This is a genomic window from Streptomyces sp. NRRL F-4489 (assembly GCF_001509485.1).
Lineage (GTDB): Bacteria > Actinomycetota > Actinomycetes > Streptomycetales > Streptomycetaceae > Streptomyces.
The window spans coordinates 1-56,092 of sequence record NZ_LLZI01000223.1; the positions used below are offsets into that span (position 1 = coordinate 1).

The 56,092-nt window shown below is 74.5% G+C and carries 50 protein-coding genes and 1 pseudogene (1 of these 51 cut by a window edge); 26 read left to right on the forward strand and 25 right to left on the reverse strand.

All coding sequences use genetic code 11. From position 1 onward, the window contains the following. Nucleotides 1-73 precede the first annotated feature (73 nt). Both ADL22_RS17300 and ADL22_RS17305 read left to right on the forward strand, forming a co-directional pair. Nucleotides 74-472: a 6-pyruvoyl trahydropterin synthase family protein gene (locus ADL22_RS17300; RefSeq protein WP_066979810.1), complete on the forward strand. Its 399-nt coding sequence runs from the start codon at nucleotides 74-76 to the stop codon at nucleotides 470-472. A gap of 186 nt (nucleotides 473-658) precedes the next feature. Continuing rightward, entirely contained in the window at nucleotides 659-1,099 is a 441-nt protein-coding gene (locus ADL22_RS17305) for an SPW repeat protein (protein ID WP_066979813.1), read from the forward strand. A 122-nt stretch (nucleotides 1,100-1,221) separates the two neighbouring features. On the opposite strand, the gene ADL22_RS17310 is transcribed toward ADL22_RS17305, so the two are convergent. Continuing rightward, the gene (locus ADL22_RS17310; RefSeq protein ID WP_066979815.1) at nucleotides 1,222-1,560 is read right to left on the reverse strand and encodes a hypothetical protein; all 339 of its coding nucleotides are present in this window, start codon (nucleotides 1,558-1,560) and stop codon (nucleotides 1,222-1,224) included. 142 nt (nucleotides 1,561-1,702) lie between these two features. On the opposite strand from ADL22_RS17310, the gene ADL22_RS17315 reads away from it, so the two are divergent. Both ADL22_RS17315 and ADL22_RS17320 read left to right on the forward strand, forming a co-directional pair. Further along, complete coding sequence (locus tag ADL22_RS17315) at nucleotides 1,703-2,782, forward strand: methyltransferase (protein ID WP_079064217.1); 1,080 nt, start codon at nucleotides 1,703-1,705, stop codon at nucleotides 2,780-2,782. Nucleotides 2,783-2,943: 161 nt separating this feature from the next. After that, nucleotides 2,944-4,974 (forward strand): ATP-binding protein, encoded by a 2,031-nt coding sequence (locus ADL22_RS17320; RefSeq protein ID WP_066979818.1) that lies wholly within the window; start codon nucleotides 2,944-2,946, stop codon nucleotides 4,972-4,974. Nucleotides 4,975-4,987: 13 nt separating this feature from the next. Here ADL22_RS17320 and ADL22_RS17325 read toward each other — a convergent pair whose 3' ends face one another. From ADL22_RS17325 to ADL22_RS17350, 6 genes are all read right to left on the reverse strand, one after another. Then, nucleotides 4,988-6,040 carry a serine hydrolase domain-containing protein gene (locus ADL22_RS17325; protein ID WP_066979822.1) on the reverse strand — a complete coding sequence of 351 codons (1,053 nt, stop codon included), beginning with the start codon at nucleotides 6,038-6,040 and terminating at the stop codon, nucleotides 4,988-4,990. Further along, nucleotides 6,040-6,975: a DUF6895 family protein gene (locus ADL22_RS17330; protein WP_066979825.1), complete on the reverse strand. Its 936-nt coding sequence runs from the start codon at nucleotides 6,973-6,975 to the stop codon at nucleotides 6,040-6,042. Before ADL22_RS17330 ends, ADL22_RS17325 begins: the two co-directional genes overlap by 1 nt. Beyond that, nucleotides 6,972-7,961 carry a DUF6895 family protein gene (locus ADL22_RS17335; RefSeq protein ID WP_066979948.1) on the reverse strand — a complete coding sequence of 330 codons (990 nt, stop codon included), beginning with the start codon at nucleotides 7,959-7,961 and terminating at the stop codon, nucleotides 6,972-6,974. The genes ADL22_RS17330 and ADL22_RS17335 overlap by 4 nt, the downstream gene beginning before the upstream one ends. A gap of 26 nt (nucleotides 7,962-7,987) precedes the next feature. Then, a complete protein-coding gene (locus tag ADL22_RS17340; protein ID WP_234430741.1) occupies nucleotides 7,988-8,689 on the reverse strand; it encodes a hypothetical protein in 702 nt (233 codons plus the stop codon). A gap of 11 nt (nucleotides 8,690-8,700) precedes the next feature. After that, a complete protein-coding gene (locus ADL22_RS17345; protein ID WP_066979831.1) occupies nucleotides 8,701-8,886 on the reverse strand; it encodes a hypothetical protein in 186 nt (61 codons plus the stop codon). Between the two features lie 180 nt (nucleotides 8,887-9,066). Then, the gene (locus ADL22_RS17350; protein ID WP_066979833.1) at nucleotides 9,067-9,846 is read right to left on the reverse strand and encodes a GNAT family N-acetyltransferase; all 780 of its coding nucleotides are present in this window, start codon (nucleotides 9,844-9,846) and stop codon (nucleotides 9,067-9,069) included. Between the two features lie 111 nt (nucleotides 9,847-9,957). On the opposite strand from ADL22_RS17350, the gene ADL22_RS17355 reads away from it, so the two are divergent. Then, entirely contained in the window at nucleotides 9,958-10,365 is a 408-nt protein-coding gene (locus tag ADL22_RS17355; RefSeq protein WP_066979836.1) for a TOBE domain-containing protein, read from the forward strand. 29 nt (nucleotides 10,366-10,394) lie between these two features. Here the strand turns inward: ADL22_RS17355 and ADL22_RS17360 are convergent, their stop codons facing one another. Continuing rightward, on the reverse strand, nucleotides 10,395-11,906 hold the full coding sequence (locus tag ADL22_RS17360; protein WP_066979839.1) for a helix-turn-helix domain-containing protein: 1,512 nt from the start codon (nucleotides 11,904-11,906) through the stop codon (nucleotides 10,395-10,397). A 205-nt stretch (nucleotides 11,907-12,111) separates the two neighbouring features. Here ADL22_RS17360 and ADL22_RS17365 point away from each other — a divergent pair, with 205 nt between their 5' ends. The 3 genes from ADL22_RS17365 to ADL22_RS17375 all read left to right on the forward strand — a co-directional run bounded on the left by ADL22_RS17365 (nucleotide 12,112) and on the right by ADL22_RS17375 (nucleotide 16,465). Continuing rightward, the gene (locus ADL22_RS17365) at nucleotides 12,112-12,954 is read left to right on the forward strand and encodes an FAD binding domain-containing protein (RefSeq protein ID WP_066979842.1); all 843 of its coding nucleotides are present in this window, start codon (nucleotides 12,112-12,114) and stop codon (nucleotides 12,952-12,954) included. Continuing rightward, nucleotides 12,951-15,749, forward strand: a complete 2,799-nt coding sequence (locus tag ADL22_RS17370) for a molybdopterin-dependent oxidoreductase (protein WP_066979845.1) — start codon at nucleotides 12,951-12,953, stop codon at nucleotides 15,747-15,749. Before ADL22_RS17365 ends, ADL22_RS17370 begins: the two co-directional genes overlap by 4 nt. A gap of 200 nt (nucleotides 15,750-15,949) precedes the next feature. Further along, nucleotides 15,950-16,465, forward strand: a complete 516-nt coding sequence (locus ADL22_RS17375; protein ID WP_066979848.1) for a molybdopterin-dependent oxidoreductase — start codon at nucleotides 15,950-15,952, stop codon at nucleotides 16,463-16,465. 64 nt (nucleotides 16,466-16,529) lie between these two features. On the opposite strand, the gene ADL22_RS17380 is transcribed toward ADL22_RS17375, so the two are convergent. Then, nucleotides 16,530-16,952, reverse strand: coding sequence for a TOBE domain-containing protein (locus ADL22_RS17380; RefSeq protein WP_066979851.1), 423 nt, complete (start codon nucleotides 16,950-16,952; stop codon nucleotides 16,530-16,532). A 373-nt stretch (nucleotides 16,953-17,325) separates the two neighbouring features. Here ADL22_RS17380 and ADL22_RS17385 point away from each other — a divergent pair, with 373 nt between their 5' ends. From ADL22_RS17385 to ADL22_RS17395, 3 genes are all read left to right on the forward strand, one after another. Further along, entirely contained in the window at nucleotides 17,326-17,718 is a 393-nt protein-coding gene (locus ADL22_RS17385) for a TOBE domain-containing protein (RefSeq protein WP_066979854.1), read from the forward strand. 143 nt (nucleotides 17,719-17,861) lie between these two features. Next, nucleotides 17,862-18,665, forward strand: a complete 804-nt coding sequence (modA, locus tag ADL22_RS17390) for a molybdate ABC transporter substrate-binding protein (RefSeq protein WP_066979857.1) — start codon at nucleotides 17,862-17,864, stop codon at nucleotides 18,663-18,665. A 191-nt stretch (nucleotides 18,666-18,856) separates the two neighbouring features. After that, nucleotides 18,857-21,016, forward strand: a complete 2,160-nt coding sequence (locus tag ADL22_RS17395; protein ID WP_066979860.1) for an ABC transporter permease — start codon at nucleotides 18,857-18,859, stop codon at nucleotides 21,014-21,016. 46 nt (nucleotides 21,017-21,062) lie between these two features. On the opposite strand, the pseudogene ADL22_RS36265 reads toward ADL22_RS17395, so the two are convergent. The 9 genes and pseudogenes from ADL22_RS36265 to ADL22_RS35770 form a co-directional block, all read right to left on the reverse strand. Further along, nucleotides 21,063-21,188, reverse strand: a pseudogene (locus ADL22_RS36265) (nitroreductase/quinone reductase family protein); the annotation flags it as partial. 219 nt (nucleotides 21,189-21,407) lie between these two features. Continuing rightward, entirely contained in the window at nucleotides 21,408-21,848 is a 441-nt protein-coding gene (locus tag ADL22_RS17400) for a VOC family protein (protein WP_066979863.1), read from the reverse strand. 402 nt (nucleotides 21,849-22,250) lie between these two features. Further along, nucleotides 22,251-23,705 (reverse strand): SulP family inorganic anion transporter, encoded by a 1,455-nt coding sequence (locus ADL22_RS17405; protein ID WP_066979865.1) that lies wholly within the window; start codon nucleotides 23,703-23,705, stop codon nucleotides 22,251-22,253. 14 nt (nucleotides 23,706-23,719) lie between these two features. After that, on the reverse strand, nucleotides 23,720-24,322 hold the full coding sequence (locus tag ADL22_RS17410; protein ID WP_066979868.1) for a carbonic anhydrase: 603 nt from the start codon (nucleotides 24,320-24,322) through the stop codon (nucleotides 23,720-23,722). 96 nt (nucleotides 24,323-24,418) lie between these two features. Beyond that, nucleotides 24,419-24,844: a hypothetical protein gene (locus tag ADL22_RS17415; protein ID WP_066979871.1), complete on the reverse strand. Its 426-nt coding sequence runs from the start codon at nucleotides 24,842-24,844 to the stop codon at nucleotides 24,419-24,421. Between the two features lie 378 nt (nucleotides 24,845-25,222). Continuing rightward, nucleotides 25,223-26,473 carry an MFS transporter gene (locus tag ADL22_RS17420; protein WP_066979874.1) on the reverse strand — a complete coding sequence of 417 codons (1,251 nt, stop codon included), beginning with the start codon at nucleotides 26,471-26,473 and terminating at the stop codon, nucleotides 25,223-25,225. Then, the gene (locus ADL22_RS17425; protein WP_066979878.1) at nucleotides 26,470-27,015 is read right to left on the reverse strand and encodes a hypothetical protein; all 546 of its coding nucleotides are present in this window, start codon (nucleotides 27,013-27,015) and stop codon (nucleotides 26,470-26,472) included. The genes ADL22_RS17420 and ADL22_RS17425 overlap by 4 nt, the downstream gene beginning before the upstream one ends. Then, nucleotides 27,012-28,253 (reverse strand): hypothetical protein, encoded by a 1,242-nt coding sequence (locus ADL22_RS17430; protein ID WP_066979881.1) that lies wholly within the window; start codon nucleotides 28,251-28,253, stop codon nucleotides 27,012-27,014. The genes ADL22_RS17425 and ADL22_RS17430 overlap by 4 nt, the downstream gene beginning before the upstream one ends. 115 nt (nucleotides 28,254-28,368) lie before the next feature. Beyond that, complete coding sequence (locus tag ADL22_RS35770) at nucleotides 28,369-28,530, reverse strand: hypothetical protein (protein WP_199836319.1); 162 nt, start codon at nucleotides 28,528-28,530, stop codon at nucleotides 28,369-28,371. Between the two features lie 397 nt (nucleotides 28,531-28,927). Here ADL22_RS35770 and ADL22_RS17435 point away from each other — a divergent pair, with 397 nt between their 5' ends. Further along, nucleotides 28,928-30,643: an enoyl-CoA hydratase-related protein gene (locus tag ADL22_RS17435; RefSeq protein ID WP_066979884.1), complete on the forward strand. Its 1,716-nt coding sequence runs from the start codon at nucleotides 28,928-28,930 to the stop codon at nucleotides 30,641-30,643. A 74-nt stretch (nucleotides 30,644-30,717) separates the two neighbouring features. Here the strand turns inward: ADL22_RS17435 and ADL22_RS17440 are convergent, their stop codons facing one another. After that, on the reverse strand, nucleotides 30,718-31,272 hold the full coding sequence (locus tag ADL22_RS17440; protein WP_199836320.1) for a winged helix-turn-helix domain-containing protein: 555 nt from the start codon (nucleotides 31,270-31,272) through the stop codon (nucleotides 30,718-30,720). 919 nt (nucleotides 31,273-32,191) lie between these two features. On the opposite strand from ADL22_RS17440, the gene ADL22_RS17445 reads away from it, so the two are divergent. From ADL22_RS17445 to ADL22_RS17465, 5 genes are all read left to right on the forward strand, one after another. Then, nucleotides 32,192-33,148 carry a hypothetical protein gene (locus ADL22_RS17445; protein WP_066979955.1) on the forward strand — a complete coding sequence of 319 codons (957 nt, stop codon included), beginning with the start codon at nucleotides 32,192-32,194 and terminating at the stop codon, nucleotides 33,146-33,148. Between the two features lie 158 nt (nucleotides 33,149-33,306). After that, nucleotides 33,307-34,758, forward strand: coding sequence for an amino acid permease (locus tag ADL22_RS17450; RefSeq protein ID WP_066979891.1), 1,452 nt, complete (start codon nucleotides 33,307-33,309; stop codon nucleotides 34,756-34,758). A gap of 32 nt (nucleotides 34,759-34,790) precedes the next feature. Continuing rightward, nucleotides 34,791-35,663 carry a GNAT family N-acetyltransferase gene (locus tag ADL22_RS17455; RefSeq protein WP_066979894.1) on the forward strand — a complete coding sequence of 291 codons (873 nt, stop codon included), beginning with the start codon at nucleotides 34,791-34,793 and terminating at the stop codon, nucleotides 35,661-35,663. 116 nt (nucleotides 35,664-35,779) lie between these two features. Continuing rightward, entirely contained in the window at nucleotides 35,780-36,340 is a 561-nt protein-coding gene (locus tag ADL22_RS17460) for a GNAT family N-acetyltransferase (RefSeq protein ID WP_066979958.1), read from the forward strand. A 222-nt stretch (nucleotides 36,341-36,562) separates the two neighbouring features. Next, complete coding sequence (locus tag ADL22_RS17465) at nucleotides 36,563-36,931, forward strand: hypothetical protein (RefSeq protein ID WP_066979897.1); 369 nt, start codon at nucleotides 36,563-36,565, stop codon at nucleotides 36,929-36,931. A gap of 60 nt (nucleotides 36,932-36,991) precedes the next feature. Here the strand turns inward: ADL22_RS17465 and ADL22_RS17470 are convergent, their stop codons facing one another. The 3 genes from ADL22_RS17470 to ADL22_RS17480 all read right to left on the reverse strand — a co-directional run bounded on the left by ADL22_RS17470 (nucleotide 36,992) and on the right by ADL22_RS17480 (nucleotide 40,363). Further along, the gene (locus ADL22_RS17470) at nucleotides 36,992-37,498 is read right to left on the reverse strand and encodes a DinB family protein (protein ID WP_066979900.1); all 507 of its coding nucleotides are present in this window, start codon (nucleotides 37,496-37,498) and stop codon (nucleotides 36,992-36,994) included. Nucleotides 37,499-37,585: 87 nt separating this feature from the next. Continuing rightward, nucleotides 37,586-37,777 carry a hypothetical protein gene (locus ADL22_RS17475; protein ID WP_066979903.1) on the reverse strand — a complete coding sequence of 64 codons (192 nt, stop codon included), beginning with the start codon at nucleotides 37,775-37,777 and terminating at the stop codon, nucleotides 37,586-37,588. A gap of 99 nt (nucleotides 37,778-37,876) precedes the next feature. Continuing rightward, nucleotides 37,877-40,363, reverse strand: a complete 2,487-nt coding sequence (locus ADL22_RS17480) for a SpoIIE family protein phosphatase (protein ID WP_066979961.1) — start codon at nucleotides 40,361-40,363, stop codon at nucleotides 37,877-37,879. A 221-nt stretch (nucleotides 40,364-40,584) separates the two neighbouring features. On the opposite strand from ADL22_RS17480, the gene ADL22_RS17485 reads away from it, so the two are divergent. The 4 genes from ADL22_RS17485 (at nucleotide 40,585) to ADL22_RS17500 (ending at nucleotide 44,861) form a co-directional block, all read left to right on the forward strand. Continuing rightward, nucleotides 40,585-41,376, forward strand: coding sequence for a VOC family protein (locus tag ADL22_RS17485; protein WP_066979906.1), 792 nt, complete (start codon nucleotides 40,585-40,587; stop codon nucleotides 41,374-41,376). Nucleotides 41,377-41,627: 251 nt separating this feature from the next. Beyond that, nucleotides 41,628-42,656 carry an L-threonine 3-dehydrogenase gene (tdh, locus tag ADL22_RS17490; RefSeq protein ID WP_066979909.1) on the forward strand — a complete coding sequence of 343 codons (1,029 nt, stop codon included), beginning with the start codon at nucleotides 41,628-41,630 and terminating at the stop codon, nucleotides 42,654-42,656. A gap of 53 nt (nucleotides 42,657-42,709) precedes the next feature. Continuing rightward, nucleotides 42,710-43,903 carry a glycine C-acetyltransferase gene (locus ADL22_RS17495; RefSeq protein ID WP_066979912.1) on the forward strand — a complete coding sequence of 398 codons (1,194 nt, stop codon included), beginning with the start codon at nucleotides 42,710-42,712 and terminating at the stop codon, nucleotides 43,901-43,903. A 49-nt stretch (nucleotides 43,904-43,952) separates the two neighbouring features. After that, nucleotides 43,953-44,861, forward strand: a complete 909-nt coding sequence (locus ADL22_RS17500) for a LysR family transcriptional regulator (RefSeq protein ID WP_066979915.1) — start codon at nucleotides 43,953-43,955, stop codon at nucleotides 44,859-44,861. Between the two features lie 49 nt (nucleotides 44,862-44,910). Here the strand turns inward: ADL22_RS17500 and ADL22_RS17505 are convergent, their stop codons facing one another. Next, a complete protein-coding gene (locus ADL22_RS17505; RefSeq protein ID WP_066979917.1) occupies nucleotides 44,911-45,951 on the reverse strand; it encodes a PHP domain-containing protein in 1,041 nt (346 codons plus the stop codon). 685 nt (nucleotides 45,952-46,636) lie between these two features. Here ADL22_RS17505 and ADL22_RS17510 point away from each other — a divergent pair. The 5 genes from ADL22_RS17510 to ADL22_RS17530 all read left to right on the forward strand — a co-directional run bounded on the left by ADL22_RS17510 (nucleotide 46,637) and on the right by ADL22_RS17530 (nucleotide 53,641). After that, complete coding sequence (locus ADL22_RS17510; protein ID WP_066979920.1) at nucleotides 46,637-46,852, forward strand: type A2 lanthipeptide; 216 nt, start codon at nucleotides 46,637-46,639, stop codon at nucleotides 46,850-46,852. A 244-nt stretch (nucleotides 46,853-47,096) separates the two neighbouring features. After that, a complete protein-coding gene (locus tag ADL22_RS17515) occupies nucleotides 47,097-47,903 on the forward strand; it encodes an HlyD family efflux transporter periplasmic adaptor subunit (protein WP_066979922.1) in 807 nt (268 codons plus the stop codon). Then, nucleotides 47,900-50,179, forward strand: coding sequence for an NHLP family bacteriocin export ABC transporter peptidase/permease/ATPase subunit (locus tag ADL22_RS17520; protein ID WP_066979924.1), 2,280 nt, complete (start codon nucleotides 47,900-47,902; stop codon nucleotides 50,177-50,179). Before ADL22_RS17515 ends, ADL22_RS17520 begins: the two co-directional genes overlap by 4 nt. 1 nt (nucleotide 50,180) lies before the next feature. Further along, complete coding sequence (locus tag ADL22_RS17525) at nucleotides 50,181-53,066, forward strand: NHLP bacteriocin export ABC transporter permease/ATPase subunit (protein WP_066979927.1); 2,886 nt, start codon at nucleotides 50,181-50,183, stop codon at nucleotides 53,064-53,066. Nucleotides 53,067-53,182: 116 nt separating this feature from the next. Beyond that, nucleotides 53,183-53,641, forward strand: coding sequence for a cyclic nucleotide-binding domain-containing protein (locus ADL22_RS17530; protein ID WP_066979964.1), 459 nt, complete (start codon nucleotides 53,183-53,185; stop codon nucleotides 53,639-53,641). Nucleotides 53,642-53,690: 49 nt separating this feature from the next. Here the strand turns inward: ADL22_RS17530 and ADL22_RS17535 are convergent, their stop codons facing one another. Together ADL22_RS17535 and ADL22_RS17540 are read right to left on the reverse strand one after the other, a co-directional pair. After that, nucleotides 53,691-54,191 (reverse strand): hypothetical protein, encoded by a 501-nt coding sequence (locus ADL22_RS17535; RefSeq protein WP_066979930.1) that lies wholly within the window; start codon nucleotides 54,189-54,191, stop codon nucleotides 53,691-53,693. Next, on the reverse strand, nucleotides 54,192-56,092 hold the 3' portion of the coding sequence (locus ADL22_RS17540; RefSeq protein ID WP_066979933.1) for a polymorphic toxin-type HINT domain-containing protein. Its footprint extends 208 nt past the window's final position; 1,901 of the gene's 2,109 nt are visible here — the last part of the coding sequence; its start codon lies beyond the right edge, outside the window; the stop codon is at nucleotides 54,192-54,194.

A 56,092-nucleotide genomic window follows, 5' to 3' on the forward strand; every position in this document is an offset into this window, starting at 1 on the left:
CCGCCCCGCGCCGCCCGGCCCCCACACCCCCCGCCACCCCCTCCCCCCTCCGCAACCCCTGGGAGGAACCCCCGTGTTCAGCATCACCGTCCGCGATCACCTGATGGTGGCGCACAGCTTCCGGGGCGCGGGCTCCGGGCCCGGGCAGCGCCTGCACGGCGCGACCTTCGTCGTGGACGCCGCCTTCCGCCGCCCCGCGCTGGACGACGACAACATCGTGGTGGACCGGGCCCTGGCCGCCCAGGAGCTCGGCGCCGTGATCGCCGAGCTCAACTACCGCAACCTCGACGACGACCCGGCCTTCGCCGGGGCCAACACCTCCGCCGAGGCGCTGGCCAAGGTCATAGCCGACCGGCTGGCCGACCGGGCCACCGCGGGCCGGCTCGGCGCGGGCGCCCGCGACCTCGCCGGGATCACCGTCACCCTGCACGACTCCCCGATGGCCTGGGCGAGTTACGAACGCGCGCTGTGATCAGGGCGGGCCGGCCGGCCCCGTCCGGCTCTCCCGGCCCGCCCTCGCCCCGCCCCCGTCCCGTCCCCGTCCCGAAATTCGCACGGCCCAGCATCTACCCATAAAGCCGACATAAGCGCAAAATAAAGATGCGCGGCCCGATGCCACGCGATGCGGCCCGAGTGGTGAGCGAAGGAGGCGAGTCGGATGGCCGATGTCTCACACCGCAGGGGAGATCTCGCTGGTCACCCCGACGTCACCGAGATGAGGGAGCGCTACGAGCGGATGCTCGGCGGGCGGGATGTGGTGCTCGTCGACGGACCGGTCTTCCTGGTCGGTCTGTACTGCGCGGTATCGCCGTGGGTCGTGCACTTCACGGCCTCGCAGCCCGCGCTGATGACCCACAACCTCATCGTCGGCATCGCGGTCGCCCTGCTGGCGATCGGCTTCACCGTCACCCCGGAGCGGATGTACGGGCTGAGCGGCGCGATGTGCGCGATCGGTGTCTGGCTGATCGTGTCGCCCTGGGTCGTCGGGCGCGGTCCCGACGCCGGAGTCATCTGGAACAACATCGTCATCGGCGCCCTGACGTTCCTGCTGGGCGCGCTGTGCGTCGCCGTGGCATCGAGGAGCCGCCGCGTCACCTGAGCGCGCTCCCGTGCGAACGCGGGGGAGAACCACCGGCCCGCTTGCCCTTCGGAGTCCCACATCGACGGCAAGCGGGCCGGGCACGTGACGTTATCCAGCGGCGCGCCAGGGCCCGTGAGCGGCTATCGCCGACGGTCCCGGCCGCCGGGCCGGCCCGGGCCGACCAGCTGGCCGGCGACCCCGGCCAGGACCAGCCCGCCCGCCAGGACCAGCCCGTGCGGCAGGGCCACCCCGGCGGCCAGGGCCACCAGTGCGGTCGCCAGTATCAGCCGGACCACCGCCCGGCGGAACGGCGCGGCCGGGGCCGCCGGGACGGCGGGTGGGCAGGGGGCGGGGTCGGGCGGGAAGCGCTCCGCGAGGTCGCGGAGGCGGAGGTCGTCGTCGGGGGACAGGGGGCGTCCCTCCTCTCCCGGGAGGTGCTGCCGGTGGCGCCGGACGGGCAGGGTGGCGGACGGGGGCATTGCCTCGAAGATCGGGCGGACTTAGGGTTACCTAACTACGGCTGGCCCCGGTGTGCTGCGCGACGTCACACAGGCGTTGTTGTGCCCTGCCGGGCCCCGCCCGTAACGCCGTTGGCCGGACATCACCGGAGAGGAACCCCTCATGTCGAACGCCCCGTCGCAGCAGCCCCACCCGCAGCACGAGCCCCACGCGTCCCACCCCGATGACCAGGCCCGCACCACCCTGGTCACCCTCGCCTACGGCGCGATGGCCACCCACACCGTCGCCGCCGCGCTCCGCCTCGGCGTCTTCGACCGGATCGGCGACGGCCGGGCCACCGCAGACGAGCTCGCGGACCGGTGCGCGGCCCGACCCGGGGAGCTGGCGCGCTTACTGCGGGCGCTGACCGGTCTCGGCCTGCTCACCGAGCCCGAGCCGGGCCGCTTCGCGCTCACCCCGGCCGGCGCGCAGGCCCGCAGCGACGCCCCCGGCTCGCTGCACGCCGTCCTCCAGCTCTTCTCCGACCCCATGATGCTGCGCGCCTGGGAACGCCTCGACGACAGCGTCCGCACCGGCGAGCCCGCCTTCGACACCGTGCACGGCACCGACTTCTTCGGCTACCTGGCCGAACGGCCCGCGCTCTCCGAGCGGTTCAACGCCGCGATGAGCCAGGGCAGCGCGCACACCGCCGAGCTGCTGCCGGCCGCGTACCCCTTCGACCGCTTCCGTACCGTGGCCGACATCGGCGGCGGTGACGGCACCCTCCTCGCCGGCATCCTGCGCGCCCACCCCGGCCTGCGCGGCATCCTCTTCGACCGCCCCGAGGGCCTGGCCCAGGCCGGCCCCCGGCTCGCCCGCGACGGCCTGGCCGACCGCTGCGCCCTGGTCACCGGCGACTTCTTCGCCACCGCCCCCGAGGGCGCCGACGCCTACCTCCTCAAGAGCGTGATCCACGACTGGAACGACGAGCGGTGCGCGCGGATCCTCGGGCACATCCGCCGGGTGGTCCCCGACGACGGCCGGCTGCTGATCCTCGAACCGGTCCTGCCCGAGCGCACCGGCCCCGGCGACGACGCCATCAGCTACCTCAGCGATCTGAACATGCTGGTCAACGTCGGCGGCCGGGAGCGCACCCGGGACGACTTCGCGCGGCTGTGCGAGGCCGCCGGCTTCGCCGTCCGGTCCGTCACCGCCCTCCCGCGCCCCAACCGCTTCTCGGTCATCGAGGCCGAGCCGGTGTAACGCCCGCCGCCTGGGGAGCGTCCGGTACGGGCGCGTCCCGACCCCCGTCACTCAGGAGGGTGAGCCCGGAGCGGGCCGCCGCGCGCTCCCCGGCCCGCTCCGCACCCGGGCGCGGTCCGCGGCGCGCTCCGGCGCCCTCCGGTGTGGGGCAAACTGGGCCGGTGGTGAGCAACGTTCCCGAGGAGTCCACGAGCTTCATCGGCCGCCGGGCCGAACTCCGGCGGCTGAGCGCCGAGTTGGACCGGCACCGGCTGATCACCCTGACCGGCCCCGGCGGTGTGGGCAAGACCCGGATCGCGGTACGGGCCGCGCAGGCCGCCGCCGAACGGTTCCCCGACGGGGTCCGCTGGGCCCCGCTGTGGCCGCTCCAGGGCGATCAGCTGCTGGTCGCCACGGTCTGCGACGCGGCCGGCCTCGCCGACCACTCCGCCCGCACCCCGGCGGCCGCGCTCTGCGAATGGCTCGCCGGCAAACGGCTGCTGCTGGTGCTGGACTCCTGCGAACACCTCGTCACGGCCTGCCGGGAGCTGGTCGGCGACCTGCTGGCCGCCGCGCCCGGCGTCACCGTCCTGGTCACCAGCCGGCAGCCGCTGGACGTCCCCGGCGAGTGGATCACCGAGATCGGCCCGCTGCCCTGCACCGGCGACAACGACGCGCTGGCGCTGTTCACCGCACGCGCCGGTGCCGCCGCCCCCGGCCTCCGGCTCACCGAACCGGCCAACGCCGCCGCCGCGGACCTCATCTGCCGCCGCCTCGAAGGCATCCCGCTCGCCCTGGAGCTGGCCGGCGCCCAGCTCGCCCACCGCCCGCTCGCCCAGGTCGCGCAGCGGCTCGGCTCCCGCCTCGACGCCCTGGACGGCACCGGCCTGCCCTGGACCCCGCGCCACCGCACCCTGCGCACCGCCATCGGCTGGAGCCACGAGCTGTGCGCCCCGCTGGAGCGGCTGCTGTGGGCCCGGCTCTCGGTCTTCCGCGGCACCTTCGACGCCGGGTCCGCGGCCGCGGTGTGCGCCGGCGGCCCGCTCACCGCCGACGGGGTGCGCACCGCGCTGGCCGGTCTGGCCGCCAAATCCGTCGTCACCCGCGAGGGCGCCCGCTTCCGGATGCTCGACACGCTGCGCGAGTACGGCCGGATGTGGCTGGCCGAACTCGACGAGACCGCCGCCGTCGCCGGCCGCCACGCCGACCACTTCGTCGGCTTCGGCCGCCGCGCCGAGCTGGGCTGGCTCGGCGCGGAGCAGGTCAGCTGGTACGGCCGGGTCGCCGAGGCGTACGTTGACCTGTGCACGGCGCTGGACCACCTGCTGGGCACCGATCCGGCCCGCGCCCAGGAACTCGCCGCCGCCGTCGGCTTCTTCTGGACCTGCTGCGGCCATCTGCACGAGGCCCGGGACTACCTCGACCGCGCCCTGGCCGCCCACGACGGCCCCGGCCCGGCCCGCACCCGCGCCCTGTGGGCGCTCGGCGTGGCGATCCTCCTCCAGGGCGAACTGCACACCGCCGAGGCCCTGGGCCGCCAGTGCGCCCGCGCCGCCCGGGAGGCCGGCGACCGGGACGCGGTGCTCGCCGCCGGCTACCTCATCGGCCTCACCCACCTCATGGCCGGCCGCCCGCTGACCGCCCACACCGTCGCCGGCCAGGTCCTCGGCCCGCCGCCGGACGACCCGTTCGACTCCGCCGCCCGGCTGCGCTGCCACCTCATCCGGCTCTTCGCGCTCACCGCCCTGGGCCGCCTGGACGAGGCCCGCGAGACCGCCACCGCGCTGCGGCTCGGCTGCGTGCGGCGCGGTGAGTACTGGTCCCGCTCGTACACCGACTACCAGCTCGCGCTGGTCTCGCTCTTCCAGGGCCGGGCCGAGGAGTCCGCCGGCCACGCCCGTGCCATGCTCGCCGCCAAGCGCCGGATCGGCGACAACTTCGGGATCGCGCTCGGCCTGGACGTGCTCGCCGCCGCGGTCGCCGCCCAGGGCCGGGGCGCGGCCGCCGCCCAGGTCTACGGCGGCGGCCAGGCGATCTGGCGCACGGTCGGCCACCCGCAGCGCGGCACCCCCGAACTCCGCGCGATGCGCGAGGAGTGCGAGCGGCGCGCCCGGGCGGCGATCGGCGACCGGGCGTACGCCGCGGCCTTCGCCCGCGCCGCCGAGCAGGACCCCGAACCGCTCCTCGCCCGCATCCTGTCCGGCGACCTCTGACCGCCCGCCCGGCTCACCCCTCGCCGGCCAGCCCGTACAGCAGCTCGTAGGCGGTGGTCACCATCCCGCAGCCGCGGCCGCGGCGGGTGGCCAGCGCCACCAGCCCGGTCCCGGACGCCGGGTGGTAGCCGACGAACGCCTGCTGGCCGAAGGTCGCCCCGACGTGGAAGAGCAGCGGTCCGCGCGGCGCCGGGTGCTGATACCACGTCAGGGTATGGGTCTCGCGGTGCCGCCAACCGCGCCGCAGCAGCGGGATCCGCACCTCGCGCAGCGCCCCGGCCAGCGGGCTGCCCTCCGGGTCCAGGTGCGCCTCCACGTACCGCAGCAGGTCGTCCGGGGTGGCGCGGACCGCGCCGGCCGCGGCGAACGCCCCCATGTCCGTACTTCCCACCGGCGTGGTGCCGTTGGTGCGGTGGCCGACCGCGTCGGTGCCGGTCGCCCCGGGCGCCAGGGTGGTGCCGGTCAGCCCGAGCGGCGTCAGCACCCGGTCGGTGAGCAGCCGCGGGTACGGCGTGCCGGTGGTGTGGCTCATCGCGGGGCCGAGCAGCGCCAGCCCGAAGTTGGAGTAGTGCCAGCGGGTCCCCGGGCGGTGCCGGGGCCGGGTCCGGGCGAAGGTGCGCAGCAGCCGCCCGGTGTCGTAGCCGGCGTAGCCGTTGTCGTACGGGCGGAGCAGCGCGCCGGCCAGCAGGTCGGCGGGGATCCGCGGCAGCCCGGAGGTGTGGGTGGCCAGATGGCGCAGGGTGATCCGGCCGGAGCGCGGATGGCGCAGCGGCAGCCGCGGCAGCCGGGCGGTGAGCGGATCGTCCAGGGAGAGCACGCCGCCGGCCGCGAGGTCGGCCAGCAGCAGCACGGTGAACGTCTTGGACAGCGAGCCCAGTTCGTAACGCAGCTCGCGGCGCGGGGTGGGCGGGGCCAGCGCGCTGCCGCCGGTGACGACGGTCCGCCGGCCCTGCCGGGTGACGGCCAGGACCACGTCCGGGGCGTCGATCCGGGCCAGCGCGTCCGCCAGCCGGTCGGTGAGCGCGGGCCGGCCGGTGAGCACGGGCCCGCCGGGTGCCGTGCGCATCAGCCGGCGGCGGTGGTCAGGGCGCGGGAGGTGGCCATCGCCGAGGCGAACGCGGCGACCAGCGTGGGGTGGTGCACCTGGTCGAACACCACGTCCGGGCTCCCCTCCGGCATCCCGCGCTGGATCGGCATGGCCCCGGACTCCGCCTGGGCCGCGGCGTACCGCTCCCACAGCCGGGCGTCCAGGGTGGGGCGGGGCAGGCAGGCGTCCACGACGAGGAGTTCCCCGAGCAGGTCCCAGTGCTCCAGGTCCGCCCAGTCGTCCAGCCAGGCCGGCAGGTAGCGGGTGAGGTAGTCGGCGATCTCCGGCGGGATCCGGTCGGGCGCCTCGCCCCAGTTGGTGACGTGGAAGACGGTGTGGGTGACGTCGTACGCGATGTGCAGCTGCACCGTCCAGGGCTCGGGCAGCTGCCCCAGCCAGGTGCGGGCCAGCGCCTGCCCGAAGTCGGCGCTGGGCGCCAGCCCGATCTTGCGTTCGGCGTTGAGCACACCGAGCCGCCGGTTGGGCACCATCTCCAGCGCGGTCCAGGTCCCGGTCCGCCGGCACACCGAGAGCAGCGCCTCCAGGCCCGGGTGGCGGTGGCCCAGTTCGTGGAACGGGGCGTAGACCTCCAGCGGGACGGGGGAGAGCGGTTCGTCCTGCTGGAGCGCGGCCAGCACGTTGCCGCCGTCCAGCAGCTCCCGCCAGGCGAAGTCCAGCAGCGCGCCGGCCCGGGTGCGCTGCCGGGAGCCGGCCACGCCCTCCCGGAACAGCACCCGCATATTGATCGCCAACTCGCCGATCGGCTTGAGCCGTTCGATCATCGCGCTGCCGGTGGCCCGGTCCCGGTCCGTCAGCCGGAAGTGGTCGCGGTGCGCGTCGAGCCAGGTCAGGGCCCGGTCGCCGACCCGGTGCAGCAGGGCCGGGGAGGCCGGGGACGCAGCCGTCACGGTCACAGCGCAGCCTCGCTTTCGAAGGGGGTCGGCCCGGCCACCGCCGCGTCGCCGGCCGGCACCGGGCCGGTCCCCGCCCCGGCCTCGTCCGAGGCGGTACGGGCCAGGGTGCCGGCGAACGCGGTCACCAGGGTGGAGTGGTAGCAGGCCAGGAAGTCCTCGGCCGGGTCGGCGGGCCGCGGCACCGCACCGGTCTCCGGTACGCCGCCGTCGGCGGCCTGCGCACCGGCCAGCCGCTGCCAGGCCGCCGCGTCGTACGGGGCGCCGGGCAGGCAGGCGGCGACCGCCAGCAGCTCACCGACCAGGTCCCACAGCCGCTCCTCGAGCCAGTTCTCCAGCCAGGAGGGCAGCCACAGCCGCAGATAGCCGGCCGCCTCGGGGGAGAGCCGGTGGCGGTTGCGGCCCCAGTCGGTGAGGTGGAAGACGTCGTGGGTCAGCCCGTACGCCGCCTTGCGGTCCAGCGCCCACGGCTCCGGACGCAGGCCGAGCCCGGTGCGCGCGAACTCGGCGTCGAAGTCGGCGTGTTGGGCCAGCCCGATCCGCCGCTCGGCGTTGAGCACCCCGAGCGTACGGGTGTGGTCCTCGCGCGCCACCCGCCAGCCGCGCAGCCCGGTGGTGGTCAGCACCAGCTCCTCGACGGCCGGGTGCCGCAGCCCGGCCTGCGCGAACGCGCCGTAGATCTCCACCGGGTAGGTGGCGTACGGCTCGCCGCGGATCAGCTCGGCGAACAGCTCGCCCTCGCGGGTCTCCCGCCAGGCGAACGCGAACAGCTCCTCGGCGGCGGCCCGCACCCCGGGCAGCGGGTGCGTCGAGCCGATGAACTGGGTGAGTTCGGCCAGTTCGCCGAGGGGTTTGAGGGTGAGGTTGGGGTCGGCGTCGGTGGTGGCGTCCGGGGGCAGGCGGAAGCGGTCGCGCCGCCGCTCCAGCCAGCCGAGGGCGCCCCCGACCAGCCGGTCCAGCAGCTCCGGGTCGCCCCGGCCGGCGGCCACCGGCCCGGGGGCGCCCCGGCCGGCGGTCACCAGCCCCGCCCGAAGAACCGCTGGGCGGCCACCACGTGCAGCGCCACCCGGGGGTCGCCGCCGCCCATCTGGCGGACGAACGCCAGCCCGGCGTCCAGCCCCAGGGTCGGCGGTACGCCGGGGAGCCGGGCCAGCCAGCGGCCCACCCCGGCGGCCTGGAGCCAGTCCCGGCGGCGGACCGCCCGGACGAAGCCGCGGGCCAGGTCGTCGGTGCGCGCGGTCAGTTGCTCGGCCAGCTCGCCCGCCAGGTCCGGCAGGGCCAGCGCCGCGAGCTGGGACACCCGGTGCGCGAGCCGGGGCCAGGGGTCGGTGCCGGTCCACTCGGCACCGGCCTCGGGCGGCCGCGGCCAGGGCTGCCCGCTCGCCGGAAGGTAGGCGTGGGTGGCCTCCACCAGGCCCCGGTAGCTCCAGGACGAGACCTCGGAGGCGTCCGGGCCGGGAGGATAGGCCGCCAGCGTCTGCCGCACCACCGCTTCGTCGTCCGCTCCGGCCGGCGCCGCCCGGTGCTCCAGCGCGTACGGCGCCAGCGCGTCGGCGCCCAGCACCCGGACCGCGGCCGCCGCGAGCGGATCGCCCTGGCGCAGGATCCGGGAGAGGGCATAGGGGTCGCCCCCACCCTGGAGGGCGAGGGCGACCCCGGTTGCGGCATCGGCGATCACAGCGCTGAGCGGGACCGCTCCCTGCGTCTGTTCAGCCAACGCGAATCCCCTCAGCGAACGCCGGTCTTCGGGCGAGGGGTGGGGGGCGAGATCAGCAGCAGGCCGAGCAGCAGCAGCCCGCCCCCGCACTCGCGGGTATCGCGGTAGACACCGTCGGGTTCGGCGGGGCTGAGCAGACCCTCGACCTCGGCGGCGAGGGCAGCCGTCTCGACCGGCGCTGTGCGATCCGTAACCATGCGATCAACTCCTTCGACGAATGGGGTACCAGGCTTACATTCGGCACAAACCGCCGCAATCCGGACTAATCCGACGGTGAGGGGCCGTCGCCTGCGCCCCACCCGGGCGCCGTTGCCCCGCCCGCCGATGACGGACACGACAACTGTCCCTGGATACAAGGGAGTTGATGGGCGGTCCCGCTACGGCCGGTACGCGTACGGCCGGGTCGTGGTCAGCATGGCGAAGCCCAGCCGGTCCAGGATCGGACTGCTCTGATCGGTGGCGTCCACCTGGACGTACCGGAATCCCCGGGCGGCGGCGAGCCGCGCCCGCCGCGCCACCAGCGCCCGGTACAGGCCCCGTCCGCGCCACTCCGGCAGGGTGCCGCCGCCCCACAGGCCGGCGAAGTCCGTACCGGCCGGCAGCTCCAGCCGCGCCGCGGACACCGGTTCCCCGTCCGCCAGGGCGACCGTCAGCACCAGCGTCCCGGGATCGCGCGCCAATCGGGTGAGCAGCCGGTGCCGCAGCCGCGCCGCGGACGTCCCGAACACCGCGGTGTGCACCCGGACGACCAGCTCCACCCCTTCCGGGCCGGTCACCTCCGCCAGCCGCACGCCCGGCGGCGGTTCGCCCGCCGCGGCCGGCCCGTCCGACCGCGCCACCATCAGCGACTCGGCGGGCTCGGGGGTGAAGCCGGCCGCCCGCAGCCGCGCGCCGAGGTCCGCGGGCCGGTCGTGGGCGTACGCCTTCCACTCGAAGCCGTGGCCGCGCGCGGTGAAGTGCCGGACCTGGGCCGCGATGGCCGCGTCGGCGGTGGCCTCGTCCAGATCCGACCAGAGGACGCCGTTCCAGTCGTCCGGCCCGCCGGTCTGCCGGACCACCGGGCCGTCCCGTTCCACCCGGGTGCCGGGGTCGGGCGGCGCGGAACGCCGGAGCTGGTGGTCGTAGCGCGCGAGTACCGCCGCGTGGTCCGTTTCCATCGGCTCAGTCCAGCACGGCGCGGGCCGGATGGCGACGCGCTTTTCCGCGGGCCGTACGGCGGAGGAGGAGGCCCTGGAACCGACCCGCGGGTCAGGCCATAGAGTGCGCACGTGCCCTCCTACAGCATTGGTCAGGCAGCCCGGCTGCTCGGTGTGAGTTCGGAGACCGTCCGCCGCTGGGCCGACGGCGGGCAGTTGCGGATGGACCGGGACGGGGCCGGCAACCGCGTGCTCGACGGGGTGGCCCTGGCCGCGTTCGCCAAGGAGCGGGGCGCGGGGCTGCACCCGGTGCCGGGGGAGGCCCGGACCTCGGTCCGCAACGCCTTCGCCGGGATCGTCACCGCGGTCACCCTCGACGACGTACTCGCCCAGGTCGAGGTCCAGTCGGGGCCGCACCGGGTGGTGGCGGTGGTCAGCCGGGAGGCCGTCGAGGAACTGGGCATCGAGGTCGGCGTCGAGGCGACCGCCCGGGTGAAGTCCACCCATGTGCACGTCGATCTGCCCGACGAGCGCGGCTGACCGGCCCCCCCCGGGCAGCCGTACGGCCCTCAGCGGCACAGCAGCGCCGCGTGCAGATCGAGCTTGTGGTCCAGCCGGGACAGATCGCGGCCGGTCAGGGTCTCGATCCGCTGGATGCGGTAGTGCACGGTGTTGACGTGCAGATGCAGCACCTCGGCGGTCCGGGCCCAGGAGCCGTGCTGGGCGAGGAAGACCTCCAGGGTCTCCAGCAGCATCCGGTGCGAGGCGCTGCCGGCCCGCGCCAGCGGCCCCAGCACCCGGCTGCTGAACGCCGCCCGCACCTCCGCCGGCACCCCGGACAGCAGCGTGCCCAGTGTGCTCAGATCGTCCACGGAGGTCACCCCGGCGCCCTCCGGTGCCGCCGACCGGGCCGCGGCCAGCGCGTACCGCGCCTGGTCGAGCGCCGCCTCCAGGCCCTGCGCGGTGGCCGCCGGACCGCTCACCCCGGCGTGCAGCGGCGCCTGCGGGCGGCAGCTGCGCAGCGCCGGCCAGACGGCGGCCAGCGACGCGGTGTCCGGGCCGCCGGCGACCACCGCGGCCGCCTCACCGCCCGGCAGCAGCCCCGCGGCGAACGGTTCGCCGGGGGAGTGCCGCAGCCCCTCGGCCAGGGCCCGCACCGCCTGCCCGGGCTCGCCGCCGCCCAGGGTCGCCACGACCACCCCGAACGGGCCTTCGGCGGGCAGCCCGCAGGCGTGCAGCGCGGCCTCCAGCGCCGGGCCGTCGGCGGCCCCCGCGGCGGCCAGCGCCAGCAGCGCGTCCGCCGCCTGCCGCGCCGCCCGCTCCCGCGTCTCGTGCAGATGCCGGTACTCCGCGATCACCTCGGCGATCTCGTGCAGCACCCGCGGCGGGGCGTCGTCCGCACCGCGCGGCAGCAGGAACCACGCGTCGTACGGGCCCGCCTCGCCCTCGATCCGCACCCCGCGGCCGCCGTCGGCGGCGAGTGCCTTCCGCGCCTGACGCGCCGTCAACTCCGGGGCGCCCGGCGTCCGGGCGACGACCCGGCCGGTGGCGGTCAGCACGTAGCAGGCCGGGCCGCCCAGGTGCGCGAACGCCCGGTCCAGCAGGGTGTCCGGACCGGCGTCCGCGGCCAGCAGCGCGGTGAGTTCGGCGCGGACGTTCTCCGGCAGTGCGAAGTGCCCGGTCGGGCGGCGGCTGAGATCCCCCCATTGGCGCAGGTACACCGCCTCGGTGATGGTGCGGAAGGTGGTGTGCGCGGGCACCGCGAGCAGCGCGACGCGGTGCGCCCGGCAGGACTCCACCAGCACCTCCGGGATCGCCCCGTGGGTCTCCTCGCCGGCCAGCAGCGCGGCCGCCCCGGCGTCCGCCACCGCCGCCACGAAGCGGTCCACCTTCTCCCGGTCGTCACCGGGCGCCCACCACACCAGTCCGCTCAGCACCAACTCTCCCGGCTGGAGGAACCGCGCCGGGTCCTCCAGGTCGGTGGCGGTGACCCCGCTGACCTCCCGGTCGAGCAGGGGGCCCTCGCCCCACAGGAGGGTCAGATCGAGCGCGTCGAGCTGGAGGAGGTCGTGGACGTGCATGCGGTGGCTCCTTGGACGGCTGCCGGGCGGACGGCCCGGCATCTCACATTCACCAGGCGAATGTGGGTCCTGGCATCGTAAATGCCAGCCGTTCTTGCGGATATCCCCCTTGGTTGATCATCCAGTTCCGGGCCCGGGGCTTGGTGCGTTTTCCGTGCTGCGGACCAGTCGTGCGGCCCGCCGCCCGGTTGCTTCACTCAGCGGTATGGACCTGAACACCGTGCTGGAGGTGCGCGACGCCCGGCAGCACGTCCCCTGGCGGACCGGCGACGCCTACCTGGGCGGCGGCACCTACCTCTTCTCCGAACCCCAGCCGCATCTGCGCCGCCTGGTGGACCTCGGCCGGATGGGCTGGGAACCGGTCACCCGGCTCCCGGACGGCTCCCTGGAGATCGCCGCCACCTGCACCATCGCCCAGCTCTCCCGCTTCGCGGCCGAGTACCCCGCCCCGGCCGCGCCGCTCTTCGAGCAGTGCTGCCGCGCCTTCCTGGCCTCGTTCAAGATCTGGAACATGGCCACCGTCGGCGGCAACCTCTGCAACGGACTGCCCGCCGGCCCGATGATCTCCCTCACCGCCGCCCTCGACGGCACGTGCCTGCTCCAGGCCCAGGACGGCTCCCGGCGCCGGGTCAAGGTCGCCGACTTCATCACCGGCGCCGGCCGCAAGGACCTCGGCGAGGGCGAACTGCTCCGCTCGGTCACCCTGCCCGCCCGCGCGCTGACCTGCCGCACCGCCTTCCGCCAGGTCTCCCTCTACGGACTCGGCCGGTCCGGCGCGCTGGTCATCGGCACCCTCGACCCGCTCGACGGCTCGCTGGCCGTCACCGTCACCGCCGCCACCGTCCGCCCGTTCCGCCTGTGGTTCCCGCTGCCGCCCACCGCCGGCGTACTGCGCGGCGCCATCGACCGGGCCGTCGCCGGCCACGAGTGGTTCGACGACATCCACGGCCTGCCCGCCTGGCGGCGCCATATGGCGCTCCGCCTCGCCGAGGAGATCCGCTCCGAACTCACCACCCGCCCGCCGTCCCCGAAGGAGGCCACCCGATGAGCTACACCCTCCGCGTCAACGGCCGGGAGACCGACGCCGCACCGCATCCCGGCCAGTGCCTGCGCACCTACCTCCGCGACCGCGGCTGGTTCGGGGTGAAGAAGGGCTGCGACGCCGGCGACTGCGGGGCCTGCACCGTCCACGTCGACGGCGAGCCGGTGCACAGCTGCCTCTACCCGGCCGTCCGCGCCGCCGGCCGCAGCGTCACCACCGTCGAGGGCCTGGCCGAACCGGACGGCGAACTCCACCCCGTCCAGAAGAAGTTCCTCGCCGCCCAGGGCTTCCAGTGCGGCTTCTGCACCGCCGGCTTCCTGATGACCACCGCCAAGCTCAACGAGGACCAACTCACCGACCTGCCACGGGCGTTGAAGGGCAACCTCTGCCGCTGCACCGGCTACCGCGCCATCGAGGACGCGATCCGCGGCGTCACCCACGTCGAGGAACCCCGGCCCGGCGAATCCGTCGGCCGCAGCCTCGGCGCCCCCGCCGGCCCCCAGGTCGTCACCGGCACCGCCCGCTACACCTTCGACATCGACGTCCCCGGCCTGCTCCACATGAAGCTGCTGCGGTCCCCGCACCCGCACGCCCGGATCGTCTCGATCGACACCTCCGACGCGCTCCGGGTGTCCGGCGTCCGCCTCGTCCTCACCCACCACGACGCCCCCGAGCGGCTGTTCTCCTCCGCCCGCCACGAGCACCCCACCGAGGACCCCGACGACACCCGCGTACTGGACGACGTGGTGCGCTTCGCCGGCCAGCGGGTGGCCGCTGTGGTCGCCGACACCGAGGGCGCCGCCGAGGAGGGCTGCCGCCGTATCGCCGTCGCGTACGAGGTGCTGCCGCACGTCCTCGACGCCGAGGAGGCGATGCGGCCCGGCGCCCCGGTACTCCACCCCAAGGACCCCGACACGTCCCGGATCGCCCGCCCGGAGAACAACGTCGTCGGCGAGGTGCACGGCGAGATCGGCAGCGTCGAGCAGGGCTTCGCCGACGCCGACCTGGTCTACGAGGAGACCTTCCGCACCCAGCGCGTCCAGCACGCCAGCCTGGAGACGCACGGCGCGGTGGCCTACTTCGAGGAGAAGGAGGACGGCGGCGGTGAGCGGATCGTGGTCCGCTCCAGCACCCAGGTGCCGTTCCTGACCCGGCGCGCCCTGTGCGCCCTGTACGACCTGCCCGAGGACGGCGTCCGGGTGGTCGCCGGCCGGGTCGGCGGCGGCTTCGGCGGCAAGCAGGAGATGCTCACCGAGGACATCGTGGTGCTCGCCGCGATGCGGCTGCACCGGCCGGTGAAGCTGGAGTTCACCCGCGCCGAGCAGTTCTTCGGGGCCACCACCCGGCACCCGTTCAGCATCCGCGTCAAGGCCGGCGCCAAACGGGACGGCACCCTCACCGCCCTCCAGCTGCGGGTGGTCGCCAACACCGGCGCGTACGGCAACCACGGCCCCGCCGTGATGTTCCACAGCGTCGGCGAGTCGATGGCCGTCTACCGCGCCCCGCACAAGAAGGTCAACGCCTACTCCGTCTACACCAACTGCGTCCCGGCCGGCGCCTTCCGCGGCTACGGGCTCGGCCAGGTGACCTTCGCCGTCGAGTCCGCGATGGACGAACTCGCCCGCCGGCTGGGCATTGACCCGCTGGTCTTCCGGGAACGCAACATCATCGGCCCCGGCGACCACATGATCGGCCCCGGCGGCGAGGAGGAGGACCTCCAGATCGCCAGCTACGGCCTGGACCAGTGCCTGAAGGTCGTCCGGGACGCCATCGCCGGGGACCGCAGCGCCGCCGACGCCCCCGAGGGCTGGCTGGTCGGCCAGGGCGCCGCGATGGCGATGATCGCCACCGGCCCGCCCGGCGGCCACTACGCCGACGCCACGGTGACCCTGCTGGAGGACGGCCGCTACGACATCGCCGTGGGCACCGCCGAATTCGGCAACGGCACCACCACCGTCCACAAGCAGATCACCGCCGGCGCGCTCGGCACCACCGTCGACCGGATCGAGATCCGGCAGTCCGACACCGACGTGGTCCGCCACGACACCGGCGCCTTCGGCTCGGCCGGCACCGTCGTCGCCGGCAAGGCCGTGATGCGGGCCGCCAACGGACTGGCCGAGCGGATCCTGTCGTTCGCCGCCGAGTACGCCCGCACCCCGCGCAGCCAGTGCCACCTGCTGGCCGACGCCGTGGAGTGCGCCGGGCGGACGGTCTCCCTCAAGGAACTGCACGAGGCCGCCCGCGAACGCGGGGTGGAACTGACCGCGGACGGGCACTGGGGCGGATCGCCGCGCTCGGTGGCCTTCAACGCCCAGTGGTTCCGGATCGCCGTCGATCCCGATACCGGCGAGATCAAGATCCTGCGCAGCGTCCACGCCGCCGACGCCGGCAAGGTCATGAACCCGATGCAGTGCCGCGGCCAGGTCGAGGGCGGTGTCGCCCAGGCGCTCGGCGCCACCCTCTTCGAACAGGTCCTCATCGACGCCGGCGGCAAGGTCCTCACCCCCGCCTTCCGCCGCTACCGGCTGCCCGCCTACGCCGACGTCCCGCGCACCGAGGTGCACTTCATGGAGACCTCGGACGCCATCGGCCCGCTGGGCGCCAAGTCGATGAGCGAGAGCCCGTTCAACCCGGTCGCGCCCGCCTTCGCCAACGCCCTGCGGGACGCCACCGGCATCCGCTTCACCGAGGTGCCGTTCCTGCGGGACAAGGTGTGGCTGGCCCTGGAGGAGCACCGCGCCGCGGGCGCCGAGGAGGGCCGCCCGGCCCGGGCGCACCCGTCGCGGGAGGGGTCGGTGTGAGGGCGGCGGGTCCGGGGCCGCGCGGGGGAGCCTCCGGACCCGCGCCGGGCGGCCTTCCGATCCGCGACCCTCTTGCCCCCTTTCGCCTCACTTACGCGAGGGAAACATCGGTAGTCGGGTGGCATATGTGATTGAGTCATGCGGCCCCGGGGCATCACAGGGAAGCAGCCGCCGCGTGCCCCGTCTCCAGGGAGACACCCATGAGCCGAATCAGCCCGCCAGCCCGCCCCGCCGCCGTCCGCGCCGTCCCCGGGGACGCCCCCGCCGCGCCCCCGCGCTTCGTCATCAGCGGCCAGCTGCGCCGCCCGCTCGCGCTGACCGTCGCCGATCTGCGGCGGCGCTGGCCGCAGCGGCACGCCCCGGTGGTCTTCGACTGCGCCACCAACGGCCCGCAGCACCACACCTTCGACGGCCCGCTGCTCCGGGACGTACTGGACGAGGCCGGCCCGGCCTTCGACGTCCGGCGGCGCAAGGACCGCTCCCGCTTCCTGCTGACCGTCTCCGGCGGCGACGGGCACCACGCCGTACTCTCCTGGGCCGAGATCGACGCGGACTTCGGCGACGCCCCGATCCTGCTGGCCACCGCCATGGACGGCCGGCCGCTGGACACCGCCGGCAGCCAGCTGGTGGTGCCCTCGGACCGCTGCGGCGCCCGCTACATCAGCGCCATCACCGGCATCTGGGTGGGCACCTGCCCGCCGCCCGGGGCGCGGTAGCCGGGCGCGGTAGCCGGGCGGCGGACCGCCGCGCGGTAGCCCCCCGGCGGCCCGCCGCGCGGTCTCAGTCGGCGGTGGCCAGCGCGACCTCGGTGGACTTGATCAGCGCGGTCACCTCGGTGCCCGCGTGCAGGCCCAGGTCGGCCGCCGCGTCCTTGGTGATCGCGGCGGTCAGCTCCCCGCCCGCCACCGCCACCCGGACCCCGGCCATCGCCCCGCCGGTGGCCACGTCCACCACCGTCCCCGGGAGCCGGTTGCGGATGCTCAGCCCGCCGACCGGGCCGGTGGCCAGCGCCACCTCGGTGGACTTCACCAGCGCCCGCACCGGCGAACCGGCCGTCAGCCCCAGGTCGTTGACGGCGTCCGCGGTGATCGCGGCGGTGAGCTGCCGCCCGCCGTCCAGCTGGACGACGACCGTCGCCATCGCCTCGCCGGAGGTGACGGCGAGCACCGTCCCGGAGAGCTGGTTGCGGATGCTGAGGGTCATGGGAACCACTCCTCGGGGTGCGGGGGCGATGGGGTACGGGCGCCGGGGTGTGTTGGGTGTACGGGTGCTGGGTGTGCTGGCTGCGCGATCGCCGGGGGCGGGTTGCCTTGCGACCGGCCGGGCCTCGATGCTTCCGACGCACCGGCCGGGACCCGTCCGTCCCGACGCACCGGCCGGTCCTCGCACTGTAAGCACGTCCGGCCGCGGCTTCCTCGCCGGATACCGCCCCTCGGGTGCCGGCCCCGGCGTCCCCACCCCGGACTCCGCTGGCCGGAACCAATGCTTGGCACTTCCTCCAACCACCCTCGCATCTGCTGGAGAGAAAAGCCAAAAGGCTTGTAAATGCGAGGGATCACCCCATACCGTGTGGCACATGCAGTCGTACACAATCGGCCAGGCCGCGCGCCTGCTGGGCGTCAGCCCGGACACCGCCCGCCGCTGGGCGGACGCGGGCCGGGTCGCCACCCACCGCGACGAGAGCGGCCGCCGCCTCATCGACGGCCGGGACCTCGCCGCGTTCTCCATCGAGGTCGGCCAGTCCGCCGGCGAGGAGGACGACGCCTACACCTCCGCCCGCAACGCCTTCCCGGGCATCGTCACCGCCGTCAAAATCGGCGACGTCGCCGCCCAGGTCGAGATCCAGGCCGGCCCGCACCGCCTGGTGTCCCTGCTCACCCGCGAAGCGGTCGAGGAGCTCGGGCTGGAGGTCGGGATGCAGGCCGTCGCACGGGTGAAATCCACCAGCGTGCACATCGACCGCACCTGACCCGCCCCCCCCACGCGCCCCCCCGGCGGTCCGTCCGCGCCCCCACCGGACCGTCCACCCAGCGGCGCCGCCCGTCCACGGCGCGGCTGCGTCCCCATCCGCCCGGGCGCCCGCTCGCCCCGCGCACCAAGGAGTCCCGCACCATGTCCCCCTTCCTCACCCGGCGCCGCGCCGCCGCCGCGCTCGTCACCGCCGCACTCCTCGTCCCGCTCGCCGCCTGCTCCGGCGGCAGCGGGGGCAGCGACGGCGCCAAGAAGAAGGACGACGGCGCCTCCGCCGGCTCCGCCAACCTCACCGTGCTCGCCGCCGCCTCCCTCACCGACGTCTTCAAGAAGGCCGGCGCGCTCTACGAGAAGGAGCACCCCGGCACCAAGGTCACCTTCTCCTTCGCCGGCTCCCAGGAGCTGGCCGCCCAGGTCAAGCAGGGCGCCCCCGCCGACGCCCTGGTCACCGCCGACACCAAGACCATGGACGGGCTCAAGGCCGACACCGGCACGCCCACCGTGATCGCCAAGAACCGCCTGGTCATCGCCACCGGCAAGGGCAACCCCAAGCACATCGGCGCGCTCAAGGACCTCACCGACAGCAAGCTCAAGGTCGTACTGGCCGCTCCCGAGGTGCCGGTCGGCCGCTACAGCAAGAAGGTGCTGGACGCCCAGCAGCTCACCGTCAAGCCGGTCTCGCAGGAGCCCAACGTCCGCGCGGTGCTCAGCAAGGTCGAACTGGGCGAGGCGGACGCCGGCCTGGTCTACAAGACGGACGCCGCCACCGCGCCCACCAAGGTCGACGCCATCGACATCCCCGACGCCCAGAACGCCGTCGCCTCCTACCCGGCGGCCACCCTGAAGTCGTCCCAGCACTCCGCCGCGGCCACCGCGTTCGTGAAGTGGCTGAGCACCCCGGAGGCGCAGAAGCTCCTCCAGGAAGCGGGCTTCCAGAAGCCCTGACCCCACGGCGTGCGGGACTGTCCGGCTCGGGGGAGCGGATAGTCCCGCATCTGGCTTGGGGGCGGACTGCCCCGCACCGGGCTCGGGGGAGCGGGGCAGTCCCGTACCGGGCTCAGGAGCGGACAGTGCCGCACCCCGCCGTCCCCGGGTCGCCGCCCGGCCCCCGACCCGCCCCGATCCCAGGACTTCCGATGAGCCGCACCAGCACCCCGGCCCCGGCCCCGGCCCGCTCCGGACGGCGCCGCGCCCCCGGTGCCCGTACTCCCGCCGCACTGGCCATCCCCGGGCTGCTGGCCGTCGCGTTCCTGCTGATGCCGCTGCTCGGCATCCTCGCCCGCACCGACTGGTCGCGGCTCGGTACGCATCTGACCAGCCCCGGAGTGCTCCAGGCACTCCGGCTGTCGCTGCTGGTGTCCGGCTGGGCGCTGGGCCTGTCGCTGCTCCTCGGCGTCCCGCTGGCCTGGCTGCTGGCCCGGGTCGACTTCCCCGGCAAGGCGCTGGTCCGCTCGCTGGTGCTGCTGCCGATGGTGCTGCCGCCGACCGTCGGCGGTGTCGCCCTGCTGCTCGGCTTCGGCCGCCGCGGACTGCTCGGCCCCTGGCTGGAGAACACCTTCGGCATCGTGCTGCCGTTCCACACCTCCGGCGCGGTGGTCGCGGCCACGTTCGTGGCGATGCCGTTCCTGGTCATCAGCCTGGAGGGGACACTGGCCGGCCTGCGCCCCAGTTACGAGGAGACCGCGGCCTCCCTCGGCGCCTCGCCGTTCCGGGTCTTCGCCACCGTCACGCTGCCCATGGTCGCCCCCGGCCTGGCCGCCGGCGCCGCGCTGACCTGGGCCCGCGCGCTCGGCGAATTCGGCGCGACGATCACCTTCGCCGGCAATCTCCCCGGCACCACCCAGACGCTCCCGCTCCAGGTCTACCTCCTCCTCCAGGATTCCCCCGAAGCCGCCACCTCCGTCTCCCTCCTCCTCCTGGCCATCGCCATGGCCGTCCTGCTCTGCCTGCGGGGCCGGTGGCTGGGCGGCGGCGCGGGGGGCGGCGCGGCGGGCGGGGGCCGAGCTGGACGGGTGGGGCGGCTGGGCCGGGGGGTCGTAGGCGACGAACTTCCGGGTGGAGGTGAAGGGTTGGGAACGGGCGGACCGTCGGGCTCTGGCGCGCCCTCGGCCGCACCCGGGGGCCCCACCCCCACCCCCACACCCGCGTCGGCGTCAACGTCGGCATCAACGTCGGACTCAGCGTCAGCCTCCGTGCCGGCCTCTGGTCCGGCCTCCGTTCCGGCCTCTGGTCCGGCTCCGGGGCCCACTGCTGGAGAGCAGCGGTGGCCGCTGGAGGCCGAGGTCACCGGCTTCACCGAACTCAGCCTTCAAGCCGCCCCGGGGACGACCATCGCCGTCGTCGGGCCCAACGGCGCCGGGAAGACCACGCTGCTGCGCGCCCTGCTCGGCCTCACGCCCCGGGCCCGCGCCGCCCTGCGCCTGGGCGAGACCGACGCCACCGCACTGCCCCCGCACCGCCGGGGCGTCGCCTGGGTACCCCAGGACGGCGCGCTCTTCCCGCATCTGACGGCGCTGGCCAACACCGCCTACGGCCTGCGCGCCCAGGGCGTCCCGCGCGCCGAGGCCCGGCGCGCCGCCCAGCAGTGGCTGGACCGGCTGGGCGTAGGGCACCTGGCCCAGCGCAGGCCCGCCCAGCTCTCCGGCGGCCAGGCCCAGCGCGTCGCCCTGGCCCGGGCACTGGCCGCCCGGCCCCGGCTGCTGCTGCTCGACGAACCGCTGGCCGCCCTCGACCAGACCACCCGCGCCCACGTCCGGCACACCCTGCGCACCCACCTCTCCGGCTTCGGCGGGGTCTGCCTGATCGTCACGCACGACCCCGTCGAGGCGGTGTCGCTGGCCGACCGCGTGCTCGTCCTCGACGACGGCCGGGCCGTGCAGGACGCCCCGCCGGCCGAGGTCACCCGCCATCCGCGCTCACCGTGGGTGGCCCGGATGCTGGGCCGCAACGCCTGGCCGGGCACCGCGGACGGCGACGGACTCCGGCTCGGCGAGGGCGGCCGGCTGGTCGCCGCCGACCAACTGCCCGAGGGCACCCGGGCGTTGGCGATCATCGCCCCCGAGGCGGTCTCCCTCCACCTCGACCGGCCCGCGGGCAGCCCGCGCAACGCCTGGCCCGGGACCGTACGGGAGATCACTGCCGCCGGCAGCCGGCTCCGGGTGCTGGTCACCTCGCCCGAGGCGCCCGACCTCGTCGCCGAGATCACCCCGGCGGCGGCCCTGGAACTCGGCCTGGCCGATGGCGCACCCGTCTGGACCGGCGTCAAGGCCACCGAGGTGACCCTCGTGCCCCTCTGAGGTCGTTCGACACGCACGCCGGTGCTGCCTCAACTGGTGGGCACCAGTGCGGGGTGGCCGCCGACTCCAGCACGAAGACCGGCATCTCGCGGTCCGTCTTCTCCTGATACCAGGCGGAGTCGGGGAACGCCTCCACCGCCCGCGCCCACCACCGGCCCTTCTCCTCGCCGGTGCCCCGGGGCTGAGGATCATCCGCGTCGGATCGTACGCCAAGCGTTCGTCGGCCCTCCTGGGCAGCGGACAGGACGCCGGTTGCGGGGCTTCCTTGACCCGCTCCGCAACCCGAACACGGTCCCGCGCCTGAAGGCTGCCGTCGCCGCCGGTGCCGAGCTTCAGGAGCGTGACGCACTCATCGTCGCTCGTCAGGCCCGCAGACGCACGCGGCTTCTTCTCAGTGCAGCTGCTCGGCCAGTCCGACGATGATGCCCTCCGGGCCGCGCACGTAGCAGAGGAGATAGCTGTCCTCGAACTGGGCTATCCCGCCGAGGAGTTCGGCGCCGTGCGGGCGCAGGCGGGCAACGGTGTCCTCGATGTCGTCGACGGCGAACATGACGCGGTGCGTGCCCAGAATGTTGTGCGGCCGGTTGTGCGGACCGGCGCTGAGCGCCTCGGGGCTGCGGTACTTCGCCAGCTCCAGGCGACTGTGACCGTCCGGGGTCCGGAGCATCGCGATGTCACAGCGAACGCCGTCGAGTCCGGTGCACCGGTCGGCGAAGGGACCCTCGACCTCCGCCCTGCCCTCCAGTTCCATGCCGAGTTCCACGAAGAACGCGATGGCGGCATCCATGTCATCGACGACGATGCCGACGTTGTCCATCCGCTGAATCGCCATGCCGGCTTCTCCTTCTTCCTCGTGCGGCCGGTGGTGGCCGCGCCCATACCCATGAAGACGATCCGCCGTAAAGCGTGCCGTCATGTCCGTCCTGGCGCCTGCGGGACGGTCGGTAGGCGCGGCGCTCGAAGGCGGGCACGGTGTTCCTGTACGTGTCTCTCGTCGATCGCCCCCCGTCACTGGGTCCTGTGCCTTGTCATTCTCCTGTGACTGTCCTGCCGCTGGCCGGTGTCCCGCGCCCTGTCACTCTCTGTATTCGTCCAACGACGGAGTTGCCGGGATGATTCCCGGCCCGCCGGAATTGATGTGCCGGGCTCCTGTCGCGCCGAAGCGCCGGGCCGCCGCCCCGGCCCCGGTCCCGCCCCCGCCCGCGAAGGCGGAGGCGGCGGCCCGGGCCGCGGCTCAGGAGACCAGTTCCACCGCCCGGCTCCGGCCGCGGCGGTGCTGTTCGGCCCAGTTCGCCAGGGCCGCCTCGCAGGCGTGGTCGACGTGGCGCAGGCCGCTCAGGTCGAGTTCCACGTCGCGGTCGGCGGGCAGCGCCTCCAGCTGGTCCAGGAGCTTGGGCAGCCGGAGGAAGGTCGCGTTGCCGACCGCGCGGACCCGCACCGGCCCGGGGGCGTTCGGAATGTGCACCTCCAGATGCGCCTTCGAGGTCTCCCAGGCCGTCTTGGCCACCGCCAGCGCCAGACCGATCAGCACGCCCTCGAACATGTTCACCGTCACGATGGCCACCGCTGTCACACACAGCACCACCGCCTCACCGCGATGCGTCCGCCACAGCGGACCCAACTCCCGCAGCGGGATCAGCTTCCAGCCCGCGTGCACCAGCACCCCCGCCAGCGCGGCGACCGGCACCACGCCCAGCGCCGCCGGGAACGCCGCCGCGAACAGCAGCAGCCACACCCCGTGCAGCACCCGGGACGCCTTGGTGCGCGCGCCCGCCCCGACGTTGGCGGCGCTGCGCACGATCACCGCGGTCATCGGCAGCGCGCCGAGCACCCCGCACACCGTGTTGCCGGCGCCCTGGGCCATCAGCTCCTTGTCGTAGTCGGTCCGCGGCCCGTCGTGCAGCCGGTCCACCGCCGCCGCGCTGAACAGTGACTCCGCCGACGCGATCAGTGTGAACGCCAGGACCGTGCCGAGGACGCCCAGTTCGGTGAGCCGGCCGATGTCGGCCATGCCGGGCGGCTGGATCGCGTCCAGCAGCCCGCTGACCCGGACCCGGGCCACCGGCAGGTCCAGCGCCCACACCGCCGTGGTGGCCAGCGCGACGGCCGCCAGTGGCGCCGGCAGCACCCGCGCACCGCGCCGCCACCGGGGCCACAGCACCAGGACGGCGACGGTGCCGGCGCCGATCGCGCACGCCGCGAGCCCGGTACCGGACCGCGCGGTGTCCAGCACCAGCCGCGGCAGCGCCCCGATGTTCGCCAGGCCGCCGCCCGGCGCCTTGGCGTCCGCCAGCGCGTAGAGCTGCCCGGCGATCAGGACCAGCCCGATGCCGGCCAGCATGCCCTGCACCACGGCGACCGAGATCGCCCGGAACCAGCGCCCCAGTTTCAGGGCGCCCATGGCCAGTTGGAGCAGACCGGCGGCCAGCACCACCGCGCCGAGCACCCCCAGGCCGTACGCCTTGACGGCCTCGAAGACCAGCACCGTCAGCCCGGCGGCCGGGCCGCTGACCTGGAGGCTGCTGCCGGGGAGCAACCCGGTGACGAGCCCGCCGACGATCCCGGTGACCAGCCCCAGTTCGGCCGGTACACCGGAAGCCACCGCCACCCCGACGCACAGCGGGACGGCGACCAGGAAGACCACGAGCGAGGCGGTGAAGTCCGCCCGGAGGAAAGGGAATCGCGTCATCGGACAGCCCGCCTTCACAGAGGGAGGAACGCGTCGGCGGCGGGCCGGTGCACGGACACCGCGCCGGTGTGCACCTCGTAGAACCAGCCGTGCAGCCGGACCTCGCCGGCCTCCAGCCGCTCCCGTACGCACGGATAGCCGCGCAGCCGGTCCAGTTGCCGGCACACGTGGTGCTGTACGGCCGCGGTGACGGCCGGTCCGTCGCCGCCGGGCAGTTCGCCGGCGAGCTGGAGTGCGAGCCAGTCCCGGACGGCGGGCGCGCCGGCCAGGTCCTCGCCGCGGGCCCGGGCGCCGACCGCGCCGCAGTGCGAGTGGCCGCAGACGACGATGTCGCCGACCCGCAGGACCCGCATGGCGTATTCGATGGTGGCGGCCTCGGCGCTGGCCGCCATGCCCTCCCGGTAGGCGGGTACGGCGTTGCCGGCCGTGCGGAGTTCGAAGAGTTCGCCGGGCCGGGCCCCGGTGATCAGGGACGGGACGACGCGCGAGTCCGAGCAGGTGATGAACAGGGCGAGGGGGGACTGGCCGGCCGCGAGCCGGCCGAAGCGCTCCCGCTCGTCCCGGTGTCGGGAAATACGGGCCGTCAGGCCGCGGGCGTGCTGGATGAAGGTCTCCACGAGGAGGTCTCCCGCTGATGAAGGGTGCCACCGAGGGGTGGCGTGGACGTGCGGCACGGGGTGGCCGGGCGCGTTCGCCTCGGGCCACAGGTCCGGTCAGCAGCGGAAGACGCAGTGGAGGAGGGGGAGTTGGGAGGGTTTGGTGGTGGGTGGGGCGCCGGGGGTGGGCGGCAGGCGTCGCGGGGATGACGCGTCGTCGCCGGCCGCGCCACGGCCCGGGGTCGGCGGCAGCGGTCGTCCGGCCACCCCCTCCGCGGACGGGGACGGGCGCCGGGGGCCGCCGCGTTCGGTCTCGCGCGGGGAGGGCTTCTCCTCCTCGGTGCCGGCGGTGGCGGCCGGGGCCCCCGAGGTGCCGGGCGCGGACGCGGTGGAGGCGGCGGCGGTGCGGGCCGGCTGGGCCGCGGACGTGGGTGCCGCCGCGCCGAGCAGGAACGCCAGGACGACGGCGAGCGCGAGCAGCGGCAGCCGGCACAGGGCAGGTATACGGGGTGCGCGCCCCCGTATACCGGTGTCCGCGTGCATGGTCGTCCTCCGCTTCGCCCCGGGTCGCCGGGGGCCGTTCCGTCGTTCAAGACAGTGCTCGTGGTTGAGCGCAGTGCTGGTGGTCGAGCGCAGTGCTCGTGCTTGAGAGCCATGCTCGTGGTGGAGAGCAGTGCTCGTGGGTCAATGCAGCGTTCGTCGTTCAAGGCGGCGTTCGCTGTTCAAAGCAGCGTTCGTCGTTCACGGCGGGAAGTGGCGGGCCGCCGCCCGGGCCGCGCCCGGCGGACCGCACCGCCGCACGGTGGGGGTGCTACGCCGCCAGGGGCCCGCGAGCCGCCCCGCCCGGGACCCGCGCTCCCAGCGTCCCGCGTCCATGTTTCCGGCAGGAAAACGAGAAATGACGCCATGTTGCGGGCTTTCTCACGGACATCGGGTGTCGCCGCCACCCCGCGCGGCGAGCAGGGCCACCGGGACCACGGCCGCCGCGAGCACCCCGCAGACCAGCGCCAGCACCGGGAATCCGGCCGCCGCCAGCACCGGCCCGGAGGCCGTTCCGCCCACCGCGCCGGCCAGCGCGATGCCGGCGTCCACCCAGCCCTGGGCGGCGGCCCGGCGGTCCGGCGGCAGCGCGCCGGTGACCAGCGTGGTGCCGCTGACCAGCCCGAAGTTCCAGCCCAGGCCCAGCAGGACGAGCGCGGCGGCGAGCGCCGGCACGGAGTGCGGCGGGGCGGCGGTGGCGAGCAGCCCCGCGCCCAGCAGCACCACCCCGGACGCCGTGGCCACCGCGCGCGGTCCGGCCCGGTCGACCAGCAGCCCGGTCAGCGGCGACGGCAGGAACATCGCGCCGACGTGCAGCGCGATCACCAGCCCGGCCGCCTGGGTGCCGTGGCCGTGCGCCCGCAGATGCACCGGCGTCATGGTCATCAGCGCGATCATCACCAATTGGGTGAGGATCATGACTCCGGTGCCGGCGGCCAGTTGGCGCCGCAGGACGGTTCGCGCACCGGAGTCGTCCGGGCCGTCCGGGCCGTTCGAGCCGTCCGGGCCGTCCGGGCCGTCCGGTGGCGGCTCGCCCGGGTCCCGCAGCGGGTCCGGCCGCAGCAGGCACCCCAGGACGGCGGCGGCCGCGCCGAACGCCGCGGCGGCCAGCAGGAACGGCCCGGCCAGCCGCGGTACGCCCCAAGCCGCCGCCAGACCGCCGGTCGCCGTCACCAGATTCGGGCCGGCCACCGCGCCGAGCGTGGTCGCGCCCAGTACGGCGCTCACCGCGCGCCCGCGCCGTTCCGGCGGGACGAGGTCGGCGCCCGCGTACCGCGCCATCAGGTTCGTCGCGGTGCCGGCCCCGTAGACCAGGAGGGACAGGAAGAGCAGCGGCACGCTCTCCAGGGCGGCGGCCGCCACCACGCCCAGGCTGCCGAGCGCCCCGGCCGCGTACCCCAGGGCGAGCCCGGACCGGCGGCCGCGCCACCGGGAGACCCGGCCGATGGCCACCGCGCCCAGCGCCGCACCGGCGGTGAACAGGGCGCTGGGCACCCCGGCCAGCCCGGTGGAGCCGAGCATGTCCTCGGCGAGCAGCGCGCCGACCGTGATCCCGGCCGCCAGCCCCGCCCCGCTGAGGACTTGAGCGAAGACCAGGACGGCCAGCAGCCGCCGCGGCGTCGTGGTGCTCATCCGGCCGGCGGCTCCAGCGCCGCGATCTCCGCCAGGGACATGCCCATCCGCACGTGCAGGAAGCGCACGATCGTCCAGTGCGGCAGCGCGCCCTCGTCGAACGGCCCGAACTCCCGGCAGTACAGCGGGATCCAGCGCAGCGCCTCCTCCAGGGCCTGCTCCCGGCCCGGCTCCCGCTGGTACTCCTCGTAGCCGATGCTCCGGTGCTCGATGAAGAAGCCGCCGGGCAGCCGGGCGCACAGGGCGCGGTACTCGCGGGTCTGGAGGATGAGGTAGTGCCAGATCTCGTCGATGTCCTGCTCGACGGGGAGGAACAGCCCGCCGAGCCGGCCCCCGTAGCGGGAGACGAGGTAGAGGTAGCGCAGGCACTCGGTGATCTGGCGGGACGCGAACTCCTCGTCAGCGCCGGTGCGTTCGACGGCATGGCGGAGCACTTCGGTGTGCAGGCGGGCGCCGAGGAGGTCCCGGAGGGCGTCGGCGGATATCGGTGGGGCCGGGGCCGGGGCCGGGGCCGGGGGCGGCGGTGCGGTCCGGTGGGTCATGCGGTTCCTCCCGCGAGCCAGGAGTATTTCCCGGACCGGCCGATGGGGATGTGGGGGCGGTGGTCGGCGCGGCAGTGCCGGCCGGTGAGGTCCGAGACGGCCGCTTCCAGCGCCGCGGTCTCCGGCCGGCCCAGGGGCGCGCCGCTGAAGGTGGTGTACGCCAGGACCGCCTCGGCGGGGCCGGCCGGCCGCAGCTGCTGGACGAAGACGTGCGGGGTGACCGCGCTGACGCACCGGTCGAGGTCCCCCTGGGCGACCGGGCCGTGCCGGGTGTCCAGCAACTCCTTGGCCCGCCCGGCGAATTGGGTGATGCGGGTCGGGTCTGGGGTGCCGTCCGCGGTGCGTACGCAGTCGCCGGAGCGGTAGCGGATCAGCGGCATGTAGGGGTTGCGGACGCTGGTGACGACGAGGTGGTGGAGGGCGCTCTCCGGGGCGACCGGGTGGAGTTCCACGCTCATCGCGTCCAGATGCGGCCGGTAGGTGCCGCGGCGGTCGCTGGAGTAGAGGTAGCCCAGCTCGGTGCTGCCGAAGAGGTCGATGATCGGGCAGGCGAAGTGCTGGTGCAGGAAGCGCCGGACGTTCACCGGGGTGTACTCGTAGGCGTGGATGATGCTGGCGGGTGGCGGGAAGTCGTCCCACAGCCCCTCCTGGCCGACCCGGCGCACCAGGTGGGCGAGGTGGTAGCCGGAGCAGTCGAGGTGGTACCACCCCTGGGGGTGGGTCTCCTGGGCGGCGCGGATCTCGGCGAGCATCCGGACGAGGTCGGCGCGGTCCCACAGCGCGGGGTCCAGCCGGAGGTTCAGATAGCTGGTGCGGTCGTCCAGCCGGCGTTCCTCGGGGCCGGGTACGGGGGAGGGCGGGGTGCCGCGCCGGGCGGCGTTGACCCGGGCGGTGTGCTCGGTGGCCAGGACGGTGGTCAGGGAGACCCGGCGGCAGCCGGCCTCCCAGGTGGCCGAGATGTCGGGGTGCTCGCTCCACAGCTGGTAGTAGGAGCGCAGCAGGAAATACGGGGGCCGGACGAGCTGCATCCGGGCGTGGTTGGTGCCGGTGGACAGGACGAACTCGGCCTCGCCGGACTCCAGCGCGGCGGCCAGCCGGGGCGTCATCCAGTTGTCCGGGAAGCCGCGGGCGAGATCCGGCTTGTCGAGCACCGGGAAGTGGCCCTTCGCCAGCGACGCGCGGTAGAGCGGGATGTCGCGGATCTGCTCGATGATCTCGGCGGTCGGCTGACCTTCCATGGAATCCCTCGGGGTGTGGGGGCGGACGGGGCGATGCCGTCCGTACGGGGGCCGGGCCGGCGGGCCGGCGGCGGGGGTGCGGCGCCGACGGCCCGCCGGGGTCGGGTACCGGGCGTCAGGAGGCGCGGCCGGCCCGGGGCGCGGCGCTGATGCAGCCGGTCTTCGGGGCGGCGCTGATGCAGCCGCCCTTGGCCGACGGGTCCTGGCCGGCGGAGTTGGCGGCCACCCAGCTGCGCCAGATGTCGTCCTGGGCCATCTTCTTGATGAGCTGTTCCACGGGGACCTCCGAAAGGTGTGGGGAAGGGGGCGGCACCTGGTGGCGCGCGGCTGATCCGCGCCGGTGCCGGCTCATCGAAGGTAAAAAGCTTACCAAGCGACTGTCAATGAATCGCAATGTCCGGCGGGCGGTAACGGGGTCCGGTGCGCCAACTTTGGCGGAATCGTGGCGGGATGGCCTGTGGCACGGAACTTCCTGACGAGTAGTCAGCAGGAGCGCCCCGCCGATGAGCGCCGGCCCGCACCGGCCCGGCCCGCCTGGCGCCCGCCCGGGATCCGCCGCCCGGCCGCCCCACCGGGCCGCGATCGGGTGACCTCACCAGCGGGTCCGCCGCCCGGCGCCCGTCCCCGGGCCACGATCACGTACGTCCACCGGTTCCGGCCCCAGGGAGCACGCTGTGCGCATCCTGCTCATCGCCGGCGCGTTCAACAGCCTGACGCAGCGCGCCTACGCCGAACTCACCGACCGCGGCCACCACCTCGGCGTCGAACTGGTCACCCGGGACACCCCGCTGGCCGCCCTGGTGCCCCGGCACGCCCCCGACCTCATCGTCGCGCCGATGCTCACCACCGCCGTGCCCCGCGAGGTCTGGTCCGCCTGGCCCTGCCTGATCGTCCACCCCGGCCCGCCCGGCGACCGCGGCCCCTCCTCGGTGGACTGGGCCGTCCACCTGGGCGCGCGCCGCTGGGGCGTCACCGTCCTCCAGGCCAACGACGAGATGGACGCCGGCGACATCTGGGCGTCCGCCGAGTGCCCGGTCCCCGACGTCGGCAAGAGCGACCTGTACCGCAACGAGATCGCCGACGCCGCCATCGAGGCCCTGCTGACCGCCGTCGACCGCTTCGCCTCCGGCACCTACCGCCCCGAACCCCAGCACACCCTGCCCGCCGGCCGGCTCCCCGGCCGCCCCCGGCCGCGGCTGCGCCAGGACGACCGCCGCATCGACTGGGCCACCGCCCCCACCGCCACCGTGCTGCGTACCCTCCGCGCCGCCGACTCCCGCCCCGGCGTACGGGACCGGCTCCTCGGCGGTACGTGGTTCCTGCACGGCGGCCACCCCGAGGACACCCTCACGGGCCGCCCCGGCGAGCTGCTCGCCACCCGCCACGGCGCGATCTGCCGGGCCACCGCCGACGGCGCCGTCTGGATCCCCGAACTCCGCGCGGCGCGCACCCCGGGCGCCCCCGCCCCCGTCAAACTCCCCGCCACCCTCGCCCTGGGCGACCGGCTCCCGCCGCTGCCGGAACTCCCCGCCCCTCTGGAGCCCGGCGACACCCCCCGCACCTGGGCCGATATCCGCTATCACGAGGACGGACCGGCCGGATTCCTGCGCTTCTCCTTCCCGGGCGGCGCGATGAGCACCGACCAGTGCCGGCGGCTGCTCGCCGCCTTCCGCCACGCCCGCACCCGGCCCACCTCGGTCCTGATCCTCGGCGGCCACCGCGACTTCTTCTCCAACGGCATCCACCTCAACGTCATCGAGGCCGCCGCCGACCCCGCCGCCGAGTCCTGGGCCAACATCAACGCCATCGACGACCTGGTGCACGAGGTCCTCACCACCACCGACCGCCTCGTGGTCGCGGCCCTCGGCGGCAACGCGGCGGCCGGCGGCGCGATGCTGGCGCTCGCCGCGGACGAGGTCTGGTGCCGTTCGGCCGCCGTCCTCAACCCGCACTACCGGCTCATGGGCCTCTACGGCTCGGAATACTGGACGTACACGCTGCCCCGCCGGGTCGGCGCGGAGACCGCCGCGCATCTGATGGACCGGGCGCTGCCGGTCACCGCGGCGAGCGCGCAGCGGCTCGGGCTGGTCGACCGGGTCATCGACTGCGCCGCGGGGGAGTTCGGCGACCGCACCGGCGAACTGGCCCGCCGGCTCGCCGCGTCCCCCGGGATCCAGGCCCGGATCGCCGCCAAGAAGGCCCGCCGGGACGGCGACGAGGCCCGGCGGCCGCTCGCCGCCTACCGGGAGGACGAACTCGCGCGGATGCGGCGCACGTTCTTCGACCCGGAGGCGCCGTACCACGCGCTGCGCCGGGCGTTCGTCCGGAAGGAGCCGGCGGCCGGCACCCCGGCGCACCTCAACCCGGCGGCCGCCCCGGGACGGGGCTGAAGGGCGGTCCGGCGGCCTGCTGTCGGCGTGCCTGCTGCCGGACCGTTTCTCCAGCCCCGCTCACGGGGGCGGTGTCAGGGCGTGGGGAGGTACTTGTACCCGACGCCGAAGACCGTGCTGATCGACTTCCGGCGGCCCGGCCCCAGCCGCCGCCGCAGCCGTGCGATGTGCACATCGACCGTACGGGCGCTGGACCGGCAGTCGGGCCAGACCGCGGCCATCAGCTGCTGCCGGGTGAACGCCCGCCTGGGGTGCAGCACCAGGTGGGCCAGGAGGTCGAACTCCAGCCGGGGGACATCGATCTGACGGCCGTCGATGGTGACGGTCCGGGCGGCGGTGTCGATCTGGATCGGCTCCGGTGCGCCCTCCGCGGCCGGCGGCGGCGGACCGGCCGGGGCGTGCGGCGCGGCGGCGGGCACCGCGGCGTGCGGCGGGGCGAGGATGATGTGCACCTTGTCGGAGGTCAGCCGGTGCACCGAAACCGGTTCCAGATCGTGCAGGGTCAGTTGCCACTTGCCGTCGGGGAGCCGGTCGACCGCCAGGGGTGGTCCTTCGCCGGGGCCGGCCAATGCCGGCCGGCCGGAATCGGCCTCCGGTCGCAACGCAAGGGGGGTCGTCGACGCGTTCATAAACATGATCTGGGCCCATTCCTCTTGCAAAGCAGGCGTGTTCGGACAGACATGGCGGTGCTCGACGTGCGGCGCGCTGTTCACCGCGCCGCAATCGCTGCGCGGACCGGGGCGGAGCCGGACCGGTGCACCGGCACGGGTGATGCGGGTGCGGCCGGCGGGCCCATCGCGCTCCCTTCCCTGTGCGGGAGAGCGGTCGCGCCCATGTCCGACGCAGCCGTGACGTGAACATCCGTCACGTCACCGGTCGGGACGAACGCTACATGTGATCGCGCGCTTCCGGATAGTAGCTTCCGCTCATTACGGTTGCTCTTGAGCCGATTTCGTGTTTGCCCGTGCTACGCGCGAGGGGCGGCGGCGTCGCGCCGCGGCGTCCGGCGCGGGCGCGGGGAAACGGCGGCGGGTTTCTTACAATTCCTTTATGAGTCCCGGGAGTTGGCGCGCCGGGGTTACGGCGCCCGGGAGCCGCCGCGCCAGGGCCGGTGCCGCCGTACGGCGTCGGGGCGGCGCGGGCGGCGCGGGCGTCGCGGGTGGGGGAGCCCGCCACCCCCGCCCGCGCCCTGGCCGGAAACGTCCGGCGGCCGGCCGCCTTCGCCGCCGCGCGAGGAGGCCGCGCGCCCCCGAGGGTGCCGCCGGCCTGTGCGCCACCGCCGAGGCGGCCGCCGGGCCGGCCGCCCGGCGGATCCGCGAGAAAGGCTGAATATGCCAGCCAAATGTCCTGACCCGATCGCCCGGCTTTCCGCCGCCGTCCGGCGAAAAGGTGCGGAACCAGATATTCCAGACGACTGTTTTCGAAAAGTGGAGGAAATGAGTAGGGTATGGCCCGCTGCCGACTGACCAGCGGCGGCGGTCCAGCCGAATTCGGCATGGACGGAATGCGCGGACGCCGCAAGGCGCCCGCGTGCACCGGGAGGGGAACATGCCGGCCGGCTCTTTCGAGGGACAGTACGTTTGGAGTCCAGCAGCCGATGACCGGGCGCTGGCGCGCGCCTGCATGGACGTCCGGGCCGGGCGCTACTGGAGCGCCCACGAGGTGCTGAAGGAGACCCGCGGCGATGTCGAGCTGCGCGCCCACCGCTCCCTGGTCCTCGCCTCGGAAGCGGCCGGCACGGACCTGGCCGAGCGCTGGCTCGACGAGGAGCCGGGGCCGGAGGCCGCGCTGCTGTGGGCCAGGGTCGCGATGGTGCGGGCGCTGCGGATGGCCGACGCCGGCGACCACCGGGCCGGCGCCCTGGAGCGGATCGCCCGCACGGCCTGCGAACGGGCCGCGAAGCTGGCGCCCGACGACCCCACCCCCTGGGTCGCCCAGCTCGCCCTGTCCCGCCTCGACCGCCCCCGCGACCCGGCACCCCAGGGCCTGCTGACCGCCCCCACCGGCCCGTGGTACCTCTTCGCGCACATCCTGCGGACGGCCCCCTGGCACCGCGAGGCCCACCACCGCTTCCTGGCCTTCTTCTTCCCCCGCCACGGCGGATCGTCCAGCGCCGGCTGGGACGTCGCCGCCTTCCTCAGCCAGCGCGCCCCGGCCGCCTCACCGCTCCGGCTGCTGCCCCTGGTGGCCCTGGTGGAGGACTACACCCCCGGCGCCCCGCTGGCCGACCGCGCCTGGGAGCAGCCCCAGTGGGTCACCGCCGCGACCGGCGTCCACCGCAACTGGTTCCCGACCGTCGCGGACTACCGCTTCACCCCGGTCGTCGACCTCTCCTACCTCGCCCACGCGCTGTTCATGGCTGGGCACGAATTCGAGGCCCGGGAAGTCCTCACGGCCATGGGGCCGTACGCCTCGCGCATGCCGTGGAGCGCGTTCGGCGATCCGGAAGAGCAATTGACCAGGGCCCGCCGAGCCTGCGGCCTGCCCGTACCGCACGACCCCTGACCACCGGCCGCAATTCCGTCGCGGCCGTTGATCCCGCTCACAGAAAGGTTGTGGCAGTGTCCGAGCGTATCTCGTCCCCCTTGCGCGCGAAGACCCGGTCGAAAGCACCCCAGGACACCGGACCGGCCGGTCTCGATGACGACGCGACACTCCATGCGATGGGTTATCCGCGGAAACTCACCCGGAGATTCCGCGCCTTCGACAATTTCGCCATTTCCTTCACCATCATCAACATCATCTCCGGAATTTTCTCATCGTTCGGTTTCGGGCTGAACGCCGGCGGCCCGCGCATCCTGATATTCGGCTGGATCGGAGTCTCCGTCATGGTGCTGTTCGTCGGCGCCGCGATGGGCGAGATCGCCTCCGCCTACCCCACCAGCGGCGCCCTCTACTTCTCCGCCGGCAAGCTCGCCAAACGCCACAAGGGCGCCTGGTCGTGGTACACGGGCTGGCTGAACTTCGTGGGCCAGGTCGGCGGCACCGCGGCCACCAACTTCGCGGCCGCCACCTTCATCCAGGCATTCATCGCCATGCAATGGCCCGGCTACCAGCCCACCGCGCCGCAGACCGTCGGCATCACCGCGGCCATTTTGCTGGTGCAAGCGCTGGCGAACACCTACACCGTCCGGCTGGTCGCGCTGCTGAACCGGATTTCGGTGTGGTGGCTGCTGTTCGGCCTGGTGGTCATCGTCGCCGCCCTCACCTTCATTCCCGCGCACCACCAACAGCCGTCGTTCGTCACGCACTTCGCGAACAACACCGGCTTCACCAACGCCCTTTACGCCGGAATGCTCGGCCTGCTCGTCACCAGCTGGACCTTCACCGGATTCGATGGCTCTTTCCATATGTCCGAGGAAACGGTGAAGGCGACGGTCAATGCCCCGCGCGGCATCATGCGGGCGATCGGCGGCTCCGCGCTCGCCGGACTCGTCCTCATGCTCGCCCTGGTCTACGCCATCCGCGACTACGGCGTCACCGCGAAGGCGGACGCGCCGCCGGTGCGGATCCTCACCGACGCGCTCGGCGTGCACACCGCGAAGTTCCTGCTGCTGATCGTCATCGGCGCGATGCTCTTCTGCGGACTGGCCAACATGACCAGCAACACCCGGCAGATCTTCGCTTTCTCCCGCGACGGCGCGATGCCCGGCTCCCGCTGGTGGCACTCGGTCTCCGAGCGCACCCGCACCCCCGTCAAGGCCGTCTGGCTGGCCGCCGCCTGCTCGTTCGTCCTGGTCGTGCCCGGCTGGTGGTCGCACACCGCCTTCACCGCCGTCGTCAGTGTCAACGTCGTCGGCCTCTTCCTCTCCTACGGCGTGCCCATCTTCCTCCGGCTGCGGCTGGACGACTTCACGACCGGTCCGTGGAACCTCGGCCGCTACGGCAAGCCCGTCGCCGCGATCGCGGTGGTGTGGATCGTGGTGAGCAACGTCCTGTTCATGCTCCCGCAGCAGTACCCGGTCACGCCGGAATCGTTCAACTACGCGCCGATCGCCCTGGCGGTGGTCCTGGTGATCGCCACGGTCTGGTGGTTCGCCACCGCCCGCCGCCGCTTCCAGGGGCCGGTCAGCTACGGCAGCCCCGACGAGGTCGCCGCGATGGACCTGATCTGACCCCCGCCCACCGGAAAGGACGCCCCACCCCCATGCGACCGACCCCCACCACGACCGGTACCGGCCAACTGACCGTGGCCGCCGCCCCGTTGGACCACTGGGACGAGATCGTCGGCTGGACCGCCGACGAGGGCTGGAACCCCGGCGACGGCGACATCGCCCTCTTCCACCCCACCGACCCCGGCGGCTTCTTCACCGGCCGCCTCGGCGACCGCACCGTCTCCGCGGTATCCGTCGTCAACCACTCCGCCGACTACGCCTTCCTGGGCTTCTACCTCGTCGCCCCCGACCTGCGCGGCCAGGGCCTGGGCCTGGCCACCTGGCGCGCCGCCGTCCCGCACGCCGGCGCCCGGACCATCGGCCTGGACGGCGTTCCGGCCCAGGTGGACACCTACCGGCGCGCGGGCTTCCGGCCCGCCCACGACACCCTCCGCTACACCGGCCGCCCCACGCCCGGCGGCCCGCTCTCCCCGGACGTCCACCCGGTCACCGCGGCGCACCTGGACGCGATCGCCGCCTACGACCGCCGCTGCTTCCCCGCCGACCGCCGGGACTTCGTGGCCCGCTGGCTGACCGCGCCCGGCCGCACCGCCCGCGTCCACCTGCGCGACGGCGAGGTCACCGGCTACGGCGTGCTCCGCCCGGCCCACGAGGGCCACCGCATCGGTCCGCTCTTCGCCGACACGCCCGCGACCGCCGAGGCCCTGTTCGACGCCCTCACCGCCGAACTCGACCCGGCCGCCGAGGTCAGCCTCGACATCCCCGAACCCCGGTCCGACGCCCTCGCCCTCGCCGCCTCCCGGGGCCTGACCCCCCGCTCCCACACCGTCCGGATGTACACCGGCCCGGTCCCGCCCGCGGACCCCGCCCGCACTTTCGGCGTCACCAGCCTCGAACTCGGCTGACGGACCCGGACCCCGCCCGGCCCGTTCCTCCACCACCCGGGCGGGCGGGCGTCCGCGGCCCGCCGCCGCGTAAATCCGGTGGTACCGGTGCCGGGGCCCGGGGCAGCATGGCCGTCATGGACAAGCCGGCTGAACGGTTCACCTCCGGCGCCGCCGAGCTGCGGCGATGGCACCCGGACGACCTCGACACCCTGGTGCGGGTGGTCGAGGAGTCGCTGGACCACCTGCGGCCCTGGATGCCCTGGGCGGCCGGCCAGGACCGGGCGCAGAGCGCCGGCTTCCTCGCCCGCTGCGAGGAGGAGTGGGAAACGGGCCAGGCGTTCAACTACGCCGTCACCACCGCCGGTTCGGTGATCGGCAGCTGCGGGCTGATGCGCCGGATCGGCCCCGGCGGCCTGGAGGCCGGCTACTGGCTGCACCCCGGCTGGACGGGCCGGGGACTGGCGACGATGACCGCCGCCGGCCTCGTGGACCAGGCGTTCCGCCTGCCCGGTACGGGCCGGGTGGAGATCCACCATGACGCCGCCAACACCGCCAGTGGCGCCGTCGCCCGCCGGCTCGGCTTCACCGAGGCCGAGCGCCGGCCGGCCCCGGACGGTCCGGAAGCCCCGGGCGAGGTGGGGATCGGGGTCGTGTGGCGGGTGACGGCGGCCGAGTGGGTGGCGCGGGGTTCCTGACGAGTCGTCAACAGGGTCCGCACGGAGGCCAGTTCACCAAGCGGCGGCCGGCCGGGGAGCGGTATCAACCCGGGCACCCCGGGCGACTCGCGACGTCGGCGGAGAAGGCCGGACTTGGGGCCGTAATGTCTGATTCCGCACTGGGGGAGGCGGGAGCGTTCCACGATGCTGAGGTGCCGGCCGGGGCAACGGACCCCGGCCGGCCCAATCAAGGGGGACCTCATGCGAACGATGCTCCGCCGTGCCGCCGCGCTCGTGGCCGGCACCGCGGCGGTGGCCGTGCTCACGGTCGGCACCGCCGACGCCGCGCCTGCCGGTACCTCGGACGGATGCCCGTACGGCGCCGTCTGCGTCTACCCGCAGGGACAGAATCCGGCCACCACACCGAACCTGATCTTCTGGACCTACGGCGCGCACAACCTCAGCGGGCAGTACGGCTTCCACTGGATCCTGAACAACCAGTACGGCGGCGCGCGCGCCAAGCTGTGCTCGGGCTACAACGGCACCGGCACCTGCCACCACGACATGGACCCGCAGGACGGCTGGTGGACCGACCTCACACCGGTCAACTCCATAGTGCTGTACAAGTGATCCCCGTGCCGCACCGGTGAGGTGAATGCCTGATCGGGCCCGAGCGGGCCCGGGACGGGTTCACGGCCCGACGGTGCCGTCCACGCCCTCGCGCAGCAGGTCGGCGTGGCCGTTGTGGCGGGCGTATTCGAGGATCACGTGCAGCATCACCACCCGGAGCGAGACCCGCTCGCCCCAGCGCGGTACGTCCACGGTGTCGTCCAGGGACGGGGCCGCCCGCTCGATCCGGCGGGCGTGCTCCACCTCGGCCTGCCAGGTGGCGAAGGCCGACGCGCCGGTGGCCGCGCCGTCGTCGAACGCGGCCTGGAAGTCGCCCTGGTCGGACCAGACGAGGGGGACGTCCTCACCGTTCACCGTCCGGCGGAACCACGCGCGCTCCACCTCGGCCATGTGCCGCACCAGGCCGAGCAGGGAGAGGGTGGACGGCGCCATGGGGCGCTGCCGCAGCTGGTCATCGGTGAGGCCCTGGGCCTTCATCGCCAGGGTGGCCCGGTGGAAGTCGAGATAGCCCCGCAGGGTCTCGCGCTCACCGGCGCGGCGGGGCGGATCGATCCGTTCGATTGTCATGTACGGAGAGGTTAGCCGGGGCGCGGCGGCGCGGTGCGGCCCGGGCGCGCGCACCCGGACCGCCCGGCTCGTGCCGGTGAGCCGCCGCTACGGCAGATACCGCTCGATGGCGGCGCGCCCCTTCTCCTCGATCAGGCGCTTGGCCCACGCCAGGCTCTTCGGCGTGGGCTCCCGCCCGGAAGCCCTGACCAGGTCCTCCGGGTCGAAGGGCCGCTCACTGCCCGTGTACAGCTCCGCCGGCCGCCGCTCGGCCGGGGTCTTCGCGCCATTGGTCGTCACAGGACCTCCTCTGTCCGCGCCCGCCGAGTGCCGGGTCCTCGCTGGTTCCATCATGGGACCGGCCCGGGCGACCCGCACGGCGTACGCCGGGCCACCCGGTCAGCCCACCGGCCGCGGCGCCCCCGGATAGTCCGCCGGGAACGCCTGCTCGGCCCAGATCGTCTTACCGGACGGGGTGTACCGCGTACCCCAGCGCTGCACGAGCTGCGCGACGATGAACAGCCCGCGCCCGCCCTCGTCGTCCAGCGCGCTGTGCCGCAGATGCGGCGAGGTGTGCCCGGTGTCCGACACCTCCGTCACCAGCGCCAGATCCCGCAGCAGGCGTACGTGCACCGGCCCGGAGGCGTGCCGCACGGCGTTGGTGACCAGTTCGCTGACCGCCAGCTCGGTGGCGTACGCCAGCTCGTCCAGGCCCCACTCGGCCAGCTGCCCGGTGGCCAGCTCCCGGGCGGTGGCCACCGCCGTGGGCTCGGCGGGCAGCTCCCAGGCGGCGACCTGCCGGGCGTCCAGCTCCCGGGTCCGGACCACCAGCAGCGCCGCGTCGTCGGGCGCCGACCCGTGCGGCAGCAGCCGCGCCATCGCCCGGTCGCACAGCTCCTCCAGGGGCCGGCGGTTGTCCCGCAGCACCCCGTCCAGGATGGCCAGGCCCGCGTCCACATCGCGGTCCCGGTCGCGCAGCAGCCCGTCGGTGTACAGGGCCAGCAGACTGCCGGCCGGCAGCACGGTCTCCCAGGACTCGAACGGCAGACCGCCCAGGCCCAGCGGCGGCCCGGCCGGCAGCTCCGGGAACGTCACCCCGCCCCACGGGTCCACGATCGCCGGCGGCGGATGCCCGGCCCGGGCCATCGTGCAGTGCCGCGACACCGGGTCGTAGACCGCGTACAGGCAGGTCACGCCGGCCGCGACATCGTCCGGGGCGGTCTCGGCGGCGGTGCCCGCCGCCCACTCCTCGGGGGTCTGGCCCACCAGGTCGTCGAGCCGGCTCAGCAGCTCGTCGGGGGCGAGATCCAGCCGGGCCAGGGCCCGTACGGTGGTCCGCAGCCGGCCCATGGTGGCCGCCGCCTGGAGGCCGTGCCCGACGACATCGCCGACCACCAGCCCGACCCGGGTCGAGGACAGCCCGATCACATCGAACCAGTCGCCGCCCACCCCGGCCCGGTCGTCGCTGGGAAGATACCGGTAGGCCATATCGACGGCCGACTGCGCCGGCAGGTGCTGGGGCAGCAGATTGCGCTGGAGGGTGAGGGCCGCGGTGTGCTCCCGGGCGAAGCGGCGGGCGTTGTCCATCGACACCGCGGTCCGCAGCACCAGCTCGTCCGCCAGGTCGATCTCCCCGCTGTCGAACGCCGCCGGATCGTTCCCGCGCTCGAAGGTGACCAGCCCCATCGGCGTACCGCCGGCCCGCAGCGGCACCACCATCGCCCGCTCCCCGCGGATCATCCCGCCCGACGACAGGCTCCGGTACTGGAGCGTCCCCGGCCGGTACGCCACCGGGTACGGCGGGTGCGGCGGCCGGTCCGGCGCCTCGTCGGCGGTGCGGGTGGCGACCCGCACCAGCTCCGGCACCGCGCCCTCGCCCGGCCCCGCCTCGTCGCCCTCCAGCACCGGCCGCAGCAGGTCGACGGTGACCGTGTCGGCGAAGTCCGGCACCGCGACCTCGGTCACCTCCCGGGCGGTGGTGACCATGTCGAGCGTGGTGCCGACCCGCCGGCCGGCCTCCACCAGGAGGTTCAGCCGGCGCTGCGCCTGGTAGCGGTCGGTGATGTCGAAGGAGTCCTCGCACACCCCCAGCACCCGTCCGTCCGGGTCCTGGAGCCGGTAGTACGAGCAGGACCAGACGTGTTCGGCGCCCGGGTCGGTGGGCTGTTCGCCGAGGAAGTGCAGATCGACGAAGGGCTCGCCGGTGGCCAGCACATGGGTCAGCACCGCGTCCATCGAGCTGGGGTAGCCCTCCGTCACGAACTCGCCCGGATACAGCTCGTCGGCCCGCTTGCCGGCCAACTCCGCCAGCGGCAGCCCTATCTCCCGCCCGTACGAGGCGTTGAACCAGTTCAGCCGCAGGTCGTTGTCGTAGATGGCCAGGCCGACCGGCGACTGGGTGGCCAGCCCGTGCAGCATCGCCTGCCGGGACTCCCACCGCCGCAGATCGCCCAGCGCCGTGGCGACCAGCACCCGGGCCGGGCCCGCGCCGGGGCCGGCGCCGGGCAGCGCGTCGGCGAGCGGGCACATGGTGATCGCCACCCGGAGCGAGCGCCCGTCCGCGCGCCGGGCCGTCCGGACCTCGATACCGGCCGGGTCCACCGCCGGCGCCGCGCCGCCCTCGCCGCCCGCGAAGCCCTCACCGCCGGTGGCGCCCGCGCCGTCCCCGGACCGCTCGCCGTCGCCCGGCCGCTCGCCGTCCGTGCCGGGCAGGAACGTGCCGACCGGCCGCCCGATGATGTCCTCCGGGGCGTAGCCGAGCAGCCGCCGGGCCGCCGCGCTCCAGCCGATCACCCGCCCCCGGGCGTCCAGCACCGCGGTGGCCGCCCTGGTGACGTCGAGGGGACCACGGAAGTCGGCGCTCTTCGCCGCGTTCCATGCGTTCATGGCATCAACCCCGGCCCGGATCGGTACCTCCAGCATCGAACCCGGTCACCGGCGGCACAACCGGCCCTGCCCCGAGCGGGGGACCGGCGGCGCGTGCGGGGGCGCGCGGTCGCTGGCACAGTGGGAGAGGGCGCCGAGGACCCGGCCGCACCACGCCGACCCGCGCGGGCTGATCCACGCTCACCCGTCCGACCGGCCCGAGCCACAGGAGGCAGATGCCCATGCCGTCCCCACGCCCGACCCCCCCGGTGCACGGCGCGCCGTGCTGGGTGAGCCTGATGGCCCGCGATCTGCCGTCCGCGCAGACGTTCTACGGGGCCGTGCTGGGCTGGCGGTTCCGGCAGGCCAGTCTGGGCGAGGAGTTCTCCGTCGCGCTGAGGGACGGCGAACCGGTCGCCGGGATCGGCGCGCTGGCCCCGAGCCTCCAGGTGCCGGTGGCCTGGATGCCGTACTTCGCGGTGGCGGACGCCGATGACACCGCCGCGCGGATCAGGGAGCGCGGCGCCACCGTCGCGGTCGGCCCGCTCAAGCTCGGCCCCGGACGGGCCGCGCTGGCCGCCGACCCGGACGGCGCCACCTTCGGCTTCTGGGAGGGGCGGACCGCCTCCTGGCGGGTGGGCGCCGGCAGCGCCCCCGCGATCCTGGAACTGCGGACCCGGGACGCCTTCGCGGCGGCCATCTTCTACGCCGGGATCTTCGACTGGGCCTCGGAGCGGCCCGGCGGCTGCGAGGTCACCTACGAGCACGACCAGGTCATCGTGCACGACGGGACGCATGTCGTGGCGGCGCTGCGCGGCGGCGGGGTGGAGGCCGCGCCGGACCCCCGGGTGCGGCCGCAGTGGCATGTGCACTTCCGGGTGCGGGACATCGCCGCCGTCACCGAGGCCGCGGTCGAGGCCGGCGGGACCGTCACCCCGGTCACCGCGACCCAGGACGGCAAGGGCAGCCAGGCGCTGGTACGGGACCCGGACGGCGGGCTGTTCACGGTGACGGCGCCGGGGGCGCCGGTCTGAGGGGGCCCAAGTGGGCTGATGTGAGGCACTGTTGACGAGGCGTTAGTTCTCGTACGTGCCGTGCCTGCCCGGTCGCCGCCGCCCCCGGCACCCGTCCCCACCCCCAGGCGTAAAGCAGGGCTGAGGGCGCGGTTAAGAAAACCTCGATGGACCGCGGGCCCGTCGTGCGGAAGATTGCTGGCCGGATACCGGCGGGCCCATCCGGCCCCCCGGTACGTCACAGCACTCGACGCACCACGGGAGCCGTTGCGGTGAAGGCACTGGTCAAGCAGAAGGCGGAGCCGGGACTCTGGCTGACGGACGTGCCGGAGCCGGCCATCGGCCCCGGCGACGTGCTGATCAAGGTGCTGCGCACCGGGATCTGCGGCACCGATCTGCACATCCGCGCCTGGGACGGCTGGGCCCAGCAGGCGGTCAGCGCGCCGCTGACGGTCGGCCACGAATTCGTCGGCGAGGTCGTCGAGACCGGCCGGGACGTGGACGGGATCGCGGTCGGCGACCTGGTCAGCGGCGAGGGCCACCTGGTCTGCGGTACGTGCCGCAACTGCCTGGCCGGGCGGCGCCACCTGTGCCGGGCCACGGTCGGCCTGGGCGTCGGCCGGGACGGCGCGTTCGCCGAGTACGTGGCGCTGCCCGCGGGCAACGTCTGGGTGCACCGCGTCCCGGTCGACCTCGACATCGCCGCGGTCTTCGACCCGTTCGGCAACGCCGTGCACACCGCGCTGTCCTTCCCGCTGGTCGGCGAGGACGTACTGATCACCGGCGCCGGACCGATCGGCATCATGGCGGCCGCGGTCGCCCGGCACGCCGGCGCCCGCAACGTGGTCATCACCGACGTCAGCGAACGGCGCCTGGAACTGGCCCGCAAGGTCGGCGTCAGCCTCGCCCTGAACGTCGCCCGCACCTCCATCGAGGGCGGCCAGCGCGAACTGGGCCTGCGCGAGGGCTTCGACATCGGCCTGGAGATGTCCGGCCGCCCCGAGGCGCTGCGCGACATGATCGGCAACATGACGCACGGCGGCCGGATCGCCATCCTGGGCCTGCCCGCCGAGGAGTTCCCGGTCGACTGGTCCCGGATCGTCACCTCCATGATCACCCTCAAGGGCATCTACGGCCGGGAGATGTTCGAGACCTGGTACGCGATGTCCGTACTGCTGGAGGGCGGTCTGGACCTCGCGCCCGTGATCACCGGCCGCTACCCGTACCAGGACTTCGACGCCGCCTTCGCCGACGCGGCGAGCGGCCAGGGCGGCAAGGTCATCCTCGACTGGACCGCCTGACCTCCGGCCCCGCACCGCCCCCGCCCCCGCCCCGCTCCAAGGAGACACCCCTGATGTTCGACGCCGTACGCGACGACCTGCGCGCCACCCTCGACGAGATCCGCGAAGCCGGACTGCACAAGCCCGAGCGGGTCATCGGCACCCCGCAGTCCGCCACCGTCGCGGTCACCGGCGGCGGCCGCCCCGGCGAGGTCCTCAACTTCTGCGCCAACAACTACCTGGGCCTCGCCGACCACCCCGAGGTCGTCGCCGCCGCCCACGAGGCGCTGGACCGCTGGGGCTACGGGCTCGCCTCGGTCCGCTTCATCTGCGGCACCCAGGAGGTCCACAAGGAGCTGGAGCGCCGGATCTCCGGCTTCCTCGGCCAGGAGGACACCATCCTCTACTCCTCCTGCTTCGACGCCAACGGCGGTGTCTTCGAGACCCTGCTCGGCCCGGAGGACGCGGTGATCTCCGACGCCCTCAACCACGCCTCCATCATCGACGGCATCCGGCTCAGCAAGGCCCGCCGCTTCCGCTACGCCAACCGCGATCTGGACGATCTGGAGCGGCAGTTGAAGGAGGCGGCGGGCGCCCGGCGCACCCTGATCGTCACCGACGGGGTGTTCTCCATGGACGGCTACCTCGCGCCGCTGCGGGAGATCTGCGACCTGGCCGACCGCTACGGCGCGATGGTGATGGTCGACGACTCGCACGCGGTCGGCTTCGTCGGCCCCGGCGGCCGCGGCACGCCGGAGCTGTGCGGGGTGATGGACCGGGTGGACATCATCACCGGCACCCTCGGCAAGGCGCTCGGCGGCGCCTCCGGCGGCTATGTCGCGGCCCGCGCCGAGATCGTCGCGCTGCTCCGCCAGCGCTCCCGTCCGTACCTCTTCTCCAACTCCCTCGCACCGGTGATCGCGGCCGCCTCGCTGAAGGTGCTCGACCTGCTGGAGTCGGCCGGCGAGCTGCGCGAGCGGCTGCGCGCCAACACCGCGCTGTTCCGCTCGCGGATGACCGAGGAGGGCTTCGCCATCCTGCCCGGCGAGCACCCCATCGCGCCGGTGATGATCGGCGACGCCGCCGAGGCGGCCCGGATGGCCGAGCTGCTGCTGGAGCGCGGGGTCTACGTGATCGGCTTCTCGTACCCGGTCGTGCCGCAGGGCCAGGCCCGGATCCGCGTCCAGCTGTCCGCCGCGCACTCCACCGCGGACGTGCACCGCGCGGTGGACGCCTTCGTGGCCGCCCGGGCCGCGCTGGCCGGCTGACCGGGCGGCCGCCGGGGAGCACGCGGGCGGACCCTGCGAAACTGGACCCATGATCGACCCACGCCGGCTGCACATCCTCCGTGCGCTGGCCGACCACCGCACGGTGACCGCCGCGGCCGCCGCCCTCTACCTCACGCCCTCGGCCGTCTCCCAGCAGCTCGCCGCGCTGGAGCAGGAGACCGGCCACCGGCTCGTGGAGCGGGGCGCCCGCGGGGTCCGGCTGACCCCGGCCGGCGACATCCTGCTCGGCCACGCCAACGCGGTCCGGGCCCAGCTGGAGCGCGCCGAGGCCGAGCTGGCCGCGTACGACAAGGGCGAGGCGGGCACGGTGACGGTCGCCGCGTTCGCCACCGGCATCGGGCTGGTGGTCGCGCCGGCCCTCGCCGAGCTGGCCCGCTCCGCGCCCGGGATCCGCCTGCGGGTCCAGGACGCCGAGGGCGACGCCAGTCTGCCGATGGTGCTGGACCGGCAGGTCGATGTGGCGGTCGCGGTCGAGTACCGCGGCGCGCCGGACGCGGACGACCCCCGGCTGACCCGCGTCCCGCTCTACGCCGAGCCGTTCGACGCGGTGCTGCCGCCGGACCATGCGCTGGCCGGCGCGGCGGCGGTGCCGCTGGCCGGGCTCGCCAAGGACGACTGGATCGGGCCGTACTCCGGCAATCCCTGCCAGGACGTGGTGGTGCTGGCCTGCGAGTACGCCGGGTTCCGGCCGCGCCTGGCGCACTCCTCGGACGACTTCCGGGCGGTGGTGGCACTGGCGTCGGCGGGCGCGGGGGTGGCCCTGGTGCCGCGCTCGGCGCTGCGCGGGATGGATCTGGGCGGGGTGGTGGTCCGGCCGGTCGACGGGGTGGCGCCCACCCGCCGGGTCTTCGCCGCCGTCCGCCGCGGTTCGGAGGGCCATCCGCTGTTCCGGCCGGTGCTGGCGGCGCTGCGGACGGCGGCGGCCGCGCAGGGGTGAGGGGGCGCGGTCGGGCGATTGGCTGCTGACGGCCCGTCAGGTTCGTGCGTCAGCGTTCGGTCGACCGCGGCCTGCGCCCCGTCCGCGTCCACGTCGCCAGCTGGCGCGCCGTCCAGGTGGTGATGATCCGCTCCGCCGGGACGCCGCACTCCTCGGCCCGGGCGCAGCCGTAGCTCAGCCAGTCCAGCTGGCCGGGCGCGTGCGCGTCGCTGTCGACCGCGAACAGGGTGCCCGCGTCCAGCGCCTCCCGCAGCAGGCGGCGCGGTGGGTCGAGGCGGTCCGGGCGGGAGTTGATCTCCACCGCGGTGCGGTGCTCGGCGCAGGCCGCGAAGACCTCCGCGGCGTCGAACGCCGACTCCGGGCGGCCCCGGCCGCGCACCAGCCGCCCCGTGCAGTGGCCGAGTACGTCCACCAGCGGGTTGCTGACCGCGGCCAGCATCCGGCGGGTCATCGGCCCCTTGTCCATCCGCAGTTTGGAGTGCACCGAGGCGACCACCACGTCCAGCTCGTCCAGCAGCTCCGGGTCCTGGTCGAGCGAGCCGTCGTCGAGGATGTCGCACTCGATGCCGGTCAGCAGCCGGAACGGCGCCAGCCGCTCGTTCACCTCCGCGACCAGCTCCAGCTGCCGCCGCAGCCGCTCGGCGGTCAGGCCGCGGGCGATGGTGAGCCGGGGGGAGTGGTCGGTCAGCGCGCACCACTCGTGGCCGAGGTCGCGGGCGGCCCGCGCCATCGCCTCCACCGGGCTGCCGCCGTCCGACCAGTCCGAGTGGGTGTGGCAGTCGCCGCGCACCGCGCGCCGCAGCGCCTCGCCCCGGCCGCCCTCGACCAGCGGGGCGGTCGCCTCCTCCTCCAGCCGCGCCAGGTAGGCGGGCCGGTCCCCGGCCAGCGCCTCCTCGGCGACCCTGGCGATCTTCGGGCCCAGGCCCTTCAGGCGGCTCAGTGTGCCGCTCCCGGCCCGTTCGCGCAGTTCGTCCGCCGGCAGCCCGCCGAGCACCGACGCGGCCGTGCGGAACGCCTGCACCCGGTACGTCTCCGCGCCCTGCCGCTCCAGCAGGAACGCGATCCGGTCCAGCGCCGCTACGGGATCCACCTCCCCACCGTGCACCGGACGCCGGCCCGCTGCCACCCCGGCCGGTCCCGGGCGGGCACCCCCTACCGCAGTTATGCGAATATTTCCGTTCTCCGGCCGGTGAATCCGTTTCCAGGGGAATAGGGCGGGCGGGTGGTGAGGATTCCGGGCATTACCGCCCGGGGTGCCATGTGGACGTCATGGGAAATCATGTGCGGGAAAAACTTCCGCAACACCGCGGCCGGGCCGGGGAAAGGCGAATCGGGCTTTCCGGTCCGCCGGTGCGCCGCCCGGCCGGAACGTCCCGCGGCCTTCAGAGAATCTGCACACCCCGTGCGCAGCCGCTTCGCGCGCTGCCGTGCCGCGCCCCGGCGGCACCCCGTTGATCAGCGGCTTGGTGGCGGAATGTCCCGTTCCGCAGGTATCGCAACGACGGTGCGGCGAAAAGGAAACCGGAGAAGGTGTGAAGAAGCTCCGCCCATGTCATGGACGGATGTCCACGTCCGGTAATTCCGCGGTGCCACGGCGTCCGGATCGGCGGTGATCCGATTAGCAGCGCAACCCGCCCGCATGCTTTGATCCATCGCACCGCGGAAGTCGCCGGGGTTTCCGGATATCGGACCCTGGCTGCCGCGGCCGCGGCCGGGTCACTCACCGGACGGCCCGCCGCTGATTTTCCTTGTTAGTGATCCGAAAGGAACTCCCCATGAACAACGCCCAGGTGCAGACCCAGGAAATCTCCGACGCCGACCTGGACAACGTGTCCGGTGGCCTCGTCGGCGGTGTGCTGAACACCGTCACCACCACCGCCGACTCCGTGGCCCCGGTCTCCGGTGTCCTGAACACCGCCACCGGCCTGGTCCAGCAGACCACCGGCCTGAACGTCCAGGGCGTCGCGGGCAACCTCACCGCCGGTCTCTGATCCGACCGGTCCGGTGCCGCAGCGCGGCACCGCCGGTACCGATCGGTCGCGTCGCGGCAGCCGGCGCCCCCTCCCTGCCGATCTGCCGCCCCGAGTGCCCCGGAGTGCCCGTGTTCTTCCACCGGGTCCCGGGGCACCCGGCTGTCCGCCGCCGGTACCCTCGTCGGGATCCACCGCCGGACCACCACCCCGGCGGTGCTCCGCCGTGTCCCCGTACCGCCCGTGCAGGTGAGGACGAGTCCCCGTGCAGTTCCGCCAACAGGCCCTTTCCAAACTGCAATCGCCCGAGGAACTGGACCTCCCGGTGCGCTTCGCCCGCCCCCAGGGCTGGCTGGTGCTCGCCGTCACCGTCCTGGTCATGATCGGCGCGACGGTCTGGGCGGTCACCGGCACGGTCACCTCGACCCTCACCGCCCCCGGCATCCTCACCCACGGCCACGGCAGCTACGTCCTGCAGAGCCCGGTCGCAGGGCAGGTGACCGCGGTCCTCGCCGACGAGGGCCGGCCGGTCGCCGCCAACGCCCCGCTGGTGCGCATCCGCACCGCCCAGGGCACCACCACCGTCGTCCGCGCCCTGGCCGCCGGCCGGCTCACCGGCCTGGTCGCCACCATCGGCTCGGTCGTCACCACCGGCGCCGACCTCGCCTCCGTCGAGAAGACCACCGGCCCCCGCGACCCGCTGACCGCCACCGTCTACGTCCCCGCCGCCGGCGCCGCCACCATCCCGCCGGGCGCCGCCGTGGACCTCACCGTCGCCTCCGCCCCCACCCAGCGGTTCGGCGTGCTGCGCGGCCATGTCGCCGCGGTCGGCCGCACCGCCCAGTCCCGGCAGCGGATCTCCGCGTTCCTCGGCAGCGCCCAGCTCGGCGAGCAGTTCTCCCGGGACGGCCAGCCGGTCGCGGTCCTGGTCCGGCTCGACCCCGCGCCCACCGCCTCCGGCTACGCCTGGTCCACCTCCGGCGGCCCGCCGTTCGCCCTGGACTCGATGACCCAGGCCACCGCCGCCGTCCACCTGGCCGCACAGCACCCGATCGATTGGCTGCTCTCGTGACCGCCCCGGACACCTCCGCCCCGCCCCCGCAGCACCTCCCGCCCGCCGGCCGCGGCCGCCACCGCCCCGAGGGCGCGGCCCCCGCCCGGCGCCGCCGGGCCCCGGCGCCCGCCCCCAAGGCGAAGAAGACCGTCCGGACGCCCACCGTCCTCCAGATGGAGGCGGTGGAGTGCGGCGCCGCCTCCCTGGCCATGGTCCTCGCCCACTACGGACGCCACGTCCCGCTGGAGGAGCTGCGGATCGCCTGCGGCGTCTCCCGCGACGGCTCCCGCGCCAGCAACCTCCTCAAGGCGGCCCGGAGTTACGGTCTGGCGGCCAAGGGCATGCAGATGGAACCGGCCGCGCTCGCCGAGGTCCAGGCCCCCGCCATCCTCTTCTGGGAGTTCAACCACTACGTCGTCTACGAGGGCACGGGCCGCCGCCTCGGCCGCCGCGGTGTGCACCTCAACGACCCCGACAAGGGCCGCCGCTTCGTCCCCGTCGAGGACTTCGACACCAGCTTCACCGGCGTCGTCCTGGTCTTCGAACCCACCGCCGCCTTCACCCGGGGCGGCCGCCGGCCCAGCGTCCTGGCCGCCCTGCCCGCCCGGCTGCGCGGCACCACAGGCACCCTGCTGGCCGCCCTGCTCGCCAGCCTGCTGCTGGTCGGCGTCGGCGCGGCGGTGCCCGCGCTCAGCCGCACCTATATCGACATGTTCCTGATCGGCAACCAGACCTCGCTGCTGGGGCCGCTGTTCGCCGCGATGACCGCGATGGTGGCGCTCACCGCCGTCCTCACCGGCCTCCAGCAGGCCAACCTGCTGCGCGGCCGGATCATCTCCTCCACCCTCAGCAGCGCCCGCTTCCTGCGCCATCTGCTCCGCCTGCCGGTCACCTTCTTCGCCCAGCGCTCACCCGCCGACCTCGTCCAGCGCCTCCAGTCCAACGACGCGGTCGCCGAAACCCTCGCCCGCGACCTGGCCGCCGCGGCCGTCGACGGCGTGGTCGTCGTCCTCTACGCCGTGCTGCTGTGGACCTACGACCCGCAGCTCACCGTCATCGGCGTACTGATCGCGCTGCTCAACGTCGTCGCCATGCGGATCGTCGTCCGGCTGCGCGCCACCCACACCCAGAAACTCCGCGCCGACACCGCCCGCCTCACCAACACCTCGTACACCGGCCTCACGCTCATCGAGACCCTGAAGGCCACCGGCGGCGAGAACGGCTACTTCCGCCGCTGGGCCGGCCAGCACGCCACCACCCTGGAGGAGCAGCAGCGGCTGGGCGTCCCCACCGCCTGGCTCGCCGTCGTCGCGCCCACCCTCGCCACCCTCAACAGCGCCCTGATCCTGTGGATCGGCGGACTGCGCGCCGTCGAGGGCCACCTCTCCATCGGCCTGCTGGTCGCCTTCCAGGCGCTGGTCACCCGCTTCACCGCCCCGATCACCCGGCTCAACGGCGTGGCCGGCCGGATCCAGGACTTCGCCGCCGACGTCGCCCGCCTCAAGGACGTCGAGAGCTTCCCCGCCGACACCCTCTACTCCCGCCCGGACGCCGACGCCGGCACCCGCCGGCTCAAGGGCCACGTCACCCTGGAGAACATCACCTTCGGCTACAGCCCGCTCGACAAACCCCTGCTCACCGGCTTCTCGCTGGCCGTCGGCCCCGGCCGCCAGGTGGCGCTCGTCGGCGGCTCCGGCAGCGGCAAGTCCACCGTCTCCCGGCTCATCTCCGGCCTCTACACGCCCTGGGAAGGCACCATCCGGATCGACGGCCGGCCGCTCGCCGACATCCCGCGCAGCGCCCTGGCCGCCTCGGTCTCCTTCGTCGACCAGGACATCTTCCTCTTCGAGGGCACCGTCCGGGACAACGTCGCGCTGTGGGACCCCTCCATCCCGGACGACGCGGTGATCGCCGCCCTCCAGGACGCCGCCCTCTACGACGACGTCATCGCCCGCCGCCCGGACGGCATCCACAGCCGCGTCGAGCAGGACGGCCGCAACTTCTCCGGCGGCCAGCGGCAGCGCCTGGAAATCGCCCGGGCCCTCGTGCGGCGCCCCAGCATCCTCGTCCTCGACGAGGTCACCAGCGCCCTGGACGCGCGGACCGAGGCCGTCATCATGGACAATCTGCGCCGCCGCGGCTGCGCCTGCGTCATCATCGCCCACCGGCTGAGCACCGTCCGCGACAGCGACGAGATCGTGGTCCTCGACCACGGCACGGTCGTCGAACGCGGCCGCCACGCCGAACTGGTCGCCGCCGGGGGCGCCTACGCCGAGCTGGTCAAGGAGCACTGACGTGGCATCCGTACACCCGTCCCCGGACGCCGGAGCCGCGGCAGGCGCCGCCGCGCCCCCGCCGCCCGCCGGGCCGGCGCTCCCCGCGGCCCCCGGCGACCCCGTCACCCACGCCCTGGGCGGCCTCGGCACCCCCGCCGGCCCCGCCGGACACCGCAACCTCCCGCTCGAAGGCCCGCACGTCGTCTGGCTGGTCACCGGCGGCACCCTCGACCTGTTCGCGGTGGACGCCGCCCAGGAAGGCCACTGGCACTTCCTCGGCCGCCTCGAAGCCGGCACCCTGCTGCTCGGCCCCGTCCAGGGCCCCCAGCACACCCTCGTCGGCCGCCCCTCGCCCGACTGCGGACTGCGCCGGATCGCACTGCGCGAACTCCCGCCGCCCGCCCCCGGATACGACGACCCCTACGGCGCCGCCGCCCAGCCCGGCCCCCTGGAGCACGCCTTCGCGCTCGGCACCGCCCGCGGTCTGGGCGTCCTCTTCGAGGCGCCGCTGGACGGCCGGCCCGCCGACGAGGCGGTCGCCGACGACGACGTGCTGTGGATGCCGGTCCCGCCCGGCGCCGTCCGCTACGGCGCCTCCTACAGCGCCGAGGCCGCCGCCGACCTGCTCATCGACCCGGCCCTGTGGCAGCGGATGGTCAACCAGCAGTACCGGCTGCTGTCCGCCGTCGACCGCTGGATCGAGCAGCTCGAACGCGCCCACGAGGACCGCGCCGCGGCCGGCATCAAGGCCGGCGAGGCCGTCCGGGAACGCGCCGACCAGGCGCTGCTGGCCGCCATCGGCACCGACCGCGGTGGCCGTACCGCGGCGGGCCGCGACCGGGCCGGCGACGACCTCACCTTCGCGGTCTGCCGCACGGTCGCCGCGGCCGCCGGCCTCACCCTCACCGAACCCCCCAAGGGCACCGCGCCCGGCGAACGGGTCAGCCCGGTCGAACGGATCGCGCTGGCCTCCCGGGTCCGCACCCGCGCGGTCCGCCTCGACGGCCGCTGGTGGCGCACCGACGCCGGCCCCCTGGTCGGCCGGCGCGCCCGCTCCGGCGCCCCGGTCGCCCTGCTGTGGCGCCGCGGCCGCTACGAGGCCGTCAACCCGGTCTCCGGCCTGCGGATACGCATCGGCAAGGAGAACGCGGAGGAATTCGAGCCGCAGGCGGTGATGTTCTACCGGCCGCTGCCCGACCGCCCGCAGAACCTCTGGCGGCTGATGCGCTTCAGCCTCCGCGGCACCCGCGCCGACCTGCGCAACCTCGCCCTGAGCGGCCTGGTGACCGTCGCCCTCGGCGCGCTCGTCCCGATCGCCACCGGCAAGGTCCTCGGCGTCTACGTCCCGGCCGCCGCGCGCGGCCCCATCGTCCAGGTCTCCCTGGCCGTCATCGTCTCCGGCGTGGTCGCCGCCTCGTTCACCCTGCTCCAGAACCTCACCGTGCTGCGCGTCGAGGGCCGCATCGAGAGCACCCTCCAACCGGCCGTCTGGGACCGGCTGCTGCGCCTGCCCACCACCTTCTTCGCCGCCCGCTCCACCGGCGAACTGGCCAGCGCCGCCATGGGCATCAGCGCCATCCGCCGGGTGCTGGCCGGCGTCGGCCCGGTCGCCGTCCAGGCCGCCACGGTCGGCGCGGTCAACCTCGTCCTGCTGCTCCTCTACAGCGTGCCGCTGGCGCTGGCCGCGCTCGCCATGCTGCTGGTCATCGGCGCGGTCTTCCTCGTCCTCGGCCTGTGGGAACTGCGCTGGCAGCGCCGGCTGGTGGCCCTCGGCAACAAGCTCAACAACCAGGCGTTCCAGACCCTGCGCGGGCTGCCGAAACTGCGCGTCGCGGCCGCCGAGTCCTTCGCGTACGCGGCCTGGGCCCGGGAGTTCGCCCGCTCCCGGGAACTCCAGCAGAAGGCCGGCCGGGTCAAGAACGTCACCACCGTCCTGAACGCCGTCTATCTCCCGCTCTGCTCCCTGGCGATGTTCATGCTGCTGGCCGGACCGGCCCGCGGCACCATGTCCGCCGGCTCCTTCCTGACCTTCAACACCTCGGTGACCATGCTGCTGACCTCGGTCACCCAGATCACCGGCGCGTTCGTCACGGCCGCCGCCGCACTGCCGATGTTCGAACAGATCAAGCCGGTGCTGGACGAGGCGCCCGAGGTGCGCGGCGGCAGCGCCCAGCCCGGCGTCCTCACCGGCGCCATCGAGGCCCGCAAGGTCTCCTTCCGCTACCGCGAGGACGGCCCGCTCGTCCTCGACGACGTCTCCCTCCAGGTCCGGCCCGGCGAGTTCGTGGCCGTCGTCGGCCCCAGCGGCTGCGGCAAGTCCACCCTGCTCCGGCTGCTCATCGGCTTCGACCGCCCGACCTCCGGCAGCGTCCTCTACGACGGCCAGGACCTCGCCGCCCTCGACCAGGCCGCCGTCCGCCGCCAGTGCGGAGTGGTGCTCCAGAACGCCCAGCCGCTCACCGGATCGATCCTGGACTGCATCTGCGGCGCCGAGGAGTTCACCCAGGAAGAGGTCTGGGCGGCGGCCGCGATGGCGGGCCTGGCCGAGGACATCCAGCGGATGCCGATGGGCCTGCACACCATGATCGCCGGCGGCGGGGCGATCTCCGGCGGCCAGCGCCAGCGGCTGATGATCGCCCAGGCACTGGTCCGCCGCCCCCGCATCCTCTTCTTCGACGAGGCCACCAGCGCGCTGGACAACGAGACCCAGCGGATCGTCATCGACAGCACCCGCGCGCTCAGCGCCAGCCGGGTGGTCATCGCCCACCGCCTGTCCACCGTGCTGGACGCCGACCGGGTCATCGTCATGGCCGAGGGCCGGATCGTCGAACAGGGCACCCCCGCCGAACTCCTCGCCGACACCGGCGGCCGGCTGCACGACCTGGTGCGCCGGCAGAGGGTCTGAGTCCGGCCGCCCGGACCGGCCGTTCCGCCGCTGCCGCCCGGACCGGCCGTTCCGCCGTTGCCGCGCCTCCGCCGCATAAGGTACGTATCACCGCGTACTGCCGCATGGAGGACGAGATGGCCACGGTCACGCACCTGCTCGACGCGCTGCCACCCGACCGGCGCCGCCGGCTGACCGAGCAGGCCCGCGAGGTGACGCTGCCCCGCGCCACCCGCCTCTTCGAGGAGGGCCGCCGCGCCGACCGCTTCTGGGTCATCCGCTCCGGCCAGGTCGCCCTGGACCAGCGCGTCCCCGGCCGCCGCGCGGCCGTCGTGGAAACCCTCGGCCGCGATGACGTGCTCGGCTGGTCCTGGCTGTTCCCGCCGCACATCTGGCACTTCGGCGCGCAGACCGTGGGCCAGGTGGAGGCCCTGGAGTTCGACGCCGCCGTGGTCCGCGCCCTCTGCGAGGACGATCCGGTCCTGGGCCGGGCCGTCTACCGCTACGTCGCCGAAACCGTCGCGGACCGCCTCCACCGCACCCGCATCCGGCTGCTGGAGCTGTACGGGCCGCAGGGGAGCGGGGAGGAGTCGTAGGCGGCACCGGCCCATCCCTCGCCGCGCCCCGGTGGGGCCGAGCGGCCCGTCAGCGGCCGCCGCCCTCCGCCGGTCCCGCCACGGCCGCCGCCATCCGGACCGCCCGATCGGCCGGTTCGGGATGGCCGTGCTGCCGGGCCCACACCGCCAGCTCGCCGAGCAGCCGCGCGCACTCGCCGCGTACGGCGGCCAGCGGGACGCTGCCGCTGCGGGCCTCGACGGTGCCCTCCCCGGAGCCGGAGACCAGCCCCGCGCGGTCGCAGACCCCGAGGGCCTCCACGCGGGGCTCCGGGCCGTCCCCCGGGACCGGCACCAGCCGGACGTAGTACGGCCCCTCGAAGAAGTACACCTCGCCCGCCTCGCCGCGCCCGGCCCGCGCGAGCGCCTCGCACAGCGAGCCGAGCACCGGCAGCGGTGTGTCGCTCCAGCGGGCCCCGGGGAAGTCCGTGCCCGCCAGGGTGAACCAGATCCGGCCCGAGAGCTGCCGCGGCTCACCCGGCGCCACCTCCAGATCGGCCAGGGTCATCGTCAGGCCGCCGCTCTCCGTCACTCAGTCACTCCAGGGAACGAGCGGATAGATGGACCGCACGACGCCGGTGTCGCGCGAGATCTGGAACTGCACCATCTTGCCCTCCACCACCGCCACCGCCTGGACCATCCTGGTCTGCGGGTCGTAGCCGATCACCCGGGGGTTGTTCCGCATCGCCTGCTGCGCGATCGACGCCAGCCGCTCATCGGTCATCTTCGCCGGCCAGAGGTCCTTCTGCGACGTCACTCCGGCGCCGCCGGGGAAGTGGTTGCGGCGCACATGCGCGGTGTCCAGCCCCTCGTACTGCCGGGGCACGCGGATGCCCTTCAGGCTTTTGGCATCGCGCTTCATCGCGCAGTTGTGCACCAGGACCGGGGTGTCGCCGGCCAGCACGTAGTACGTGTGCACCCCGTCGACGCTGAGGTTGTAGGTGCGGGCGGCGGCGCGGTACGGGCGCACCTCCCGGACCGTCGCGGTGCCCTGGCCGGTGGTCTGGAGCCGGTCGCCGGGCCGCAGGGCGGCCGCCTGCTTCCAGCTCCCGGCCGCGGCGTCGTAGAACAGGTGGTGCGCGGTGGAACGGATCGTGCCGCTGCCGTGCGGGCCGGCGACGGTGAGCCGGACGAAGTCGCGGTCGGTGTCGGTGACGATGACCGCGCCGACGCCGTGCCGCTGGAGCGTGCCGCTGCCGGGCGCGGCGTTGCGGATCTCGTCGCCGGGCCGCAGCTTCTCGATGGCCTCGGCGCCCTCACTGCCCCCGCCCGCCGTCAGCACCGGCGTCCCGGCCACGAAGCTGTCCCGGGCGCAGTCCGGAGCCGGACCGGCGTTCTCCTTCGCCGTCTCGACCGCCCTGTTCCGGTCGGCCTGCTGGGCCTTGACCCGCCGCTCGATCTCGGCCCGGGCGGAGGCCATCGCCATGATCTGCACCTGCGCCCGGAAGTTGATCGTGTACGGGATCCGGACCGGCCGGCGGGTCGCCCGGGCCTGGGCCTCGGCCTCCCGCTGCTTCTGCGCCTTGATCCGCTGGACGATCGGGGCCGTCCCCGCGGCGACGCAGCTCATCGTCCCGCCGCCGTTGACCGGCAGCGTCGCGGTCGCCGAACAGCCGCCGCCGGACTCGCCGTTGACGGTCACCTGGGCCGTCATGGAGGCGTTGACCGTGCCGGACACCCGTGCGCCGGGGGCGGCCGTGGTGGAGGTGACGACGTTCTCGGTGACCGTGCAGGACTGCGAACAGCTCAGATTGCCGGACTGGTTGAAGTTGAAGCGGATGCCGAGGTCGACGGCGCGGTCCAGGGTCCTGGTCTGGCCGATCAGGTCGTCGTAGGCGGAGCCGACCTGGTCGGGGGACATGGGGGTGAGGTCGAGGCCGCCGGCCCCGGCAGCCGTCGCGACTGCTCCGGCCGGGGCTCCCGCCGGCCGCAGGGCAGCCGCCGCCTGTACCGGGGACGCGCCCCGGCCGGCCGTCGCGCCGCCGGTGGTGCCGCCCGCCGGGCCGAGGGGCTCCAGGCGCAGCACCCGGTAGGGCGCGGACGCCGAGACGTACAGCCGCCCCCGGGGCGTCAGGACGGACAGCGCCATCGGTCCGCCGGGCCGCACCGGCGCGGCCTTGAGGTGCGGAAAGGCCGTGATCCGGTCCAGTCCGGACCACAGCGCGGACGCCAGCTCGGCGGGCGAGCCGGGGACGTCGGCGAGCCGGCGGGTCAGCCGGCTGTCCCCGGTGACCCACATGCCTTCCAGCGTTGATGCCCGGACGCCGTTCGGGAGGTCGGTCAGCAGCTCCTGCGGCGGTTTGGCGTAGGTCTTCCCGCCGACCCGGAGGACGGCGAACTTCCGCCCTTCCATGGTGAGTTGGCCGTGCGCCTCACCGCCATCGGTGACGGTCACGTCCCACGCCGTCCCGCCGGGGGCGGAGCCGACGTAGT

What these genes read in the sequence shown, in the direction of transcription:
- ADL22_RS17305 (WP_066979813.1), top strand. Translation starts at nt 659, where the DNA reads ATGGCCGATGTCTCACACCGCAGGGGAGATCTCGCTGGTCACCCCGAC.
- ADL22_RS17310 (WP_066979815.1), bottom strand. Translation starts at nt 1,560, where the DNA reads ATGCCCCCGTCCGCCACCCTGCCCGTCCGGCGCCACCGGCAGCACCTC.
- ADL22_RS17315 (WP_079064217.1), top strand. Translation starts at nt 1,703, where the DNA reads ATGTCGAACGCCCCGTCGCAGCAGCCCCACCCGCAGCACGAGCCCCAC.
- ADL22_RS17325 (WP_066979822.1), bottom strand. Translation starts at nt 6,040, where the DNA reads ATGCGCACGGCACCCGGCGGGCCCGTGCTCACCGGCCGGCCCGCGCTC.
- ADL22_RS17345 (WP_066979831.1), bottom strand. Translation starts at nt 8,886, where the DNA reads ATGGTTACGGATCGCACAGCGCCGGTCGAGACGGCTGCCCTCGCCGCC.
- ADL22_RS17350 (WP_066979833.1), bottom strand. Translation starts at nt 9,846, where the DNA reads ATGGAAACGGACCACGCGGCGGTACTCGCGCGCTACGACCACCAGCTC.
- ADL22_RS17360 (WP_066979839.1), bottom strand. Translation starts at nt 11,906, where the DNA reads ATGCACGTCCACGACCTCCTCCAGCTCGACGCGCTCGATCTGACCCTC.
- ADL22_RS17365 (WP_066979842.1), top strand. Translation starts at nt 12,112, where the DNA reads ATGGACCTGAACACCGTGCTGGAGGTGCGCGACGCCCGGCAGCACGTC.
- ADL22_RS17370 (WP_066979845.1), top strand. Translation starts at nt 12,951, where the DNA reads ATGAGCTACACCCTCCGCGTCAACGGCCGGGAGACCGACGCCGCACCG.
- ADL22_RS17375 (WP_066979848.1), top strand. Translation starts at nt 15,950, where the DNA reads ATGAGCCGAATCAGCCCGCCAGCCCGCCCCGCCGCCGTCCGCGCCGTC.
- ADL22_RS17380 (WP_066979851.1), bottom strand. Translation starts at nt 16,952, where the DNA reads ATGACCCTCAGCATCCGCAACCAGCTCTCCGGGACGGTGCTCGCCGTC.
- ADL22_RS17385 (WP_066979854.1), top strand. Translation starts at nt 17,326, where the DNA reads ATGCAGTCGTACACAATCGGCCAGGCCGCGCGCCTGCTGGGCGTCAGC.
- modA (WP_066979857.1), top strand. Translation starts at nt 17,862, where the DNA reads ATGTCCCCCTTCCTCACCCGGCGCCGCGCCGCCGCCGCGCTCGTCACC.
- ADL22_RS17395 (WP_066979860.1), top strand. Translation starts at nt 18,857, where the DNA reads ATGAGCCGCACCAGCACCCCGGCCCCGGCCCCGGCCCGCTCCGGACGG.
- ADL22_RS17400 (WP_066979863.1), bottom strand. Translation starts at nt 21,848, where the DNA reads ATGGCGATTCAGCGGATGGACAACGTCGGCATCGTCGTCGATGACATG.
- ADL22_RS17405 (WP_066979865.1), bottom strand. Translation starts at nt 23,705, where the DNA reads ATGACGCGATTCCCTTTCCTCCGGGCGGACTTCACCGCCTCGCTCGTG.
- ADL22_RS17415 (WP_066979871.1), bottom strand. Translation starts at nt 24,844, where the DNA reads ATGCACGCGGACACCGGTATACGGGGGCGCGCACCCCGTATACCTGCC.
- ADL22_RS17420 (WP_066979874.1), bottom strand. Translation starts at nt 26,473, where the DNA reads ATGAGCACCACGACGCCGCGGCGGCTGCTGGCCGTCCTGGTCTTCGCT.
- ADL22_RS17425 (WP_066979878.1), bottom strand. Translation starts at nt 27,015, where the DNA reads ATGACCCACCGGACCGCACCGCCGCCCCCGGCCCCGGCCCCGGCCCCG.
- ADL22_RS17430 (WP_066979881.1), bottom strand. Translation starts at nt 28,253, where the DNA reads ATGGAAGGTCAGCCGACCGCCGAGATCATCGAGCAGATCCGCGACATC.
- ADL22_RS17440 (WP_199836320.1), bottom strand. Translation starts at nt 31,272, where the DNA reads ATGAACGCGTCGACGACCCCCCTTGCGTTGCGACCGGAGGCCGATTCC.
- ADL22_RS17445 (WP_066979955.1), top strand. Translation starts at nt 32,192, where the DNA reads ATGCCGGCCGGCTCTTTCGAGGGACAGTACGTTTGGAGTCCAGCAGCC.
- ADL22_RS17450 (WP_066979891.1), top strand. Translation starts at nt 33,307, where the DNA reads ATGGGTTATCCGCGGAAACTCACCCGGAGATTCCGCGCCTTCGACAAT.
- ADL22_RS17455 (WP_066979894.1), top strand. Translation starts at nt 34,791, where the DNA reads ATGCGACCGACCCCCACCACGACCGGTACCGGCCAACTGACCGTGGCC.
- ADL22_RS17460 (WP_066979958.1), top strand. Translation starts at nt 35,780, where the DNA reads ATGGACAAGCCGGCTGAACGGTTCACCTCCGGCGCCGCCGAGCTGCGG.
- ADL22_RS17465 (WP_066979897.1), top strand. Translation starts at nt 36,563, where the DNA reads ATGCGAACGATGCTCCGCCGTGCCGCCGCGCTCGTGGCCGGCACCGCG.
- ADL22_RS17470 (WP_066979900.1), bottom strand. Translation starts at nt 37,498, where the DNA reads ATGACAATCGAACGGATCGATCCGCCCCGCCGCGCCGGTGAGCGCGAG.
- ADL22_RS17480 (WP_066979961.1), bottom strand. Translation starts at nt 40,363, where the DNA reads ATGAACGCATGGAACGCGGCGAAGAGCGCCGACTTCCGTGGTCCCCTC.
- ADL22_RS17485 (WP_066979906.1), top strand. Translation starts at nt 40,585, where the DNA reads ATGCCGTCCCCACGCCCGACCCCCCCGGTGCACGGCGCGCCGTGCTGG.
- ADL22_RS17495 (WP_066979912.1), top strand. Translation starts at nt 42,710, where the DNA reads ATGTTCGACGCCGTACGCGACGACCTGCGCGCCACCCTCGACGAGATC.
- ADL22_RS17500 (WP_066979915.1), top strand. Translation starts at nt 43,953, where the DNA reads ATGATCGACCCACGCCGGCTGCACATCCTCCGTGCGCTGGCCGACCAC.
- ADL22_RS17510 (WP_066979920.1), top strand. Translation starts at nt 46,637, where the DNA reads ATGAACAACGCCCAGGTGCAGACCCAGGAAATCTCCGACGCCGACCTG.
- ADL22_RS17530 (WP_066979964.1), top strand. Translation starts at nt 53,183, where the DNA reads ATGGCCACGGTCACGCACCTGCTCGACGCGCTGCCACCCGACCGGCGC.